Here is a 57,671-nt window from a genome sequence, read left to right as displayed (position 1 = left end):
TTAACCACAGCTTTAACTAATTGACCGGCGACGCCTTGGCCGCGTAGAGATGGATCAACAAAAGTGTGATCTAAAATGTAAATGGGTTTATCTGTTGCTGTTTGAAATGTCACTTCGGCAACCAGCTTTTGCTGATCATCTAATTTGAAAAATCTGCCAGGTTCATATTGGAATTCCATTTTTTTCATCCTTTCATCTCGTTGTTTTGATATAAAATCTCAATGCTTATATTCTACCGTAAAAATTAGTCAACGACCATTGATTGACTAAATAATTCCAACTAATTGATCGATTCAAAATTAACGTGATATGTCGTTACTAGCAAAATTAAGGACAGATTAAACTTTAATTGAATTTATGATAAATTCACTAAAAATGTCGTATTTAAACAGGGAAATAAGGTATGATTAATTGTAATAGAAAGAGAGGTTGGATAAAGCGTGTTAAGGGGTTTTGAAGTTGTTTCAAAGTATGCTGATCAGAAATTGAGTTTGCCACAAAGACAAACCAAAAATGCAGCAGGTTATGATTTTTTTGCGGCAGAGGATTTTGTTTTACCATCAATTTGGAAGTTACATTTCGTTAAGCTCTTTCGTAGGATTAACAACGATCATGAGTTAACGAATAAAGATTTCATAAAGGTAGAATCAACAATTCGGCCATTATTAGTCCCAACAGGAATTAAGGCTAAAATGGCTGATGATGAAGTTTTAATGTTGGTCAACCGTTCAAGTAATCCACTTAAACGATTCTTAGTATTACCTAATGGTGTTGGCGTGGTTGATGCGGATTATTATAACAATGAAGCCAATGAAGGTGAGATTTTCTTCCAATTGGTGAATCTAGGACCTAAAGACCTGCTCATAAAAAAAGGAGAGCGTATAGGTCAAGGTATCTTTATGAAATATTTGACTGCAGATAACGAAGTACCAGTAACTTCACAACGTGTTGGTGGTTTTGGTTCATCTGGTAAGTAAGGATCACACCTTTATAATCGATTTAGAGAAAGGAGATTTCTTTGGCTAAAGCAAAAACACAATACGTTTGTCAAAATTGTGGCTACACTTCACCAACTAACTTTGGTCGTTGCCCGAATTGCGGTGCTTGGAATCAAATGGTTGAAGAAGTGGTGGCACCAGTCAATACCAAGGCCACACCTAGTCGCCGTCAAGATGGCAACAGCCATGCGCCACAATTGTTAAATGAAGTGAACATGCAGCCAGAACCGCGTGTCAAAACCGATTTAGAAGAATTAAATCGCGTTTTAGGCGGTGGGATTGTTCCGGGATCATTGATTTTAATCGGTGGCGATCCGGGGATTGGTAAATCGACACTGTTATTACAGGTTTCGGGGCAGTTGCAAAAAACTGGCGAAAAAGTATTGTACATCTCTGGTGAAGAAAGCGCTTCGCAGATTAAATTGCGAGCATCGCGCCTAAATGTTAAAGGTGATAAACTATACTTATATCCAGAAACAAATATGGCAACTATTCGGGAAACAATTGCTGAACTTGATCCTAAGTACATTATCATTGATTCAGTTCAAACAATGAACGAACCAGAATTAAGCTCAGTTGTGGGTAGTGTTTCACAGATTCGTGAAATCACAGCCGAGTTAATGAAAATTGCCAAAAATGAACAACGAACAATTTTTGTAGTTGGACATGTGACTAAGGATGGCGCAATCGCTGGTCCTAAAGTTTTGGAACATATGGTGGATACTGTTTTATATTTCGAAGGCGATACACATCACAGTTACCGTATTTTACGTTCAGTTAAGAATCGCTTTGGTTCAACAAATGAAATTGGTATTTTTGAAATGCGCACCGATGGCTTACAAGAAGTGGCCAATCCTTCTGAGATTTTCTTAGAAGAACGATTAGCTGGTGCCACAGGTTCTGCAGTGGTGGTTTCTATGGAGGGGACTCGACCTATTTTAGTCGAAATTCAGGCATTATTAGCACCAAGTATGTTTGGTAATGCCAAGCGAACTTCTACGGGAATTGATCATAATAAAGTGGCTTTGATCATGGCAGTTTTGGAGAAGCGTGCTAATTTAATGCTACAAAACCAAGATGCTTATCTAAAGGCAACTGGTGGCGTTAAGTTAAACGAACCTGCCATTGATCTGGCAACAGCATTAGCCATTGCTTCTAGTTATAAGGATAAAGAAATTGCACCAGATGATTGTTTTATCGGTGAAATTGGTTTGACTGGCGAAATTCGTCGGGTTAATCGAATTGATCAACGCTTAAGCGAAGCAGCAAAGTTAGGTTTTAGACGTGCGTTTATCCCTAAAAACAATCTGTCCGGTGTCAAAATTCCTCAAGGTTTAACAGTAATTGGCTTAACAACTATTGGAGAAGCGATTCAAAAAGTTTTTAAAGGTGCCAAAAAGCTTAGTTAAAGCTGCTGACAGTTATTAAACTAAGAAACACTTGAATTTGAAGGGAGGTGAAATTAATGAAGAGAAAATTAAGTAGAAAATCGATTGGGCGCATTATTTTCGTGATTACCGGGTTAGCTATTGGGTACTCAGTGTTACCGACACTCTGGTTTATCTTACGGCTTGCTAATGTGACTTGGTTGAATTTTCCCGTAACTAATGCTTTACTGGGGGCGCTTATTTTTTACCTGCTATCATTCGTTTTTCTTGACCCCATTTTGAGTGTGTTACGCAAAGCTGAAAAGACGTTATTGAATATTAGTCCCACTAAGCTCTTGTTTGGTTCATTGTTTCTACTTGTTGGCTTAATTTTAGCTAATGTGATTGCGATTCCACTTTACCGAATTAATGTTTTTGTCATTAGTACCATTTTGCCAGTTGTTTTAATGATTGTGTTAGGTTATCTTGGTTTTAGAATTGGGATTACCCAAACAGATGATTGGCGGAAGTTATTTAAAACACGACGCAGTAATGATGTTGAGAATTTAATTTATGATCGGAAACCAGATGATAACTTTCATAAATATAAAATTTTAGATACTAGTGTCATTATTGATGGCCGAATTCATGACATTGTTAAAACTGGCTTTATTGAAGGCGTCTTGCTGGTACCAGTTTTTGTTGTTCATGAATTGCAATTGATTTCTGATTCGTCTGATAGTCTGAAACGGGCTCGTGGTCGCCGTGGGTTAGACATTCTAAACGACATGAAAAGCGATCCGGAGATCAAAATTGAAAACTATGATGGTGATTTTGACGATTTAACAGAAGTTGATAGTAAGTTATTGAAGTTAGCCAAAATTATTGATGGTATTGTGGTAACTAACGATTTTAACTTAAGCAAAGTTTCAGAATTCCAAAATGTGCCGGTTTTAAATATTAATCAGTTAGCTAATACGTTAAAACCAGCTGTATTACCTGGTGAAACAATGGATGTGACCGTTGTGAAGTCTGGTACCGAACGTCAGCAAGGGGTGGCTTATCTGGAAGATGGCACGATGGTTGTTGTTGAAGATGGCCAGTACTATCTTAATAAACGACTGACTGTTGTTATTACTAGTGCTTTACAAACGGCGGCTGGTCGGATGATTTTTGCTCGACCACAACATGCACAAAAGGGCATTACTAATGAAGATAAAGTCAAAAAAGAAGAGAGTAAATCACAAAAATAAGCCGATCTTAATTGAATAATTGGTTTTATGTTGTGTTTACTTGTTTTATGATGACAAAATCGGTAAACTTAAACTTGATATTTTTTATTGATAAAGGGAGTTTTTTCGATCATGGCAAATGAAGAGATTCGGGTTCGTTATGCACCAAGTCCAACAGGACATCTGCATATTGGCAATGCACGAACAGCATTGTTCAATTATTTATTCGCACGTCATATGAAAGGCAAGTTCATTATCCGAATTGAGGATACTGATACGAAGCGGAATATGGAAGGCGGCGAGCAGAGTCAGTTGGAGAACTTAGACTGGCTCGGCATGGATTGGGATGAAGGCCCAGATGTTGGCGGCGATTATGGTCCTTATCGTCAATCTGAACGCATGTCTATTTATCTACCGTTGATTCAACAATTAGTTGATCGCGGCTTGGCTTATGAATCTTACAAGACAGAAGAGGAATTGGAAGCAGAACGTGAAAAACAACGTGCTAACAGTGAAATGCCTCATTATGTATACGAATATGCTGGTTTAACTGAAGAAGAAAAGCAGGCTAAAATTGCTGAAGCTAAAGCTAAAGGTTTGCAACCAGTTATTCGTTTTCATGTGCCAGAAAACCACACTTATAAGTTTGATGATTTAGTTAAGGGACCAATTAGCTTTGATTCAGAAAGTGTCGGGGGCGACTTTGTCATTCAAAAACGTGATGGTATGCCAACTTACAACTTCGCCGTTGTGGTTGACGATCATATGATGAAGATCAGTCATGTTTTACGTGGTGATGATCATATTGCCAACACGCCTAAACAATTGATGATTTATGAAGCTTTTGGTTGGACACCACCAACATTTGGTCACATGACCTTAATTATCAATACTGAAACAGGTAAGAAGTTAAGTAAACGTGATGAGAGCGTCTTACAATTCATCGAACAATATCGGGAATTAGGTTATTTACCAGATGCAATGTTTAACTTTATTGCGTTGTTAGGTTGGTCACCAGTTGGCACTAACGAAATCTTTACTCGTAAAGAATTAATCAAAGCGTTCGATCCTAAACGTTTGAGTAAATCACCTGCTTCATTTGACGGTAAGAAGTTGGAATGGGTTAATAACCAATACGTCAAGAAGACGGATAGCAGTGTGATTGCTGATTTGAGTTTGTATGAATTAATTAAGGCTGGTCGTATTCCTGCAGATCCAACACCTAATGAGATTGAATGGGCTCGTCAGTTAGTAGCACTATACAAAGATCAAATGAGTTATGCTGCTCAAATCGTTGAACTATCTGATATTTTCTTCAATCAGCCAGAACAACTTGAGGAAGCAGCGATGCAAGAATTAGCAGATGATGATGCTTTGGCGGTTTTAAATACATTCCGCGCAGGCATTAGCAATATCTCTCAATTTACAGCTGTTCAAATCATGAAAGTTGTTCAAGAGGTTCGTCAAGAAACTGGCGTTAAAGGTCGCAAGCTTTATATGCCAATTCGAATTGCAACAACGCGCTCAATGCACGGTCCACAATTAGGTGAATCTGTTGAATTATTAGGCCGCGAAAAAGCCTTGCATCATATTGATGAAACATTAGCACAAATGAAAGCTTAATCTATGTTACAATAGCTCAAGAATAGCGTTTAGCTAGTTCTTGAGCTTTTTGTTATCATGTGCTAGCGGACGAATATTAATTTGTGTTGTTTAGCTTTATTAAGATGACATTATAAATATAGGAGGGGTCCTAGTTGTTACAAGTCTACAACACCATGACGCGACAAATGGAGCCGTTTAAAACAATTGAGCCAGATGTGGTTAAAATGTACGTCTGTGGTCCGACTGTTTATAATTATATTCATATTGGTAATGCGCGTAGTGCCGTTGCCTTTGATACCATCAGAAGATATTTAGAATTTTGCGGTTATCGAGTTGATTACATTTCTAATTTTACTGATATTGGTGATAAATTAACCCGGACTTCTGCCAGTGAAAATATTAGTGTTGCTGCTGTCGCTGCTAAATATATTGCTTACTTTGATGAGGATACGGCGGCCTTAAATATTAAACCGGCGACTTTCCATCCTCGCGCAACAGATAATATTCCTGATATTATTAGCTTTATTGAGGACTTAATCGCTAAGGGTTATGCCTATGAATCAGAAGGCGATGTTTATTTCCGTGCGCGTCGTTTTAAAGATTATGGCGAATTATCACATCAATCTTTAGATCGTTTAGAAGTTGGTGCTAGTGAACGAACTGCTGATGAAGAGACTGCACGCAAAGAAGATCCCATTGATTTTGCACTTTGGAAGGGTCAAAAAGCCGACGAAGTTGCCTGGGATTCGCCATGGGGTGCTGGATCGCCGGGTTGGCATATTGAATGTTCAGTCATGTCCGGTAAATATTTAGGTGAAACGATTGATATTCACGGTGGTGGTGAAGATTTAGCGTTTCCACATCATGAAAATGAAATTGCACAAAGCGAAGCTCATACAGGTAAAAAATTCGTCAATTATTGGTTGCATAATGGTTTTGTCACGATTGGTAATGACGACGAGAAAATGAGTAAGTCATTGGGTAATTTTATTACCGCTCACGAGGCATTACAGAAGTTTGATCATCAAGCCTTACGCTTCTTTATGTCAGCAACACATTATCGCCGACCAATTCGTTACACCGAAGCAGCTATTGAAGAAGCACAAAATGAAGTGCAACGTTTCAAAATTGCGCGTGCCAATTTATTGTACCGTCGTAAAGATAGTCAGGCTGGTTCTGATGCTAAGATAACAGCATTGGTGGCTGATTATCGGAAGAAGTTTATCACAGCAATGGATGACGATTTCAACGTGCAAAATGGCTTAGCCGTTGTTCATGAATTTGTTGGTGAGATGAATCAATATGCTGTTGCAGAAGCAGTTCATTTAGATAGTTTGATTGACTTAGTTCAGCAATTAGAAGCATTTTTATTAATTTTTGGTGTAGATTTAACCGTTACTGAAAGTCTGGATAGTGATGTGGCTGATTTAATCGTGCAACGCGATGCCGCACGAGCTAACAAGGATTATGCAACGAGTGATGCTATTCGCGATGAGTTAGCCCAACGTGGCGTTGTTTTAGAAGATACACCACAAGGAACGAGGTGGCGTTTAAAATGAGTTCATTGGCTGATCAACTAAACGGGATTGCCCTTGCTTATTTAGGCGATGGTGTTTATGAAGTTTTTGTTCGCGAGCATTTATTAGCCAAGGGCGTTACGCGTCCTAATCAATTGCAGAAACAAGCTGTGGCATTTGTCTCCGCAAAATCTCAAGCAAAGCTCATTCAAAAGTTGCAAGACGAAGAACGTTTAACTGAACGTGAATTGCTTTTTTATCATCGTGGTCGAAACGCTAAGAGTTACACCAAAGCTAAGCATACTGATGTTATCACTTATCGCATGTCAACTGGTTTTGAAGCCGTTTTTGGTTCACTTAAGTTAGATGGACAAGAGCAGCGAATTAGCGAATTGGCGCAATGGTGTATCGCAGAAATTGAAAAGGAGCACACAGATGGCATTTCATAAAAAGTTTACTGATAATAATCGTGACCGCCAAAATAAACGATCTAACAATCGTAAAAAATCTGACGGTTATGATAAAAAAAGTGCGCGACCTCATAAGCAAGACTTTCATAATAAAGACTCTGAAAACACAGTGGAAAATGATGGCGAATTTGTTTACGGTAAGCATGCGGCACTTGAGTTTATTGCCGGTGGGGATGTTAAAACCGTTAATAAAATTTTCCTACAAAATGGATTACGTGGTGATCTAGCTAATACTGTGCAAAAATTTGCGCGAGATCATCATTTAGTTTTGCAAGAAGTACCTAAGGCTAAACTTGATGACTTAACTGATGAAGCCAATCATCAAGGCGTTCTACTAACGCTTTCGCCTTATCAATATGTTGAAGTTGCAGATATTTTAGCCAAAGCCAAAGCAGCCGATGAAGATCCATTATTACTAATTTTAGATAATTTAAATGATCCCCACAATTTGGGTTCTATATTAAGAACAGCCGATGCTGTTGGAGTTCATGGTGTTATCATTCCTAAACGGCGAGCTGTTGGTGTAACTGGGGTTGTTGCTAAGACTGCTGCTGGTGCGTTGGAACATGTTGATGTTGCACGTGTGACTAATTTGGCTGATACGATTGATCAACTTAAAGAAGCCGGGGTTTGGGTTTTTGGAACCGCCATGTCCGGTGAAGACTATCGTGGTTGGAATAGTACGGGCCCTCTTGCTTTAGTTATTGGTAATGAGGGTAAAGGTATTTCGACTTTAGTAGCTAAAAAAGTTGACGGGATGGTAACAATTCCAATGATTGGTCATGTACAAAGCTTAAACGCTAGTGTAGCAACGTCAATTTTGCTTTATCACATTTTTGATCAACGTCATCCTCGTGCTACAAAGGTGGATGCTGAATAAAATCTGTATATAATAATAAAAATTTCTCGCAGAATAAACACCAGTTCTCTTTAGAAAAAATCAGTTCTCGCTTATACTGAAAGTGTCAAAAATCGCCCATAGAGGAGGAGCATCCTTTATGGGAATTAATAAAACTGAATTAACTTGGGTTCGCGCAGTTCAAGACACTGGCAGTTCTGATGCATTGGAACAATTGGTTGCCAAATATCAACCAATGATTCAGGCGACCATCAATCGTTTTTATTTGAGGATGTTTGATCAAGATGATTGGCAACAAGAAGCGCGAATTGTTTGTTATGAGACTTGTCTTCTCTATGAAACACAGCGTAATTGTCAATTTGGTGCTTTTTATAAATTAAGATTTGATCATCATGTGCGTAATCTGGTACGTCATGAGCTAGCAATTAAACGCCAAAGTAATCGCCAAAACATTTCATTAGAAGAAATGATGATTACCGAAACGTTTCCTAACGGCTTTGCGCCTGCTCAACGTGAAACGCATGCCTTACCGGAATTTGATTTACCGGATTATTTAGCGTTACTTTCAAACTTTGAATTTGAAAGCTTTCAGGTTGTGCTTAATTTACGTAGTGAACAAGATGTTTGTCACGAATATAACTGTGATCAAATTCAAATTAAACGAGCCATTGCACGTTGCCATAAGAAGTTACGTTTATATTTAGCTGTGGGATAGTGTTGATCATAGCTTAACAAGCCTAAAACCGTTGTTACGAATTATGTAATAACGGTTTTTAATAATTTGTCTTTTGACATTAAAAAAGCTTGCAAGATATTAATTCATTCGTTATACTAATAAACGGTGTAAACACCAAATTCACACATTTTGTGATTATTATGCTGTTGCCAATCGTTGGTTGCGTAGTAATGCGAGCAAAATGGCGGAATAAAAACTAGGAGGTTTTATCATGGCAGTTTTATCAATGAAGCAATTGCTTGAAGCCGGCGTTCATTTTGGCCACCAAACTCGTCGTTGGAATCCAAAAATGAAGCCATATATCTTTACGGAACGTAATGGTATCTACATTATCGATTTACAAAAGACCGTTAAAATGGTTGACGATGCTTATAACTACGTCAAAGCCGTTTCTGAAGATGGTGGTGTCTTCTTGTTTGTTGGTACTAAGAAACAAGCACAAGATGCGATCGAAGAAGAAGCAACACGTGCAGGTCAATACTATGTTAACCATCGTTGGTTAGGTGGTACTTTGACTAACTGGAATACAATCCAAAGCCGTATCAAACGTCTTAAAGACATCAAGAAGATGTCAGAAGATGGTACATTTGATGTACTCCCTAAGAAAGAAGTTTCTTTACTTGTTAAGGAACAAGAAAAGCTTGAGAAATTCTTAGGCGGTATCAAAGATATGCCACGTATCCCTGATGTTATGTTCATCGTTGACCCTCGTAAAGAACGTATTGCTGTTAAGGAAGCTCAAAAACTTAACATTCCAATCGTTGCTATGGTTGATACAAATACTGACCCAGACGATATCGATGTTATCATCCCTTCAAACGACGATGCTATTCGTGCCGTACGTTTGATCACTTCTAAGATGGCTGACGCTATCATCGAAGGTCGTCAAGGTGAAGATGATGTTGCTGTTGAAGAACAACAACCAGCTACTGAAAATGGCGACGAATCAATCGAAGAAATCGCTGAAAAAGTTGAACAATCATCAGCAGACGCTGAATAATTAATCAATGACAATCAAAGAGTTTGTCGCAAAACTTGGTTTTGTCACAAACTCTTTCTTTATATATAATTATAGCTAATAGACCTTGTTTGATTATCAGATTGATTTGATCTGTTTAATTAAACAAACAACAATTAGGAGGTTTTACCAATGGCAAAAATTACTGCAGCTCAAGTTAAAGAGTTACGTGAAAAAACTAGTGTCGGTATGATGGACGCTAAAAAAGCCTTAGTCGCTGCTGATGGCGATATGGAAAAAGCAATCGATGTATTACGCGAAAAAGGTGTAGCTAAAGCTGCTAAGAAGAGCGACCGTGTCGCTGCTGAAGGTTTAGCACAAATCGCAATTAACGGTAATACTGCTGCTGTTGTTGAAGTTAACTCAGAAACAGACTTCGTTTCATCAAACGATAAGTTCCAAGATTTAGTTAGCGTTATTGCTAAAGCAATCGTTGACAACAAACCTGCTGATGTTGATGCAGCCTTGGCTTTATCAGTTGATGGCGAAACATTACAAGAGAAGATTACAGCTTTAACTGCCGTTATCGGTGAAAAGTTGACTTTACGTCGTTTTCAATTGATTGAAAAGACTGACGATCAAGTCTTTGGTTCATACTTGCATAATGGTGGCGCTATCGCTGCTGTTGTTTTACTTGATGGTACTGATGAAGCAGCTGCTCGCGACGTTGCAATGCACGTTGCTGCAATTAATCCTAAGTACGTATCTCGTAATGATGTTCCTAAGTCAGTACTTGATCACGAAACAGAAGTTTTAACTGAAGAAACTAAGAACGAAGGCAAGCCTGAAAACATTATTCCTAAGATCGTTGAAGGCCGTTTGAACAAGTTCTTATCTGAAATCAGCTTGGCTGATCAAGAATTCGTTAAGGATCCGGATCAAACTGTTGCTCAATTTGTTGAAAGCAAAGGCGGCAAATTAGTTGATTTTGCTCGTTTCGAAGTCGGCGAAGGTATCGAAAAACAAGAAGATAACTTTGTTGAAGAAGTTATGAGTCAAATTAAGGACTAATCAACTTAATTAAAAGGGTCATTTTTGGCCCTTTTTTTGTGCCCTGAAATCGTTAAATGATTGATTTCGCAAGAAAAATACGTTAATTTTGACCAAAATACGTTGGTGAAAATCAAACATATGGTAGAATGATACTTAGCAAACAACGGAGGAACGATTATGACAAACGTAAAATATCATCGAGTAGTACTTAAATTAAGTGGTGAGGCTTTAGCAGGTGAAACTGGTTTTGGTATTCATCCACCAGTAATTAAAGAAATTGCAGCACAAATTAAGCAAGTTCATGATTTAGGTGTACAAATTGGTGTTGTTGTCGGTGGCGGCAATATCTGGCGTGGTGAAACAGGCGCTGAATTAGGGATGGATCGTGCACAAGCTGATTCAATGGGAATGTTAGCAACCATTATGAATGGCTTGGCTTTGCAAGATGGCTTGGAACATTTAGGTGTTGAAGTACGTGTTCAAACATCAATTGATATGCGCCAAGTTGCTGAACCATACATTCGTCGTCGCGCTATTCACCATATGGAAAAAGGCCGCGTCGTTATTTTTGCTGGTGGTACTGGTAATCCATACTTCTCAACAGATTCAGCTGCTGCTTTACGTGCTGCTGAAATTGATGCTGATGTTATTTTAATGGCTAAGAATAACGTTGATGGTGTCTATAATGCTGATCCTAATAAGGATCCTAATGCTAAGAAGTTTGATGAATTAACACAATTAGACATCTTAAACAAGGGCTTAAAAGTAATGGATTCAACTGCAAGCAGTCTTTCAATGGATAATGATATTCCGTTTGTTGTTTTCAATATGGCCGAGAATGGTAACATTAAGCGCGTCGTTGAAGGCGAAAAAATTGGTACAACCATCAGTGGAGGTAAAGAATAATGGCAACTAACGAAATTATTGCTAAAGCACAAGAAAACATGGTTAAGTCACAAGAAGTTTTAAAACGTGATTTAGCTGATATTCGTGCTGGCCGAGCTAATGCTAGTTTACTCAATCGGATTATGGTTGATTATTATGGTGCACCAACACCGTTGACCCAAATGGCAGCAGTAAGTGTGCCTGAACCACGGGTACTTTTAATTAAGCCTTATGATAAGACATCACTTAATGATATCGAGCACGCTATTTTAGCTTCTGATTTAGGCTTGAATCCTGCTAACGACGGTGAAGTTGTGCGCTTGGTGATTCCACAATTAACAGGTGAACGTCGTCAGGAATTAGCTAAAGAAGTTGGCAAAGATGCTGAAGGTGCTAAGATTGCGATTCGTAATGTTCGCCGTGATGCCTTAGATGCAATCCGTAAACAACAAAAAAATGCTGATATCTCTGAAGATGAAATGCATGACTTAGAAAGTCAATTGCAAAAGGTAACAGACCAAGCCATTAAAGAAGTCGATGCAATTGCTAAGAATAAGGAAGCAGAAATTACTGAAGGGTAGATGGCGTTGATTTGACAGAAGCAGAACGTAAAATTCCGCAGCATGTTGCGATTATCATGGATGGTAATGGCCGTTGGGCTAAAGCGCACCATCGTCCCCGAGCATTTGGTCATAAGGCAGGCATGAATAATGTCAAAACAATTACAAAAGTAGCAAGCAAACTAGGGGTCAAGGTTTTGACCCTTTATGCTTTTTCAACTGAAAATTGGCGTCGGCCAACAGATGAAGTGAACTACTTAATGCAATTGCCGATTGATTTCTTTAATACTTTCATTCCCGAATTAATGGCACAAAATGTCAAAGTTAATGTGATGGGCTTTTTAGATCAACTTCCTGAAAAGACCTTGGCTGTTACGAAAAAGGCAATGGCAGAAACCGCCAATAATACAGGTATGATTCTTAATTTTGCCTTGAATTATGGTTCTCGTGCAGAAATCACGGCTACCGTGCAAAATATTGCGACTGATGTGGCTGCCGGGAAACTAGCAACGAATCAAATTACAGATGACCTTATTTCTGCTCGCTTAATGACCGCGTCATTAGGTGAATTTGCTGATCCGGATTTATTAATTCGAACAAGTGGAGAATTGCGCCTTTCGAACTTCTTGTTATGGCAACTTGCTTATAGTGAGTTCTTTTTTACAGATATTCACTGGCCAGACTTTTCTGAAAAGCAATTTGATCAAGCAATTGATTCATATAACCACCGAGATCGTCGTTTTGGTGGTTTAAAATAATAGTTAGGAAGCTGAGGATTAATTTATGAGACAACGTGTTATTACGGCTGTTGTCGCCTTACTGATTTTTATTCCCATTATTTTACTTGGTGGTATTTGGATCGATATTGCGGCAATTGCCCTTGCTTTAGTAGGGCTTTCAGAAATGTTTATCATGCGCAAACGGATTATTGTTTCGCCTGATTTCTTTATTTCTTGTTTAGGTATTACAGCGTTAGTTTTACCAGATGGTTTTTTTAAGAATTTGCCTTCATATCTAACGCGCTTTGATATTTTTGCGATTACCGTCGCCTTGTTATTACTGGTTACGGTAACTTCTAAAAACAAAACCAATATTGATGATATCGGCATCAATACCTTGGCTATGGTTTATATTGGTAATGGTTTCCATTCTTTGATTGCTGTTCGTGGTACTCAAGATGGTTTAGCTTTACTAGGTTACATCTTGGTTGTAATTTGGGCAACGGATATTGGTGCTTATCAATTTGGTCGTTCTTTTGGTAAACATAAGTTATGGCCAGTAATTAGCCCTAACAAGACCTGGGAAGGTAGTATTGGTGGCACTTTAAGTGCGTTAGTTTGTGCTGCTATTTATTTACATTTCTTCCCAGTTGGTTATGCTCATTTTACTTACATGATTTTAATTACTTTGGTCTTTTCAATTAGTGGCCAACTTGGTGATTTGGTAGAATCAGCTTACAAACGTTATTATGGTGTTAAAGATTCTGGCAAGATCTTGCCAGGCCATGGTGGCATTTTAGATCGTTTCGACAGTCTATTATTTGTTCTACCAATGTTGCATTGGTTCGGTTTACTATAATTAAGGAGAAACCATTTGAAAGCAGTTATTTCTTTTCTAATTATTTTCAGCATCTTAGTTGTGATCCATGAATATGGTCATTTTATTATGGCGCGTAAGTCAGGGATTCTTGTTCGTGAGTTTGCCATTGGTTTTGGGCCTAAGATGGTCAGCTGGCGGCGTAATCATACAACGTTTACCATTCGGTGGTTGCCCATCGGTGGTTATGTTCGCATGGCCGGTGCAGGTGATGATGATTCCACAATTGAGCCAGGTACAATGGGAACGCTACAGGTTAACGATGCCGGTGTTGTAACCAGAATAGATATTAGCGAGCATAATACAAACTTATCGGGTATCCCGATTCAGATTGCCAAAGCTGATCTGATTGATAATTTAACAATTAGTGGTAATGAAAATGCTGATCCTGATCAAGCCCGCACGTTTAAGGTTGATCACGATGCACTGATTATTGAAACAGATGGCACTGAAGTTCAAATTGCGCCACGTGATGTTCAATTTCAATCAGTTTCAGTTGTTAAACGAATTTTGACTAACTTTGCCGGACCATTTAATAATTTCTTGTTGGCTATTGTTGGTTTTATGATTGTGGCTTTTTTACAAGGTGGGGTTTTATCAACTCACAATGTCATTGGCACTGTTCAGCCTAATTCAGTTGCAGCACAAGCTGGTCTTAAAACAAATGATCAAATTACACAAGTTGAACATCAAAAGACGGATAACTGGACAGAATTAGTAACCGCGTTACAATCAAGATATGGTCAAAAAACAACCTTAGCTGTTAAACGTGGTGATAAAAACCTAACCGTTGAATTAACACCGAAGACTGTTAAAGCTGATGGCAAAAAATATGGTCAAATTGGGATTACTAATCAACTCGATCGTAGCTTATTAGGTAAAATTAAATATGGTTTTACAACAACTTGGTCAACTGGTCAACAGATCTTAAAAGTGTTAGGATCATTTTTCACTGGTGGTTTTAGTTTAAATAAACTATCTGGTCCAGTAGGAATTTACACGAGTACCTCACAAGTCGTTAATGCTGGCTTTACCAATATTGTTTGGTTCTTAGCTATGCTGTCAGTTAACTTGGGTCTGGTTAACTTAGTGCCAATTCCTGGACTTGATGGTGGGAAAATTTTGTTGAACTTAATTGAATTAATTCGCCGCAAACCAATCCCTGCTGAAAAAGAGGGAATGATTACTTTGATTGGCGCTGGATTTTTACTTTTGCTATTTATCGCGGTGACTTGGAACGATATCGCTCGTTACTTTTTTAAGTAAGTTCACTTTTGGAGGAGTTAGTTAAATGAAACAATCACGTATGTTTATTCCGACATTAAAGGAAACACCCGCTGATGCAGAAGCTCGCAGTCACCAATTAATGTTGCGCGCGGGTTATATTCGTCAAACGTCAGCAGGTATTTATTCATACTTGCCATTAGCAGTACGCGTTTTACAAAAAATTGAAACAATTATTCGTCAAGAAATGGATCAAATTGGTGCAGTTGAAGTGTCACTACCTGAAGTGATTCCAGCAGATTTATGGCACGAAACAGGTCGTTATTTAACCTATGGCGATAACCTGTTCAAGTTAAAAGATCGTCACGATCGTGATTTTGTCTTAGGACCAACACATGAAGAAACGGTTACTGACTTAGTCCGCCATGAATTGAATTCTTATAAGAAATTACCGGTTACGCTTTATCAAATTAAGACGAAGTTTCGTGATGAAGATCGTCCTCGTTACGGTTTATTACGTGGTCGTGAGTTTTTAATGAAGGATGGCTATTCTTTCTCAGCTGATGAAGCTCAATTAGATGATATCTTCCATGATATGGAAACAGCTTATCGTAATATTTTTGACGCGTTAAACCTTGATTACCGGACAATTGTTGGTGATGCCGGCGCAATGGGTGGTAATGACTCTCGTGAATTCTCTGCCGTTGCTGAAATTGGTGAAGATACAATTGCTTACACAGATAGCAATGATTATGCAGCTAATTTGGAAATGGCCAGAAATATTGATCATTATATTCCAATTCAAGAAGATATGGCTGAATTAAAGAAAATTGCCACACCAAGTGTTGGTTCAATTGATTCAGTGACAGACTTCTTAAAAGTAGAGCCACAGAAATTAATTAAGAGTGTCTTGTTCATGGCTGATGAACAACCTGTTCTTGTTTTAATTCGTGGTGATTATGAAATTAATGAAGTTAAGTTGACGAACTTCTTACATGCTGACTTCTTGGAATTGGCTAGTGATGAACAAGTTAAAGCATTGTTCAATGCACCTGTTGGTTCGATTGGTCCTGTCGGTGCCCCAGCAGATTTACGCATTGTAGCTGACGAAACAGTTAAAAAGATTATCAACGGTGTTACTGGCGCTAATGAAGAAGAATATCATTTCCTTAATGTTAACTTTGATCGTGATTTCAACGTTGCTGAGGAAGATATTACTGACTTGCGCACAGTTCGTGAAGGTGATATTGCACCAGACGGTAAGAGCAAATTGAAGTTTACTCGTGGCATTGAAATTGCCCACATCTTTAAGTTAGGAACTCGCTATACTAAGGTTATGGGGGCTAACTTCTTAGACAATAATGGTCGTGAGCAACCATTAATCATGGGTTGCTACGGAATTGGTGTTTCACGCTTGCTGTCTGCAATTGTTGAACAACATTCTGACGATCATGGTATTATTTGGCCACGTTCAATTACACCATTTGATGTCCACATTGTGCCAATTAACCTTAAAAACGAAGATCAAGCACGAGTTACTGCAGAAGTTGAAGCGTTAATTGGTCAAACCGGCTTAACTTATTTAACCGATGATCGTAATGAACGCGCTGGTGTTAAATTTGCAGATTCAGATTTAATTGGCTTACCAGTTCGTGTTACAATTGGTAAGAAAGCAGCCGAAGATATTGTCGAAGTACAATTACGCGCAACTGGTGAAAAACTTGAGGTTAAGAAGGACGAATTAGTGAACGTTTTACCAATTTTACTTTCAAAGACAACCGATTAATTAAATTTTTTCGTTGATACTTTTCAACGAGTTATCAAATCCGAATGATTTTTTTGATCATTCGGATTTTAATATTTAATCAACATGATGAGTAATAGGGATTCAATTAAAGAGGGATTTTTTTGGCAGAAGAAAATTTATTAGAGAAGTTATTAGAACAAATTCAATGGCCAGAAAGCCAACAAGAATATTTCCAAGATGCTGAATTAACAGAATTAGTCGTTCATCAAGTCTCCCAAAGTTGGACTTTTAGAATTAAAATTGCAAAAATCTTGCCGTTTGCTGTCTTTAATCAGTTTTTACAGCAATTAACTCAGGCTTTTGCAGGGATTGCTAAGGTTAATCTGGATCTAACGACGATTAATCCTGAGTTTAACGCGATTGATTTACAAACTTATTGGCAGTTTGTTGTTCAAGACACGGGGATTAAATCACCAATGATTGCAGAAGTTTGTGCCAATCAAACGCCAGAATTAAAGGACAACTTAATCTTCTTAAGTGTTGATAATGAAATCGTTAAGAGCTTCATGGTTAAACAAGCAATTGGACCGATTGAAGAAGCTTATCAACGCGCTGGTTTTCCTAAGTTAAGTTTTCGGATTACAGTTGATGAATCTCAAGTGCAAGAGAAGATTAAAGACTTAAAAGCTCACCAAGCTCAACATGAACAGGAATTTGCCCAGCAAGCCGCTAAACAACAAGAGCAAAAGCAAAAAGCACAAGCAGCAAAAAGTGCTGAAGTGGTTTCGGATGGTCCCATTACTATTGGTGGTCAACTTAAGCCTAAGACTGATTTGATTACCTTAGATAAGATTGAACAAGAAGAACGTTCTGTTTATGTTCAGGGTTATGTTTTTGACACTGAAGTAAAGACGTTTAATTCTGGTCGTTCTTTGTTAACTTTGAAGATTACCGATTATACTTCTTCAATTATTGTGAAACGCTTCTCGCGCAAAAATGGTGAAGACACACCATTATTTGAACAATTCCACAAAGGAATGTGGGTCAGAGTTCAAGGTAGTGTTCAAAATGATACGTTCACTCATGAATTAACGTTAAACGCTAATGAAGTTGAAGAATTCAGTCATCCAGAACCACAAGATAATTACCAAGGTGAACAAAAGCGGGTCGAGTTACATCTACACACGAACATGAGCCAGATGGACGCGACTAATTCAATTGGTGATTTTGCTAAGCGCGCTAAAGCTTGGGGAATGACGGCATTAGCGTTGACAGACCACGTTGGTGCCCAATCTTTTCCCGATGCCAATGCTGCCAGCCAAAAATTTGGTATGAAATTGATTTATGGTGTAGAAGTTAATCTAGTCGATGATGGTAATCAAGTGGCGTACAACTTACGCGACGAGAACGCTGAAGACGCTGAATATGTTATTTTTGACGTGGAAACCACGGGATTGTCGGCCGTTTATGACACAATTATCGAGTTAGGTGCCGTTAAGATGAAAGACGGCCAAGTGATTGGTCGCTTTGACGAATTCATTAATCCTGGCCATCCATTATCAGCAACTACGATTAATTTAACCAATATTACAGATGAAATGGTTCAATCCGGCGGTTCAGAAACTGAAATTATTAATCAGTTCATGGATTTTGCAGGTAATGCTAATATTGTTGGTCATAACGTCACATTTGACATTGGCTTTTTAAATGCGGCCTTGGGTAGAATCGGTCATGCAGCTGTTCATACACCAGTGATTGATACTTTGGAAATGTCACGGCTGTTACATCCGGAAAACACTAACCATAAACTAGATACTTTAGCGAAACGTTACAATATTGTTTTGGAACACCATCATCGTGCCGACGCCGATGCTGAAGCAACGGGCTTGTTGTATTATGCATTGCTAAAGGAATTTAATGAACGCTTTGAAACTACCAATATTTCAGAATTAAATGATCGTGTCGGTGGCGGGAACGCTTATCGTTTATCACGACCGCATCACGCGATTTTATTGGCAGAAACTCAAGCAGGATTAAAAAACCTCTTTAAAATCATTTCTGGTTCAATGGTTAATTACTTTTATCGGTTTGCTCGGGTGCCACGTTCGCTTTTGAATCAATATCGCGAAGGTATTTTAGTTGGTTCAGCTTGCTCGTCGGGTGAAGTTTTTACAGCAATGATGCAAAAGGGTTATGAAGAGGCACGACAAAAAGCGCAATATTACGATTATCTAGAAGTCATGCCTAAAGCAATCTATCAACCATTAATTCAACGTGAGCTGATTAACGATGATCGTGCTTTAGAAGATATTATTGAAAATATCGTGAAGTTAGGTGAGGATCTGCATAAACCGGTTGTGGCCACAGGGGATGTGCATTATCTAGATCCTCATGATGCCATTTACCGTGAAATTTTAATTCGTGCAGATAAGGGTAATCCGTTAAATCGGCAAATTTTACCTGATGCTCATTTTCGTTCTACTGGTGAGATGTTAGAAGATTTCGCCTTTTTGGGTGAAGACAAAGCCCGTGAAATTGTGATTACCAATACGAATAAAATTGCTGATCTGATTGATGATGGTATTACGCCAGTTAAGGACAAGCTCTATACGCCTAAGATGCCAGGTGCTGAAGAAGAAATTCGTTCGCTGGCCATGAACAAGGCTTACGAGCTTTATGGTAATCCGTTACCCAAAATCGTTGATGAACGCTTGCAAAAAGAATTAAAGTCAGTTATTGGTAATGGCTTCTCGGTAATTTATTTAATTGCGCAAAAATTAGTATTTAAGAGTAATAAAGACGGTTACTTAGTTGGTTCTCGTGGTTCCGTTGGTTCAAGTTTAGTTGCGACAATGACAGGTATCACTGAAGTTAATCCGTTACCGCCACATTATCGTTGTCCAGAATGTCAATACAGCGAATTTTATACTAAAGGCGAATATGGTTCTGGTTTTGATTTGCCGGACAAGAATTGCCCTAATTGTGGTGCTACTTTAGTTAAAGATGGCCATGATATTCCTTTCGAAACTTTCTTAGGGTTTAAAGGCGACAAGGTTCCCGATATCGATTTAAACTTCTCTGGGGATTATCAACCTATTGCCCATAACTACACCAAAGTCTTGTTCGGGGAACAATATGTTTTTCGGGCCGGGACAATTGGCACGGTTGCCGATCGAACCGCATATGGTTATGTAATGCATTATGAAGAGGTTAATAATCAGCAATTGCGGGGGGCAGAGGTTGATCGCTTGGCAGCTGGTGCTACTGGGGTTAAACGAACAACTGGTCAACATCCGGCTGGTATTATCGTTGTACCTAACTATATGGATATTTATGATTTTACGCCCATTCAATATCCAGCTGATAAAACCGATGCAGCATGGAAGACAACACACTTTGATTTCCATTCCATTCACGATAATATTTTAAAAATTGATATTCTGGGCCATGATGATCCCACGATGATCCGGATGTTGCAAGATTTATCTGGAATTGATCCAGTAACCATTCCCACTGATGATCCTGGCGTGATGGCCTTGTTCTCAGGAACAGATTCTTTAGGTGTAACACCTGAGCAGATTCATTCTAAGACTGGGACGTTAGGCGTACCGGAATTCGGGACAGCTTTTGTACGAGGAATGCTTGAAGAGACCCATCCTTCAACCTTTTCTGAATTGTTACAGATTTCTGGTTTATCCCATGGTACCGATGTTTGGTTAGGCAATGCCGAAGAATTAATTAATCAAGGTGTCGTTACCTTGAAAGATGTTATTGGTTGTCGTGATAATATCATGATGGATTTAATTCATTGGGGTGTTGATTCACAGTTAAGTTTCCAAATTATGGAAAGTGTCCGTAAAGGGAAAGGTATTCGCGATGAATGGCAGGAAGTCTTACGCAACAACGAGCACGTACCTGACTGGTATATTGATTCTTGCTTAAAGATTAAATATATGTTCCCGAAGGCTCATGCGACTGCCTATATCTTAATGGCCTTGCGTATTGCTTACTTCAAAGTTTATTTCCCAATTGTTTATTACACCGCTTATTTCAGTGTTCGCGCAGATGACTTTGACTTAGTTGCCATGTCACATGGTAAAGAAGCGGTCAAAGCGCGGATGAAAGCTTTAACCGAGGAAATTAATGAAAAAGGTAAGGGCCGTGCAGTTAAACAAGCCAATTTATTAACGGTGATGGAATTAGCCAACGAGTGTTTAGAGCGAGGAATTGAAATTAAGATGGTTGATATTGAAAAATCTGATTCCGATAATTTCCAGATCTTAGATGATCATACTATTCTAGCGCCATTCAATGCTATTCCAGGTCTAGGTGCTAACGTTGCCAAACAAATTGTCGCTGCTCGTGCTGAACGACCATTCTTATCTAAAGAAGATTTAGCAACTCGCGGGAAAGTTTCAAAAACCATTATTGATTACATGACCACTAATGGCGTCTTAGATGATTTGCCGGATGAAAATCAATTATCACTCTTTTAATTGACAGCATTGAGTCCAAATGGGACTTAACTTGGCAAAAATCAGTAAAGATGCTATAATGACAATAAGAATTGGTTCGAGTGAGCAGAAATGCTCACTCTTTTTATTGGCCGATTTACTGAAAGGAGGTTTGGTTTTGAGTTCAGTCATTGAAACCGTTCGAGATCTGGTTATGCCGATTCTCAATACTAACCATTTTCAACTAGTCGATTTAGAATATGTTAAAGAAGGACAAAGTTGGTTCCTCCGTGTTTATATTGATAAACCCGGTGGTATTAACATTGAAGAATGTGCATTAGTCAGTGATTTGTTAGGTGAACAGTTGGATCAAGCTGATCCTGACCCGATTCCACAAGCTTACGTGTTGGAAGTTTCCTCGCCAGGTGCAGAGCGGCCCTTAAAAAATGAAGCGGATTATCAAGCTGCAATGGATCAATACATTCACGTTTCACTTTATGCGGCAATTGCTAAGAAGAAATTCTACGAAGGTTTTTTACGTCAACTTTCTGCTGAAGAATTAACCTTAGATTATAAAGACAAAGGTCGCCCAAAACAAATTACAATTCCACGCAAGAATATTGCCAAAGCGCGATTAGCGATTGAATTTTAGGATTGAGAAGGGAACACATCATGAATGAGGAAATGTTAGGTGCGCTCGATGCACTGGAAAAGGAAAAAGGCATCAAAAAAGAAGTTGTGGTCGATGCCATTCAGGCAGCGTTAGTTTCTGCTTATAAGCGTAATTATAATCAGGCTCAAAACGTTGAAGTTGAATTCGATCAGAAATCTGGCAACATTCATGTTTATGCCATTAAGAAAGTCGTCGAAGACGTGGTCGATTCACGCTTAGAGGTTAGCTTAAAAGAAGCCTTAGTGAAAAACCGGGCCTATGAAGTTGGCGATGATTTTAAAGTTGAAGTCACACCAAGTAACTTTGGTCGTATTTCTGCACAAACAGCTAAACAAGTGATTATGCAACGTTTACGCGAAGCAGAACGTTCACAAGTTTATAATGAATACACTCAATATGAACACGAGATCATCCAAGGTACGGTCTTACGTCGTGACAACAAATATATCTATGTTGATTTAGGTGATATTGAAGCTGTTATGAGTCGTCAAGATCAAATTCCTGATGAAGATTATCAAACTCATGATCGTATTAAAGTTTTTGTTAGCAAAGTTGAAAACACGACTAAAGGACCTCAAGTTTTTGTTTCACGGACTAATCCAGAATTAGTGAAACGATTATTTGAACAAGAAATCCCTGAAGTCTACGATGGCACAGTTGAGATTGTCTCAATTGCTCGTGAAGCAGGCGATCGTTCTAAGGTAGCTGTTCGTTCAACCAACCCTAACGTCGATCCTGTTGGTACCTGTGTTGGTCCTAAGGGTCAACGTGTTCAAGCGATTGTTAATGAATTAAACGGCGAAAATATGGATATTGTTAAATGGGAAGAAGATCCAGCGGATTATATTGCCAATGCATTAAATCCAGCCCAAGTAATTGCCGTTCAATTCGATGAAGAACAGCGCGAATGCATGGTCATTGTTCCTGATTACCAATTATCATTAGCTATTGGTAAACGTGGTCAAAACGCGCGCTTAGCTGCTAAGTTAACAGGCTTTAAGATTGATATTAAGCCTGAATCAGAAGTTGAGTTCGTTGATGACGATGATAATGATGTTGAAGTAACTGAAGAAAATGTTGCTTCAGTTGAAGATACTTCAGCAACAACAGATCCTGAAGAATAAAATTCACAGGTGATGAGAAGATGAAAAAAAGAAAAGTTCCTATGCGACGAGATGTTTTGACAGGCGAAATGCTGCCCAAAAAATCTTTAGTTCGCATTGTTCGTGATCAAACCGGTGCTATTAGTATTGATCCTTCCGGTAAGAAGTCAGGTCGCGGTGCGTATGTTTCTCTTGATCCAGAAGCTGTCAAAACAGCAAAGGATCAAAAAACAATTGATCGTGCTTTTGATCAAACCGTTGCACCTGAATTTTATGATGAATTGTTTGCTTATGTTGATCACCAAAAAGCTCGTCAAGAATTATTTGGTTCTCAACAATGACCATTCAGCCAGCTCAAGAAAAGAAAATTCTGGGATTATTAGGACTAGCTCAACGTGCACGTCAGTTAACGACTGGTGAAGAATTAGTCGTAGCTGGTTTAAGTAAGAAGCAAATCACGTTAGTTTTTTTAGCTAGTGATACCGGTGTTAATACCCAAAAGAAAATTAAAGATAAAGCAAATTTTAATCATATTCCCGTGGTTGAAATTTTCACGACCCAACAATTAACTCAAGCAATTGGACAACCGCGTAAAGTCATTGGTGTCAATGATCCAGGTTTTGCCAAAGGTATGGTGAGTTTAATGAGATAAATAATTAAGGAGTGTGAAATATGGGGAAAAAGCGAGTATACGAATTAGCCAAAGAACTGAACATTCCTAGCAAAGACGTACTTAGTAAAGCAAAGGAAGCTGGCTATGATATTAAGAATCATATGTCAACTTTAGATGATACACAGGTGGCTCATTTAAAGAGTCAATTAAAGAGTACAGGTGCTAAGCCGGCGGCGGCAACACAAGCAACTGCTAAGCCTGCAACTAAACCTGCTGCTAAGTCGACAGCTAGCTCAAAAGAAGTTAAGACTGCTAAACCAGTTGAACATAGTGTTCAGTCTGCTAAATCGTCACAGTCAAATCATGCGACGCCCAAGTCAGCCGCACAAGCTGATGCCAACCATAAATCCCAGCAAGGCGGCAAAACTAAGATTAAAATCACGTCGATTCGCCGACCAGCAAATACGCAAACAAGCAGTTCACGGCCAAGCCACAATAACCAAGGCCAACAACGTGAACAACACGCTGGTCAAAATGCTAATCAACATCGTGCAAATGATCGTCGCAATAATAACAACAGCCAAAACCAACGTAACAACAATCAACAACGAAACAACCAACCAGCCCGTGGTCAAAACAATAACCAACGCAATAACCACACACAATCACGGCCAGCGGCAGCATCACGTCCGGTAAATGCTGGTTTAAGACATTTACAACAATACAAAGAACAAGCTGCTCAAACGCAAGCTGATATTAAACAACAACGTGAAAACGAACGTAAACGTCGTAATGAGAAACGTCGCCAAGAGCAAAAAGCTGCTGCAACAAAGAAACCAGCAACTAATGCTAATACAGCAGCTAAACCTGCTGCTAAGCCAACGCGTCCTGCGACAAGTCAACCTGTAGCACCAATTCCAACGCCACAAGCAACGGATTCACGGAAGACTAATAATCGTTCTAACAATAATAATCCACGTCGTGGTCGTTCCGCAGGTCCATCACAAACACCATTCAATCCTAATAACCGTAAGAAGAACAAGCGTAAGCAACGCGCACAACAACGTCATCAGGTTAAAAAGGAAATGCCACAACGTAAGGATCGACCATTACCAGAAACATTGGTTTATTCTGAAGGCATGAATGCGCAAGACTTGGGTAAATTATTACACCGCGAACCAGCTGAAATCGTTAAGAAGTTGTTCATGCTTGGTGTTATGGTTAACCAAAACCAATCATTAGATAAAGACACCATTGAATTAATTGCAACTGATTACGGTATTAATTCTGAACAGAAGATCGAAGAAGATATTTCTGATATCGATACTATTTTCAATGAAGAAGTTGAAAATACAGATCATTTGGAAAGTCGCCCACCAGTTGTCACAATCATGGGTCACGTTGACCATGGTAAGACAACCTTACTTGATCGTTTACGTCATACTCATGTTACACAAGGTGAAGCTGGCGGTATTACTCAGCATATTGGTGCTTATCAAGTTAAGCTCAATGGCCGGGTCATTACCTTCTTAGATACACCAGGACATGCTGCTTTTACTAATATGCGTGCTCGTGGTGCTGATGTGACAGATATCATCGTCTTAGTTGTTGCAGCTGACGATGGTGTGATGCCACAGACAATCGAAGCTATTAACCACGCTAAGGCAGCCCATGCCCCAATTATTGTGGCAGTTAACAAGATTGATAAGCCAGGTGCTAACCCTAACCATGTTATGGAACAATTAACTGAATATGAGTTAATTCCTGAATCATGGGGTGGCGATACTATTTTTGTTGAAATTTCAGCTAAAATGGGAACTAACATCGATGAATTATTGGAAATGATCTTACTTGAAGCTGATGTGCTTGAATTAAAGGCTAACCCTGATCAAAAAGGTGTTGGTACGGTTATTGAAGCACGTTTGGATAAAGGTAAGGGTCCAGTGGCATCATTATTAGTACAACAAGGTACTTTACATGTTGGTGATCCAATCGTTGTTGGTAATACCTTTGGCCGTGTCCGGGTTATGACCAATGATCGTGGTCGTCGTGTTAAAGAGGCCTTTCCATCTGAACCAGTTGAAATTACTGGTTTGAATGATGTTCCTGATGCAGCTGATCACTTTGCTACTTTTGATGATGAAAAGACAGCACGCGCTGCCGGTGAAGAACGTGCTAAACGGGCTCAACTTGCAGAACGCAATAAGTCTAATCGTGTGACTTTAGATAACCTCTTTGAAACAATGAAGCAAGGCGAACTTAAAGAAGTCGATGTTATTATCAAGGCTGATGTTCAGGGTTCTGCTGAAGCATTAGCTGGTAGTATGCAGAAGATTGATGTTGAAGGTGTTCGTGTTAATATTATTCACTCTGCAGTTGGTGCAATCAACGAAAGTGATGTGACATTAGCATCTGCAAGTAATGCCATCATCATTGGTTTTAACGTACGTCCAACACCACAAGCTAAGGCACAAGCTGAAAGTGAAGATGTTGATATTCGTCTACACAATGTCATTTATCGTGCAATTGAAGAAATTGAATCAGCAATGAAAGGTATGTTGGAACCAACATATCAAGAAAAAGTTACGGGTGATTTAGTTGTTCGTGAACTTTATAAAGTTTCTAAATTAGGAACAATTGCTGGTTGTATGGTCAATAGTGGCTTTATCCAACGCGATTCAGGTGTTCGTTTAATTCGTGATGGTATTGTCATTTATGAAGGCAAACTTTCTTCCTTGAAACGATTCAAAGACGACGTTAAAGAAGTTCGCCAAGGCTTTGAATGTGGTTTAATGATTGAAAACTTCAACGACATTAAGGTTGACGATGAAATCGAAGCCTTTGTTATGGAAGAAGTTCCTGTTAAATAGTTGGAGGTGTTGAAATGAAACATCGTGTTGGTCGAGTTGAACAAGAAGTTCAACGTGAAGTTAATGACATCTTATTAAAAAGAGTGCGTGATCCTCGTGTTGAGGGGGTTACCATTACCGGTGTCGATTTAACTGGCGATTTACAACAAGCTACGATTTATTACAGCATTTTATCTAACAAGGCTAGTGATGTAAAAAAAGCACAAGCTGGCCTAGATAAAGCTAGCGGCCTTATACGTCGTGAACTTGCTGCTCGAATTAAGATTTATAAGATTCCTGAATTGGAATTTGTTCAAGATGAATCCGTTCGTTACGGCGAACGCATTGATGAATTGATTCGTCAAATGAACGCTAAAGATTAAAATAAAAAGCTGCTGACAATTGTCGCAGCTTTTTTTATGCTTGTAAATGATTCATGAGCAAACCTGATTAAGACAAAGGGACAACTTATGATATACTGATTAGGATTGAATTGGAGGATTATTAATGAACGGTGTCATTCCCTTATTTAAACCTAAAGGCGTTACCAGTGCAGGCTGTGTCTATCAATTACGCAAAATTTTACACGAACGACGAATTGGTCATACTGGTACGTTAGATCCTGATGTCGATGGTGTTTTGCCAATTTGTGTTGGTCAAGCGACTAAGCTTGTTGACCGCATTCAGGCTAGTGGCAAGATTTATCAAGGCGAAATTACCTTAGGGTTTGCAACAACAACGGAAGATTTGTCAGGTGAAGAAATTCAGCGGGTTGCCTTAAGCCAAGCGCCAACAGCACAGGTCATTGATGACTGCCTGGCCCAATTTGTTGGTGAAGTGACGCAGATTCCGCCGATGTTTTCTGCAGTTAAAGTCAATGGTAAGCGACTTTATGAATACGCCCGCGCTGGCGAAACGGTTGAACGTCCAAGCCGAAAAATTCAGGTTGATTACTTTAAACGGACTTCTGATCTTCATTACCATGAAGATAGTAAGACGGCAACTTTTACCTTTGAAGTTGGTTGTTCCAAGGGGACTTACGTGAGGACATTAGCAACAGATGTTGGTAAAAAATTGGCGATTCCAGCAGTTATGTCAGATCTGCGTCGGCTTAAAAGTGGCGGTATTAGACTTGACCAGACAGTTACTCTAGAAGAAGTAGCGACAGCGGTTGAACAAAATCAGCTTAACCAAGTTTTACAACCAATCGAAACGGTTCTGGCACCCTTGCCTAATATTGAGTTAACCTCACAACAGTGGCAAAAAGTCCAAAATGGTGGGGCTATTACCACTGATTTAACTGCGCCCGAGATTACCTTAACTTATCAAGATCATATTAAGGCAATTTATCGTTATCAAAAAAGTACTTTAGGTAATTATGTACCGGAAACAATGTTACTGGCTAACGAATAGTTAGATCATTAAATGATGAGATGTTTGAAAGAAGGATTTATTTTTGGAAGTTATCTCACTAAATTATCCCTTAGATTTGAAAAAGATTAATATTCAACCTAAAGTGCTGGCCTTAGGATTTTTTGATGGGGTTCACCTAGGTCATCAAGCGGTTATTAAGCAAGCTGTTGCCATTGGTCAGAAGCGTAATTTGCCGGTTGCAGTGATGACGTTTGATAAGTATCCGGGGATTGTTTTTCGCCAGATTAAAGATGATCAGTTTGACTATTTAACGACATTGTCCCGCAAGGAAACACTGTTGCGCCAGTTAAACGTAGATATCATGTATGTCGTTAACTTCACGTCAACAGTTGGCCATTTAGCACCACAAGAATTTGTCGATGAGTATCTTGTTGATTTAGGCGCTAAGGTAGTGGTGGCTGGGTTTGATTATACCTATGGACCTAAAGAGACGGCCAATATGTCAACTTTACCAAGTTATGCACGACAACGGTTTGATATCATCACTATTCCAGAACAGCAGAAATATACCGAAAAAATATCTTCCAGTGCGATTCGCCAAGTCCTTGCTCAAGGTGATGTTGACCGCGCGAATGATCTATTAGGTTATATTTATCAAACTGAGGGGATGGTGGTCCACGGTGAAGCGCGTGGGCGCACATTGGGTTACCCAACAGCTAATATTAAGACGACTGACGGTGAACGTTTACCAGCAATTGGTATTTATGCAACTGAAATTTGGATTCAAGGCCGTTGGTATCCATCTATGACCTCAGTTGGGCGCAACGTTACCTTTGGTGATCATCGTCCTGTGACAGTTGAAGTTAATATTTTTGATTTCCATCAGGATATTTATGGTGAAAATATCAAGTTACGCTGGAATCATTGGCTTCGCGGTGAAGTTAAGTTCACTAGTGCTGAGGCGTTGGTTGAGCAATTAGCTAAGGATCAGCAAAATAGTTTAGCTTACTTCAATGAACACTAAGGGATTGTCTGTTAGGATCGATTTTTATTTAATCAAATAAAAATCAATTTTTTAATGACAGAATTAGCTGATTGAGCAGCAGTGTACAGATAATCTTGTTCAATGTTATGATATGAAGTTGAAGTTAGTCGTTATTATTTCTCACGTTAAAAGAGCATTCCGTTAAGGGAAGAACTGGAGTTAACATGCAAGCTGTTCAAAAAAATATTGGTGCCATCTATATTCACATTCCGTTTTGTGAACATATTTGTTACTACTGTAATTTCAATAAAGTTTTTATTCAAGGGCAACCAGTCGATGATTATTTGACGGCTTTATTAAAAGAAATGAAGTTGGCCTTACAACAATATCCTCAAACTAAAATTAAAACCATTTACATTGGTGGTGGCACCCCAACAGCGCTCTCTGCAGCTCAACTTGATTATTTATTAAGTGGCTTGCAAGAATTAGTGCCAGTTGACCAAGTCGAAGAATTTACAGTGGAGGCCAACCCCAACGATTTATTAAAGAGTGACAAATTACAAGTTTTAAAAGCGCATTTCGTTAACCGCTTGAGTATTGGCGTTCAGTCGTTTAATGATGACGTGCTAAAAAAAATTGGTCGAACTCATTCGGGAGTTGAAGCTGTTAAAGCAGTTGAAAATGCGCAACATGCCGGCTTTAATAATATCTCAATCGATTTAATTTATCGGCTTCCTGGTCAAGATTTAGTTGATTTTGGTCACAGTCTAAAACAAGCTTTGGCCTTAGAAATCCCTCATTATGCGACTTATTCTTTAATTTTGGAACAAAAGACGGTCTTTTATAATTTAATGCGGCGCGGTAAACTAAAATTACCATCTCAGGATATGGAAGCAGATATGTATCAGTTAGCTATGGATGAATTTGCTAAGCATGGTATTGAACAATATGAGATTAGTAACTTTGCCAAACCGGGTTTTCAATCACAACATAATCTAACTTATTGGCATAATGAAAATTATTTTGGTTTCGGTGCTGGGGCTTCAGGTTATCTTGGTAATCAACGTTATCAAAATTTTGGTCCAATCAAACAATATCTAGCACCATTAAGTCAGCAACAACTGCCAATTCTTGCTTCAGAAAACATTACACGTCAGCAACAAATTGAAGAACAATTATTTTTAGGGTTACGATTAAACGCGGGTGTTTCTAAAGAAGCGTTCTTAAAGCGTTTTGGCGTTGACTTACTAACAGTTTATCCAGAAGTGATTCCTAAATTACTTCAGCAAAACTTGTTAGCGGAAAATATTGATGCTTATTACTTAACTGAACGTGGGCGCTTTGTTGGTAATGATGTTTTTGCAGAGTTTATGTTGGTCTAGAAGGTCAAGATAGGTGTATTTAAAAGCATGGGGTAATCTCATGCTTTTTTGTGTGGAAACGTCGCAGCAACTAGTACTGCTACTTTGCTGTTCTTTGTGCTCCTCACGCAAAAAGTCGTGCAGGGAACGTGGTGGATGTCGCTTAAAGCGTTCCACTAGCGTATTTTCTGGAGGGACGAAGAATAGCAATCAAATTATTCAAGACGCTATTATTTGACTACCTTGTTCTTGGGAATGAAGATACCCTAAGTCCGAGGTCTGAATTTGAGATTTTTAGCTAAAAAAGGTGGTGTTTCCTTGACTTTAACGTAAACCATTGTTATATTTTATAGTGTTGTTAGCACTCATAGGTATTAAGTGCTAAAAAAGAGGTGATGATCATGCCAACTAAACGTCAGGCACTGATTTTAGCAGAGATTGTCCGACTATATAACGAAACTGGACAGCCAGTTGGTTCAAAGACCTTAATGAATCAATTGCCAATGCGAATCAGTTCTGCGACAATTCGTAATGAAATGGCCGCATTGGAAGAAGCCGGGTTATTGATGAAGAATCATACCTCATCAGGCCGAGTTCCTTCAACGGCTGGTTATCGTTATTATTTGGATCACTTGTTACAACCAAGTACTGTCTCACCCCAAACATTTTCCACAATAGCTCAAGATTTTAATCACGAGTATCATGAAATCAATGATATTGTTAAACAGTCCGCTAATATTCTTTCTAATTTGACGAACTACACATCGATTTCTCTAGGTCCCGAATCGGCTGATGTGACGTTAACTGGTTTTCGCTTAATTCCGTTGGGTGATGATCAAGTCATTGCAATTTTAGCAACAAGTATGGGAACGGTTGAAAGCCGTGTCTATCATATTTCACAATCAGTTAGTTCAGAAGACTTAGAGCGAGCCGTGCGAATTATTAATGATCATCTTGTTGGGATGTCAATGATGAAAGTTAAACAGCAGCTTAAAAACGAGATTCCGCGTTTATTGACGCAATATTTACATTCGGCTGATGGTTTTGTTGATCTGTTCGGTGATGTTTTGCGTCACGCCGCTACAGAGCATTTCTACATTAGTGGTCGTTCCAATCTTTTAAACTTTGTTCAACCAGATGACTTAGATCGCTTAAAGTCAATCTACCAGTTGCTTGATAAGGATTCAGTTTTACCATCCTTGCTCGATTTAGATAGCGAAGATCAAGCCGAAACCGAATCAGATAGTCCATTAGGACCTATTTCTGTTAGATTGGGTGATGAATTTGATAATTCGTTATTTAGTGATTATGGTTTGATTACAGCTAAATATAATGTCGGTCAACATGGTAGTGGTGTTATCGCGATCTTGGGCCCAACTAGTATGCCGTATTCACAACTTATTGGCTTAATGCAGTTGTTTTCTGATGAGCTCGTTAAAAAGATGTTTGAGTATTACAATAAGTTTCATGATGATAGTTAATTAAAGGAGTGAGGAACAACTTGGCTAAAGATAACGAAAAAGACTTCCCATCTGAAAAAGATCCGAAGTTTGCTGAAAAAGAAGCACAAGTAAAAGCAACGACTAAAGCAGCCCAGCCTGAAACTGAATCAGCTAAAAAAATAGTTGATCAAGAAGAAAAGGCTGATCTGGATGAGTTATTAGCAGATGATCCAGAAGCACAAATTGCTGCTTTACAAAAACAAGTTGCTGAATTACAACAAAAAAATAGTGAACTTGATGATAAGTTTTTACGTTCGCAAGCAGAAATTCAAAACATGCACACGCGTCATCAAAGAGAACGTGAGAATTTACAAAAGTACTCAGCTCAAAAATTAGCGACTGCCATTCTACCAGTTGTTGACAATCTAGAGCGTGCTTTAGCTGTTGATGCTGATACAGAACAAGCCCAACAGATTCATAAAGGTGTTGAGATGGTATTGGAACACTTTAAGACAGCTTTAACTGATAATGGTATCAAGCCATTAGGTAAAGTTGGCGAAGTGTTTGATCCTAACCAACATCAGGCTGTTCAAACCAGTTCAGCTGATAATGAGCATCCTGCTGATACGATCTCACAAGTTTTACAAAGAGGCTATCAATTAAAGGATCGTGTCATTAGACCAGCAATGGTTGTTGTAGCAAAATAATTGATTAATAAAAGAGGTAAAAAATATGTCTAAAGTTATCGGTATTGACTTAGGTACAACAAACTCTGCCGTTGCAGTACTTGAAGGCGGCAAACCAAAAATTATTGAAAATCCTGAAGGTAATCGTACTACACCATCTGTTGTTGCTTTTAAAGATGGCGAAATCCAAGTAGGTGAAGTGGCTAAACGCCAAGCAATTACTAACCCTGATACTGTTTCATCAATCAAACGTCACATTGGCGAAGCTGGTTATACAGTACATGCAGGTGGTAAAGATTACACACCTCAAGAAATTTCAGCTATGATCTTACAATACATCAAGAAGTTCTCTGAAGATTATCTTGGTGAAACTGTTTCTGATGCTGTTATTACTGTTCCTGCTTACTTTAACGATGCACAACGTCAAGCAACTAAAGATGCTGGTAAGATTGCCGGTTTAAATGTTTCTCGGATCATCAACGAACCAACTGCTAGTGCTTTAGCTTATGGTTTGGACAAGAGCGATGCTGATGAAAAAGTCCTTGTTTATGACCTTGGTGGTGGTACATTTGATGTCTCGATCCTTGAATTAGGTGACGGTGTCTTCCAAGTCTTGTCAACAAATGGTGATACACGTTTAGGTGGCGATGACTTTGATAACAAGATTATCGATTGGTTAGTTGCTCAATTTAAAGATGCTAATGGCATTGATTTATCACAAGATAAGATGGCAATGCAACGTTTGAAAGATGCTGCTGAAAAGGCTAAGAAAGACTTGTCTGGTGTTTCTCAAACACAAATTAGCTTGCCATTTATCTCTGCAGGTGCTAATGGTCCTTTACATTTGGAAGAAACATTAACTCGTGCTAAATTTGACCAATTAACAGCTGACTTAGTTGAACGGACTAAAATTCCAGTTGACAATGCATTACGTGATGCTGGCTTAACTAACGGCGATATTGACAAAGTTATCTTAAACGGTGGTTCAACTCGTATTCCTGCCGTTCAAGAAGCTGTTAAGAATTGGACTGGCAAAGACCCAGACCACTCAATTAACCCTGACGAAGCCGTTGCTATTGGTGCTGCTATCCAAGGTGGTGTTATTACTGGTGACGTTAAAGACGTTGTTTTACTTGACGTTACACCATTATCATTAGGTATTGAAACAATGGGTGGTGTCTTCACTAAGTTAATCGATCGTAACACAACGATTCCAACTAGCAAGTCACAAGTGTTCTCAACTGCTGCTGACAACCAACCAGCCGTTGATATCCATGTCTTACAAGGTGAACGGCCAATGGCTGCTGACGACAAGACGTTGGGTCGGTTCCAATTAACTGACATCCCAGCTGCTCCTCGTGGCGTACCACAAATCCAAGTTACATTTGATATTGATAAGAACGGTATCGTTAATGTTTCTGCCAAAGATTTAGGCACACAAAAGGAACAAAAGATTACCATCAAGAGTTCATCAGGTCTTTCTGACGATGAAATTCAACGGATGCAACAAGAAGCCGAAGAACATGCTGAAGAAGATAAGAAGCGTAAAGAAGAAGTTGATTTGAAGAACGATGTTGATCAATTACTCTTCCAAACTGACAAGACTTTAGGTGAACTTAAGGGCAAAGTTTCTGACGAAGAAATCAAGAAGGCTGAAGACGCTAAAGAAGCTTTGAAGAAGGCTCAAGAAGCTAACGATCTTGAAGATATGAAAGCTAAACGCGATGACTTGAATAAGATTGTTCAAGATTTAACCGTTAAACTTTATCAACAAGCACAACAAGCTCAAGGCGATGCAACTGGTGATGCACAACCAAATTCTGATAGTCAAGAAAATGGCAAGAATGATGACAACACCGTTGATGGTGACTTTGAAGATCTTGACAAAGACAACAAATAATAGCTAAATAAATTATCTTGTAATTAAAAATGGGGTTGGTGATAAGTAATTTTGTCCCAACCGCATTTTTATTTTGTTGAGTAATCAATTTTCTGGTCTTTCAACAATTTTGCAAATTTAGTAGTTTATGCTATCCTTTTCTCAGGACATTATTCATTTCGGCAATAGCCGACAAGGAGGAACAACATGGCAGATAGGGACTATTATGACGTTCTTGGTGTCGGCAAAGATGCATCTGAGGCTGATATTAAGAAAGCCTATCGTAAACTTTCCAAAAAATACCATCCCGATATTAATAAGGCACCAGATGCTGAAGCCAAGTTTAAAGAAGTCAACGAAGCATATGAAACACTTTCTGATTCACAGAAACGAGCTTCATATGATCAATTTGGTAAAGCTGGTATGGACGGTGCAGGTGGCAATCCATTTGGCGGTGGCTACTCACAAGGTGGCGATTATGGCGGCTTTGGTGACTTTGGTGATATCTTTAGTCAATTCTTTGGTGGTGGCTCACGTGCTGCTAATCCCAATGCGCCTCGTCAAGGTGAAGACCTGCAATATCGCATGGATTTGAAGTTTGAAGAAGCAATTTTTGGTAAAGAAACCAAAATCACTTATTCACGTAATGCAACTTGTCATACTTGTGATGGCTCAGGTGCTAAACCCGGCACTAGCCCAGTAACTTGTCCTAAGTGTCAGGGAACTGGCTTCGTTGAAGTTGAACAACAATCGCCACTTGGTCGCATTCGTTCACGTCAAGCTTGTGATCGTTGTGGTGGTAAGGGTAAGATTATTGAAAATCCTTGCGAAACTTGCCACGGTACTGGTAAAGAAAAACAATCTCACGAGATCAAAGTAACGGTTCCTGCTGGTGTTGAAGACGGGCAACAAATGCGTCTTGAAGGCCAAGGCGAGGCCGGTGAAAATGGTGGACCTTATGGCGATTTGTACATTGTTTTCCGCGTGAAGCCAAGTGATAAGTATCAACGAGACGGTACTGAAATTTATATCACGATTCCAATTACTTTCCCACAAGCAACTTTAGGTGATGAAATTAAAGTTGACACCGTTCACGGTCCAGTTAGTTTGAAGATTCCTGCCGGAACGCAATCAGGAACTAAATTCCGTTTACGCGGCAAAGGGGCACCACATTTACGCAGTAAACAAATGGGTGATGAAACTGTAACAGTCAACGTTACAACACCAAAGCATTTAAATGATAAACAAAAAGAGGCATTAATGGAATTTGTCCGTGCTGGTGGCGACAAGATTGATCCTCAAAATAGTAATTTGTTTACCCGCTTAAAAGAAAAATTCAATAATTGAACTAAACGAAAGTAGTTTTGATTAAGGCAGTTCAGCTTTTGTCAGAGCTGCTTTTTTGATATACTAGTTATTGAGACTAAAAGGTTTGGTGTAAAGATGAATTTAGAAGAAATGAAAGCACGTCAAACACATATCCGCAATTTTTCAATTGTGGCCCATATTGATCACGGCAAATCGACAATTGCTGATCGCATTTTAGAGATGACAGATTCGGTTGCACAACGTGATATGCAAGCGCAGTTGTTAGATAATATGGATCTTGAACGTGAACGCGGGATTACAATCAAGTTAAATGCGGTCGAGTTACATTACAAGGCCAAGAATGGTGAAACTTATATTTTTCACTTGATTGATACGCCCGGACACGTCGATTTTTCATATGAGGTTTCTCGTTCTTTAGCTGCCTGTGAAGGAGCTATTTTAGTCGTTGACGCAGCCCAAGGTGTTGAGGCACAGACCTTAGCTAACGTTTATTTGGCGTTAGATAATGACCTCGAAATTTTACCGGTTATTAATAAGATTGATCTGCCTTCTGCCGATCCTGAGCGGGTTAAAGACGAAATCGAAGATATGATTGGAATTGATGCTCAAGATGCTGTTTTGACTAGCGCTAAAGTAGGTACAGGTATTCCTGAATTGTTAGAGCGGATTGTCAGTGACGTTCCTGCACCGGCCGGCGACTTAAATGCACCATTGAAAGCTTTAATCTTTGATTCTGTTTACGATAGTTATCGAGGCGTTGTCTTAAGTATTCGAGTTTTTGAAGGGGTTGTAAAGCCCGGCGATCATATCAAGATGATGCGTCATGATAGTGAATATGAAGTTACTGAAGTTGGGGTCATGTCACCAAAAGCTTTGCAACGCGACTATTTAATGGCTGGTGACGTGGGTTACTTAACTGCTTCAATCAAATCCGTTCAAGAAACAGATGTTGGTGATACCATCACTAGTGTGACTCATCCAACTGAGGAAGCTTTGCCTGGTTATCGTAAAATCACGCCAATGGTTTATTCCGGTATGTATCCAGTTGATAATGCCAAATATACGGACTTACGAGAAGCGTTAGAAAAGCTTCGACTTAATGATGCCGCTCTAGAATTTGAACCAGAAACCTCGCAAGCATTAGGTTTTGGGTTCCGCTGTGGGTTCTTAGGGCTATTGCATATGGACGTCATTCAAGAGCGCTTAGAACGGGAATTTGATCTTGATTTAATCATGACGGCACCGTCGGTTGATTATCATCTTGAATTAACTGATGGCACTGAAGAAACGATCGAAAACCCGGCGCAATTACCTGAAATGAGTTTGGTAAAAGAGATTCGCGAACCTTTTGTTAAAGCTGAGATTATGGTGCCCAATGATTATGTTGGCGCAGTAATGGAATTAGCGCAAAAGAAGCGGGGCGAATTCGTCACCATGGATTATTTGGACGAATATCGAGTTAATGTCATTTATCAACTACCACTTTCAGAAATTATTTATGATTTCTTTGATGATTTGAAATCTAGTACGCGCGGTTATGCCTCACTGGATTATGAAATCAGTGGTTATCGTCCAAGTGATTTAGTGAAGATGGATATTCTATTGAATGGTGAAGCCGTCGATGCTTTGAGTTTTATCGTTCACCGTGATTTTGCTGCTGAACGGGGCCGCTTGATTGTTTCTAAGCTAAAAGAAGTTATTCCCCGCCAACAATTCGAAGTGCCAATTCAAGCAGCAATTGGTAATAAGATTGTCGCTCGAGCAACCATTAAGGCTTATCGTAAGAACGTCCTTGCTAAGTGTTATGGCGGTGATATTACGCGTAAACGTAAATTACTTGAGAAACAAAAAGCTGGTAAGAAACGGATGAAGGCAATTGGTAACGTGGAAGTGCCACAAGAAGCCTTCATGACTGTCTTAAAAATTAATGATGATGATATTAAAGGTAAGTAATTTGTTTAATTTACACTAAAAAAGCTCCCGAGATTGAACATTAACCATTTTGTGATGGTTAGTGCTTAACTCGGGAGCTTTTTTAGTCACTAGGAATTAATTTAGCCATCAATGTGATAAAGTTCAGTGTCTAAATCATCTTCGGTAATAATATAAAAACCATTTTCAGCTGACCACTCGACATAAAATAATCCAGCTAAAGATGAATAACCTAGTTGCCGTAAATTTTGATACAGCCAATTTTCTGATAATTGATTAGAACTAAGAACTCGTTGTTGAATTTTCTCTTCATCGATTAACATTAAAGCCAATGCTTGATCATCGGCTGATTTCGTTAAAACACTAATCTGACCGGCTGTTTCTAAGACCGCTTGTTGAACATTCGCTACAGAGAAACATTGTTCTTGGCGCAGCATCGATCGCAACTGTTCCATCTCAATATGATTTTCTGTTAATGCTGTTTTGTTTAAAACACCATCTTTAATTAATACTGCTGGCTCACCTTTAAGTAAACGATTAAATTTACGATTCTTTTGGACTAATTGTTCAATGATATATATTAGCACCGCCCAGACGAATAAGGCGAAAATTATCTGGCCAAGATGGACTTTATCGTCATAAATTGATTCTTCTAAAATACCGCCGAGTACCAAGGTGTAAATTAAATCAAAGGGTGTAATTTCAGATAATGATTTCTTGCCTAACAGCCGAACGACGAGTAACAATGCGATTAAACCGATTATTAATTTTAGACCAATAAGTAATAACATAGGCACCATCCTTAATGATTAATTAAAAAATGTTACTTGGTGTAATCTTTGCGTTTTAAGTGTATCGTAGCTAGAACTGTCAAAACGATTGCTAAAGCCATGACAATCATGAAGCCAAGTGTTGATCCCTTTCCAGGCAAGCCACCAGTATTCATTCCCCAAATACCGGAAATAAGGGCAGGAATTGAAATAATCAACGCAGCTGAGTCAAGGTATTTCATTAAGTGATTTAGATTGTTATTCATCATGTCATTGAAAAGTCCACCAACCGTTTCTAAAAGATCGCGATAAATATTAATAAGTTCTTCGGCGTATTCTTGGCGTAGCCGAATGTTATAAAGAAGGCGATCGTCATCAAGTTCTTGAATAAAATCGGCGTCATCCCATAAATGACTAAGAATCTTCTTCTGTCCGCGTAAAGTATGATCTAAAAAAACGACATCGCGTTCAGTATCGGCTAAGCGATGCAATTCAGCAGTTTCAGTGGTTTTTCGCGCAGATTGATCTAGCTGATCGATTGTCTTTTTGATTGTCAATAGTTCTTTAATGTAGTGGGTATAGATCATCAGTACCATTAAGCCTAGCAATTTTGCCGTTGAGGTGACTTCAGTTGGATATTTCTCGACGAAGCGCTTAACGGCAATCGAATTGTCACCGATATAGGTGATAATTTGATGAGACGCAATGATAAAAATCAAAGGTTCTAAGCGCGCTTCAATTTTTACTTCAGTCTCAGCAGATAAATCTGTAATGGACAAAATCTTAAAGTCGCCCAATTTTGAGTTGGACATCTCTTCAAAACGAGCAATTTCTTCAGCTTCATCAGCACCTTTAAAAATATCTTGGGGCAATTGATATGTTTCAATCACTTGTTGCTGCTCAGACGCTGTCGCTTTAGATAAAACCAACCAGTTACCATGTTCTTGCGTCCCTTTTTTGATTCCACTTTTTTCATTAATTTCATAATAAGTGAGCAATTTTTTGAGCCTCTTTTCCTTGAAATTGATCATTTAATAAAAACGCTATTTTATAAATAATTATTGATTATACATATATTATAGTAAGCAGTTGCTAAACTTTAATCAATTAATATACACAGTGTGAGCAAAAAACTATTTTTGAGTAAGGCAATATTATAACATTAGTTTATAAAGGAGGGATGAGTGTGACGGAACCTAATTTAAAAGATCCACGCGATCTATATCACACTGACAAATTTGTCAAGCAAGATCAAGCAACACCGGCTTTACAAAGCAAAATGAAGCCGGAGCCTGATTGTGGTGAAACCAGTTATGTGGGCCACCAAAAACTAGAAAATCGCCGTGTTTTAATTACTGGCGGTGATTCTGGTATTGGTCGTGCAGCTGCCATTGCTTTTGCCAGGGAAGGCGCCGATGTGGCGTTTCAGTTTTATCCTGGCGAAGAAGCAGATGCGCATGAGGTTGAGCATTATATTAAAGATGCAGGCCGCAAAGCCGTCTTATTACCATTTGATTTACGCGATGAAGCAGCACCACAACAGCTTGTTGATCAAACTGTGGCTGCATTGGGTGGTTTAGACACGTTAGTTTTAAATGCAGCACAACAGATTTCGCAACCAACCATCACTAAACTTCCAATTCAACAGGTGAGAGATACTTTTACTGTCAATATTATTTCTCAGTTTGCGTTGGTTCAGGCGGCTTTACCGCATTTACCAGCTGGTAGTAGCATTGTAACGACTACTTCGGTCCAGGCGTTTAGTCCTAGTGCTCATTTATTGGATTACGCAGCAACTAAATCCGCAATTGCGAACTTCACCGTTGGTTTAGCCAAGGAACTCGCTGAAAAGGGAATTCGAGTTAACGGGGTAGCACCGGGTCCAATCTGGACGCCATTGCAATTAGATCAAGGCCAACCAAAAGACGCCTTGCCGGAATTTGGTCAAGATGCTTTGCTACAACGAGCAGGTCAACCAGCTGAACTAGCACCAGTTTATGTCTTCTTGGCTTCAAATGACGCCAGTTATGTTACTGCACAAATTTATGGTGTGACGGGTGGTCAAGCGATTAACTTGTAAATTAGTCTTTCCCTACTTATCACAAATTATTTTTGATAATTTTGGTTGATAGAGGTGAGTGTACTAAATAAGGAGGGAGTGCATGAATCGTTGGCTTAAAGCATTAGTGATTCTATTGAGTCTGTTATTGTTATCAGTTCTACTGACGATGATGATACTCTGTGCGCCTTATGTTGGTGATTATATTAGAATTCCCCGTTGGCAATTCATTATTGATCTTTTAACCAATGAATACTTTCAGCAGTATTTATTCTGGATAGCCAGTGGTTTTGCAATCTTATTAGTTCTCGGCATACTTGTGATTATCTTTTATCCACGTAGTCAGCAAAACTTTGAGCTTGAATCTGAAGGTGGACGTTTAACGCTGGATAAACGTGCCATTGAAGGTTTAGTTCGTTCTAAACTCTCAACTCGTGATTTTGTCGAGCGGCCACATGTGAATATTCGTGCCACGAAGAATAAGATTAACGTTAAAATAAAAGGCCAACTCAAGCGCACATCGTCATTGATTAATCAAACCGAAGTGTTAACGACAGAAATTCGTCAAGAATTACAACAATTACTAGGCCAAAGACAAGTTCACGTTGACGTTAATTATCAGAATTTACGTCAGGATAAACCATCAACTAATCGTTCACGAGTCGTATAGGAGGGCGTAAAATGAAGGCAATTTGGCAACAATTTATGCTCCCGATTATTGGTGGGGGCTTAGGCTTAATTTTAGCAATTTTATTTGTCACTATTGGTTTTTTCAAAACGTTATTATTAATAATTTTGACCGCACTTGGTATTGCTGTAGGCTTATACCTAAAACGAACGGGTCTATTAGACGATTTGATAGAGCGAAAAAATAATTAATTCACTAGGAGGCTGTTTAAATGACTAACCAACAAAATGATTCAACAATGAACAAAACAAAACAAGAAAATACTGAAAAATCAACGAATCAATCAGAAGCGAAGGTTAATGGCAATTTAACTTATGATGACAAAGTCGTTCAAAAAATTATTGGCACTGCCATTGAACAAATTGACGGTTTATTAGATGTCAACGGTGGTTTTTTCTCCAATATTGCTGATAAATTAATCAATACTGATAATGTGACCTCGGGAATCAATACTGAAGTTGGCGAAAAACAGGTAGCCGTTGATATGGACGTCGTTGTAGAATATGGCCGTGACATTCCTAAGATTGCTGAACGGGTTAAACAAGTCATTCATGATGAAGTTAAACACATGACGCACTTAGATGTTATTGAGGTTAATATTAATGTTGTCGATATTAAAACGGAAAAAGAATATGAAGAAGATTCAGAAACCGTTCAAGATAAAGTAACTAGTGCTGCTAAAACAACTGGTCAATTCGCATCGAAGCAAACAAATAAAGCTAAAAATGCGATCACTTCAGGTACGAATAAAGCACAAGATAAAATTGAAGATGCAAGAGAACCACGCGTTCAATAATAAAAGGAGGAATTCATTATGGGTTGGTTATGGGCATTAATTGTCGGCGCTATTATCGGTGCGATTGCTGGTGCAATTACTGGTCGAGGTAATAGCATGGGCTGGATTGCTAACATCATTGCTGGTATTGTTGGTTCAGCAATTGGTCAAGGATTATTAGGTACATGGGGGCCATCACTTGCAGGTATGGCTTTAATTCCATCAATTATCGGGGCTGTTATTTTAGTCATTATTGTGTCACTTATTTTTGGACGTCGTCAATCATAACACCGATTAAAAATCATAATAGCCAGTTTATTGTAAGACTCAATAAACTGGCTATTTTTGTGTGCTAGATGGTTAAGTGAATTGAAATATGCAATCAGCGGATTTTTTTATTTCATGGTATAATACATTTTTGGACTGGCAATTAATTAGTTGTTAGATCGTTTAACACTAATCAAAGACGTTGGAGGCGCCATTTTGAAAAACAAATTAAAAACAGTGTTCATCATATTATTGCTATTATTAGGTTTAGCGCTAGTTTTTAACCAACAAATTAAAGATGCGATTGTTAATTTCAATACGAATCGTAAACTTGCCCAGGTCGATCAAGATAAGATTAAACAAGCCAAACATATTAAGGCTAGCTATGATTTTAATGCTGTCAGCGACGTTGACGTCAAACAAGTTGCTGCTGCGGCAACAGATAATCAACAAGGTTATTTAGGCAAGATTGCCATTCCGGCTGTTCATATTAAATTACCAATTGCTAAAGGCGTTAGTAAAGTCGCTTTAGCAACTGGGGCCGGTACGATGAAACCTGACGAAAAAATGGGACAGGGTAACTACGCTTTAGCAGGTCATAATATGTTAAATCCGAATATTTTATTTTCAGCAGTTGCTGAAACAAAAGTTGGCCAAAAAATATATATTACCGATTTGAAAAAAGTTTATGTTTATCAAATTAATCATCGCGAAGTGATTACACCAACGACGGTGACCATCATCGATGATATTCCCGGTAAAAAAATGATTACCTTAATTACCTGTGCTGAATCGGGTACTAAGCGGTGGGCAGTTCAAGGTGATTTACTTAAGGTTGAAAAAGCCACTAAGCATAATTTAACGATTTTTTAATTCTAATTAGACAACTTTCATGATGAATTGGAGTTTTAGGTTTGCAAGAATATTGGCAAAAGCCACCAACAATTGATTCAAAATTAGTCACTAATTTAGCTGCACAACTAGGATTGCCAGAATCAGTTCTGGCTATTTTAGTTGGCCGTGGTTATGATACAGCAGATAAAATCACCGAATTTTTAGCAACAGATTTGGGTAATTTGACAACACCTGATCATTTTTATGACTTGGATAAAGCTGTTGCACGAATTGAAAGTGCGATTGAAAACGATGAGAAAATTACGGTCTACGGCGATTATGATGCCGATGGTGTAACCAGTACATCCATTATGGTTGAAGCGCTGGCAACCTTAGGCATAGAGGCGACTTATTATATTCCTAGTCGCTTTACTGATGGCTACGGGCCTAACATGGACCGCTATCACGAAATTGTTGCGGATGGTACGCAGCTGTTAATTACCGTTGACAATGGTATCTCTGGCGCGGCCGAGGTTGAATATGCTCAAAGTCAGGGGGTCGATGTCATTGTCACTGATCACCATGATTTACCTGCTGAATTACCCGCAGCATTTGCGGTAGTCCATCCGCGCCATCCACAATCAAATTGTCAGTTTAGCTATTTTTCTGGCGCTGGGGTAGCTTTTTATCTAGCCTGGGGATTATTAGGTGAGTTACCAGTTGAATTATTAGACCTAGTCGCAATTGGAACGGTGGCTGATGTGATGCCATTAGTAGCTGATAATCGTATTTTAGTAGCAAATGGTTTACGGCAAATGCAAGCTAGCGAACGTTTGGGCTTAGTAGCATTAGCCAAGCAAGCCAAGTTGGATTTAAATCATGTCACAGCTCACGATATTGGGTTCAAGTTAGCGCCACGCTTAAATTCGCTCGGTCGCGTTAATAGTGGTCGGCCAGCGGTTGAATTATTAACAACGTTTGATGATGAAACGGCAACAAAAATTGCCACTGATACTGAAAAGACCAATCAACAGCGACAACAATTGGTCCAAGAAGTCGTCGATAAAGTTGCGGCAGAATTAGCTACTGTGACTGCACCACCAGCATTAGTAGTCGCTGGTGAGAATTGGGCCGAGGGTGTTTTAGGGATTGTTGCCAGTCGCTTAGTTGATCAATATCATTGCCCAACAATTGTTCTGAGTATTAATCCGGCAACTCAGCAAGCCAAGGGTTCTGGACGTTCAATTGGCGAGTTTGATTTATTTGCAGCACTTGATGATTTTCGGGAGCAAATGATTAATTTTGGCGGCCATGCTGGTGCAATTGGCTTAACCGTGGCAACTGATAAAGTTGCTGAATTGCGCGACCATTTGATTGCTAAAGCAGCCCAACAACAAGAACAAATTCAAGCCACTGGTCAGCAACAGATTGATGCTGTTTTTACAGCACAAAATATTACCAAATTAACACCTGATTCTGTTCAAGCTGTTAGTGAGATTTTAGAGCCTTATGGTGAAAGCAATCCAGAACCGATTGTTGCTTTAAAAAATCTACAGTGGCAACAATGGCAAGCAATTGGACAGACGAAACAAACGCTCAAGGGAACTTTAAACAATACTATTAGCGGAATTGCCTTTCGCCAGGGTGAGTTAGCACAACAATTACAAGCCACTTCGCAAGTAACTGCTATTGGCCAGTTGGGCTTAAATCGCTGGCAGGGTAAAACAACTGTTCAATTACAAATTAAGGACTTCATCTTACCAACGGAAGCGCCACAAACTGATCAAGTACAATTAAGCCAGCCAGTTCCACAGTCTCAGTCAAAGCCAAGTGGCGCTTCACCGATCAGTACTGATGTTGAATTAATTGACTGGCGCCAGCAAAAATTAGATCGAACGATTTGGCAAACACCACGTCAATATGTCTGTTTTAATGAGAAATTAGCTCATCAGTTGCAGCAACGATTCACTAGTTCATCACGAATTACCACTTTAGACCAACTTGCAGCAGATCATCAGGAATTACTTTTCGTTGATTTACCAACAGATATTCGCTTATTCACTCGATATTTAAGTAGCACTAATGCCCAACGAATTTATTTAATGTTCTATACATCCCCAGCGATGAAAGAACGATTACAAATGCAAATTCCGCAACTAAGAAATTTACTTAAAGAAATATATCAACAGAAAACCGTTTTAGTGTCCGAATTAGCACAGTTTGCACAACATTGCGGGATTACAATGCAGCAGCTTCGTTTTGGATTAAGCGTGTTTTCTGAGTTAAACTTTGTTAAAATAAATAAGGAACAGATTACCGCCCAACCGCAAATGCCTAAACGGCAGCTCTCTGACTCACAGACCTTTATGCGACAACAATCGTTACAAAAGAGTTATCGTGAGTTAGCAGTTGGCGATTTGACGCAGATCAAAACGTTCCTTAAATCAAGTCAAAGCAGATAGGATGTAGATCATGGCAGATAAAGAGTTTGATTTTTCGAAATATGTGGCTTCAATTCCTGATTTTCCAGAACCGGGTGTTATTTTTCGGGATATTTCCCCACTAATGGCAGATGGTAAGGCATATTCAGAAGCCACTGATCGCATTACTAACTTTGCTAAAGCACGTGGGACTGAAATGATTTGTGGACCAGAAGCACGTGGTTTTATCGTTGGCTGTCCAGTTGCCAATCAATTAGGCGTTGGATTTGCTCCTGCACGTAAGAAGGGCAAGTTACCTCGCGAAACTGTTTCAGTTAAATTCCAGCTTGAATATGGTGAAGCAGAATTATTTATGCATAAAGATGCTGTTAAGCCAGGGCAAAAGGTTTTAATTGTTGATGACTTATTGGCAACTGGTGGTACGGTTGCAGCTACAATTGATCTAGTTGAACAACTTGGTGGGATTGTTGTCGGCGCAGCGTTCTTAATTGAATTAGAAGACTTACATGGTCGTGACAAGATGAAAGGTTACGATATCTTCTCATTATTGAAGTATTAATTAATCAAAAAGGTAGCCTTGAGAAAATCGAATTGAGATTTTCTCAAGGCTACTTTATTTTAGACTTACATGATTTTAAAATTCTTATCAGTATCATGATCAATACGGTAGGGATTTTGATAGTGATGCATGAAATGATGCTCGTCACTATCCGGCGAATGCTTTTGTTTTTGGCGACCACTAATAACATACCAGAGAATTAAAGGCTGGCAAATTAAAAGAATCAACGCAGCAATGATGACAAACATTGAAATTTCTTTGACTTCTTTGACTGTAAATCGGCGGGCTAATTTCTTTTCAAAATATTGTTCAACCATGGTTAGTTTGTTTTCGTCTTTTTCATGCCGGACTAAATGCCGTTGTTGAGTACTAAAGGCCACCACAGGTTCGCTGTGGCTAGCTAAATAAGCACCACCAGCAACTAAAACTAATAGTACCACAAAGATCGCATATAAATGATTTTTAATAAATAATTTCATAATCGACACCTAATTCATCAAATTATCTCTATTCTAATGCATATTGCATACGCTTACAAGCTAATCTAAAAATGATTGGAGTTGTGACTTTGAAAATTACGATTATTGGCTCGCCTGGTAGTGGTAAATCAACGTATAGTCGGGCAATTAGCCAAAGGTTAACTTATCCAATTTTTCATTTGGACTATTACTGGCATCAATCTGATTATAGTGAGGCGGCAAGGCTTCAATTAAATCGCCAGCAAAATAAATTCATGCAGGAACACGATCATTGTATTATTGACGGCAATTACAGTAGCACGATGCCTGATCGAATGAAACAGGCAGACTTGATTATTTGGTTGCAAGTTTCCAGAATGACGGCAATTAAACGTGTTATTCAGCGTTCGCTGAGGCAAAAATGGTGGCACCAGTCGCGGATTGATATGGCTGAAAACTTCAGTGAACATTTTGATCGAGAATATTGGCAATTTTTAAAATTTGTTTGGGACTATCCTAAACGTAATAACCAATTAATTAAGACAAACTATCAAAAATATGCTACCAACAAAACATTAGTCATTTTAAAAAATCAATCAGAAAAAGAACAATTCTTGCAGGATTTAATGAAGCTGGCACAATCATGATTATTTTTCGACACGATTGTGTAATCAATCTTTTTCTTTGACAAGACCATTTATTGCGCGTATAGTAAATACATTCGCTACCAAGACCGTTCGAGCTATTGAAACATGAACGGAGGTTTTATTATGAAATATCGTATTCAGTTAAATACGAACACACAAATTTTTACAGCTATTGATCCTGAATCAAAGAAGTCTGCTAAAGGCTTGACCATTCAAGAAGCTGTTAAAAAAGTCCAACTTTAACATTACCTATTAATTATTGGATTTCGACTAAGCCTGATATTTACAGCAGGCTTTTTTATTTGCTTTGAAATTTCGTGTGGCTGCTATTAGAAAATCAAACTTTTGCAATTCATTGTCGTTGTTGCTATGATATTTGTAGAAAGGGAGGTGATGTCTTTTGAATAGTTGCACAAATCTCAAGGCATCAGCTTCATGGTTGATTGCATAACAGTCAATGAGGCTGATTGCCAAGAATTAAGCCGCCTAAATTTTACTAGGCGGTTTTTTACATATTAAATTAATTGAATTAGGTGAAATCCGTGTCAAAAAAGAAAACTAGATTACAAAAAACGCTGGTCGAAAAAATTCTTGACCGCGCAAAAATTACTTATGAACAAAAAGAATTTAATTTAGATGATCCAGCGGCCGAACGTGACGATCAAGCCATTATCTATAAAACATTAGTGTTACACGGCGAAAAAACTGGGCCATTAGTAGGGGTGGTCCCATTAAACGAACATTTAGATGAGCGTAAACTTGCCGAAGCATCAGGAAATAAACGCGTTCGTATGATTCCGTTAAAAGAGTTGGCTGAAACATCAGGCTACGTTCATGGGGCTAACACACCAATTGGTATTTATGAACAAGACCATTTTCCAATTTATATTGACCAATCTGTTCAAAATTTGCCAGCAATGATGGTCTCGTCAGGCAAGCTGGGCCGTTCAGTTAAACTTGTACCACAAGATTTAATTGATTTTGTTGAAGGCACGGTTGTTGACTTGACTGTTAAATCAGAAGCACCATCATAGTTAGGAGGAAGAAAAATGTTTAAAGCTCCAGCTAATCGTTTTGCTAGTTTTGGTGTTGTTGCTGTATTGCCCGATGATTTAATCGATCAAATTTGGGTTATTATCGATCATAATTTACAAGGTGTTTTTCCATTAAACCAAAACTTGTTGACCTTTGAATTACGCGCTGACCAAAAAGATCATTTGCAATATGTTTATCGTAGTGAAGCAACACAAAATGTGATTGCTTTTGATACTGACTATGCTTATCAAGATAGTTTTCCTCAAACATTATTAGTTTATGATGATGGCCGTGCGCAAACAATCTTATTGCCACAAGAAGCCAATTAACTTTAAAAGAAAGTAGCCGTTTATGAATATTAAAAACATTGCCCATACTGTTGCGCACACCATTCAAATCTCACAGAAAGCCGGACAACAAACCGATTATATTTTTATTATTGATTTTAGTCACCAGCATAAGCCTGCAGATGGTTGCTTACTCGTCCATTATGATGCCGCTCAAAAAACGGCTAACATTAAAAGTTTCGACCAACAGTATAAAGATATTGACGATCCATTAAATCAACTAGAACACGCCTCATATTTAGAATGCGACGAAGATTTAGACCAACGCGATGAATTAGTGATAGCCATCCAAGCAGCGTTAACTGAAACATCGTCAAAAGCATAAAAATAGCCTTGTTATCTAACTGATAACAAGGCTATTTTAGTTGAAAATTAATTAATTTCACGCCAACGACTTGGTTTAGAAGGTAGAATCATTAAAATCAAGAACCAAATTGATTCAATAATTGGTCAGATAGGCAGAAAATCTACATTTGGTCATTAATATTAGTTATCAGCATTATTGAACTTACGACAATTAATTATATCACGCTGATAACTAGAGATTAGTTAAAGGCGCTTAACGACCAGAATTATTATTTAGGCGAATTAAAGATAGTATGTTATAATAAATGACGTTGAGACAGTTGCCGATCAGCAAAAGCTGATCACGTAACTATTAAGCCCACTCCGGATTGAGTGGGCTTATTTTTTGTTTTCAAATGTAAAAAATTCAAACATCTTCAGCAAAATAAAAAAGCCGATAAACGATTTTAAATCAACGTTTATCGACTGCTTTATTTTATCAGTATCATACTGAATGTTTTAATTAATAAGGAGAATGCTGAATTCGGTCTTACAAAAGACTTAAAACATGGTATGGCAAAGCAGGTTGTTGACTTTTCTCGTGATGAAACACAACAAATCGTTCATTTAGAGGTTATTGGACAATTTACAGTACAGGATCAAGAAGCTGATAGCGATAAGGTTAAAAGTTATATTGCTATGAATGGCAATGCTATGCTTTATCCTTATCTTAGAGCAATAATTTCTATCGTTACTTCTATAGATAGACCTGATACAACAATTTTGCCAACTTTAAATTTTAAGACAACGGTTGAAGAACTAACTTCTGAAAAGAATGAAGATTGTAAGTAAAAATTGTGGATAAGTCATAATGCGGTACCGAAGTGGTACAGGTAATCAGTATCGTTGATATGTTAGCAACTGCCACTATTTCTTACAAATAATAAGATAGCTAGTTGAATTAATTAAGCCCCACTCAATTAAGAGTGAGGTTTTTTATTTGTTTAAATAAGTCAACAAAATAACTCTATAAAGCGTTGACAAATACTCTGTATAGAGTTATTATAATAGATGTAGAAAGGAAGTGATAAAAGATTAAACCAAAACACAAAAAAGAGACCTTCACAAAGTCAGAGAAAGTCATGATAACATTAGGGGTTATTCAGACAATCGGAACTCTGCTAAGTCTCTTTAAAAAGTAACAAGGTAAGGGGGATAACCCCTTACTTCGTGTACTCAGATTATAATCTGAAAGGGGAACAAAATCAATGAATAATAATGAGAAACTTTCCAAAGGTACAAAAATTATAATCGGTCTTCAAATAGTTAATATAATTCTATTGTTAATATCTTTACTTAAATAGGTGATTAAATGATTAATTTAAATGATCCAAATATAATGAGTGCTAAAGATGCTGCTCAAATTTGGGGTAAAAACGATACGTATGTTAGAACATCATTGCGTCAGAATCCAGATAAGTGGCCGGATGGTTCATGGCGAAAATTCGGAAAGCAATTAGTTGTAACAACTGAAGGAATGAAAGCAGTAACTGGTGAGAAAGACCCCAGAAAAAAATAAACAGCCAAACCTAAATGGAAAGGCTGTTTTATTTTGTCCAAAATTTGACCAAAATGTTTTTGTTTTCTAGTGCTTTTTAGTATTAAAGGCAAAAAGATAACCTTGACAAATGTTGATTTATCAAGGTTTCTCTTTTTTCAAAATGTTTTTGATTTGATATTAAAAGGAGAGTACAGGAATTGAACCTGCGCGCCATTTTACTGGTTCGCCGGATTTCGAGTCCGGTGCATTACCACTCTGCCAACTCTCCATAACAGTAATCAGTATAACAAAAAACATTGAGATATTTCAATAGGATCTAATTATTTCAAAAGATAATTGGCAAACAAACCAGATCATTATTTACGATAATTTGAACAACGCAACAATAAAATAAAGATCAGCCGTTACTAACCTTACAATTTTGTTAGTCTTCGCTATGAAAATATAATAGTTATTAAATCACAAATATGAGATAATAAGTTTCTGATTAGTTTTGTTATTTAAGGGGGCATTTTTTATGTGCGGATTTGTTGGTGCAATTCATCAAGATGGTGGACGGGTGACGCTTGATGATATTAAAACCATGAATCAAATGATTGTTCATCGTGGTCCAGATGACGAGGGTTATTTTGAAGATGATAGTATCACTACTGGATTTAGACGTTTAAGTATTATTGACTTACAACATGGAAGTCAGCCGCTAGCATATGATCAGCAACGTTATTGGATCGTGTTCAACGGTGAAATTTATAACTATGTTGAATTACGAGAAGAATTATTAAAAGAAGGCTATCAATTTATAACGGATAGCGATACCGAAGTAATACTAGCAATGTACAAGAAATACGGTACTGAAACAGCTAAATATTTGCGCGGTATGTTTGCTTTCGTTATTTGGGATACGCAAACTAAAGAAGTTTATGGGGCAAGGGATCAGTTTGGCATTAAGCCATTACATTACGCACTTGCTAACGATAATATCTACTTTGCTTCTGAAAAGAAGTCATTGATTAAACTTTTAAATGATCGCCAGATTGACGAAGTTGCACTGCAAAATTATTTGACCTATCAATATGTTCCTGATCCTGAAACATTAACGCCCTCGATTAAAAAGATCCCGGCCGGTCACTATTTTGTTAAAAATCCTGGTGAAGCTTTAAAAATTGAAACATACTTTACACCAACTTTCACACCACAGACTGTTAAAGACGAAAATAAATTAGCCACTAAAATTGCAGAAACGCTTTATGATAGTGTCAAAAAACATATGCGGGCAGATGTGACAGTAGGTTCATTTTTATCAGGTGGTGTCGATTCATCGATAATTGTTGCGTTAGCCAAACAAATTAGCCCTAATATCAAGACTTTTTCAGTTGGTTTTGAACGTGAGGGTTATAGTGAGATAGATGTTGCAGAAGAAACGGCGCAAAGACTTGGCGTAGAGAATATTAGCCAAGTGATTACACCAGAAGCATTCATTAAGGAATTCCCTAATTTCGTTTATAGTATGGATGACCCACTAGCTGATCCAGCGGCTGTTCCACAATACTTCTTGGCAAAACTGGCGCGTCAGTATTGTAAAGTAGCCCTGACAGGTGAGGGTGCAGATGAATTATTTGGTGGCTATACGATTTATAATGAACCAAACTCGCTAACTTTATTTGAACACTTACCGCAGAGTCTGAATCATGTTTTAAATAAACTTGCGCAACAATTACCTGCAGGTGTTAAAGGACGTAGCTTTATTGAGCGGGGAACAACACCATTAGAACGCCGCTTTGTTGGTAATGCCAAAATTTTCCTCGAGCCAGAGAAAAAGCAATTGTTGCAGCATTATCAAGCTGGACATCCTTATACTAATGTGACGGCACCGTTTTATCACGCCAATCAAAACCTAGATCCGATCACACGCATGGAAGACATTGATATGCATACATGGTTGATTGGCGATTTATTATTGAATGCTGATCGAACAACGATGGCAGCAAGCTTAGAATTAAGAACACCATTTATTGATAAAGAAGTTTTTGCGTTAGCACGGACTATCCCTGCTAATCTCAAAATTGCCCATAACACCACGAAGTATATTTTGCGAAAGGCCGCAGAAAGCTTTACACCAGAGAATGTCCTGTATCGCCCGAAGTTAGGTTTCCCTGTGCCAATTCGTTTTTGGTTGAAAGATGAGTTAGCTGATTGGGCGCGAGATTTAATCGAGCAAGCGCCGGTGGATCAATACCTTAAAAAAGACTACGCACTAAAACTACTTGATGATCATCAAGTTGGTCGAATTGATAACTCACGTAAATTATGGACAATCTTAACATTTATCGTCTGGTATCAAATTTATATTAGTCAAGATTATCATTATTTCGTAGATCCAACGCCAATATCAGCATTAACTGATTCAGCTAAACTAGCATAGAATCAAACAATAACTCAATATTTTTAAAAAGCCTAAAGTAAACGTTCGTTTTACTTTAGGCTTTTTATTTGCCATTGATGATCTTTTCGTAAAGTATTAAAAATATTAATATTACAACCAAATTAAATCACAGTAATTACTTATCAAAATTATAAAATAATATTGATTATCATTCGCCTTTTGTTATACTCTTTGTAAAGGCATACATAAAGAAGGAAGAGAAGGTGGACGTAATGACAGCACAAGTCAAAAATTTTAATATTGGTAATTATTATATTCAATTCAATAATTTTTTAGAGAGGTTTTTGATCTTTGACAATGTTTTCCATGAATTCGTGGAAACAAGCGAGCGCATTGAAGCTGGCGATGGTCTCGTTGCTGAAAACCTGCCTGCTCTTAAACGCGATTGGTTAAGAAACTTTGGTGCCTTCAAGAACTTTATCGATCATGAAGTACCACAACTTGCTGATGAACAATATCAAGATTTTCAAAAGAAAATTAACGCAGCCTTAACTAAATACGGTGTTGCTCAATATTACTTGTTATCAGCAATTGATTCGGAGAATGATTGTATTAATCACACCCAGGCTCGCGTTGCTGAACAATACATTCTTAAATGCAAAAAAGAAATTAATCAGCATTTACAACATATTAGTACGGTTTCATTTGGCTAATTTTTTTCAAAATAATTAATAAAATCATATCAGCTTATGCTGTCTATGTTCGTGTACAAGCTAAATATTCTGTGTCATAATATAAAGTATGACGTGCAGAACTCTGACGCCAATAGAACAAGTTGTTCTGTTGGCTTTTTGAGTATCTGAGACATGAAGAATGGAGATAACTCTAATGGATATGATGACTTACTTTGATCAACAAATTGAAGCACTTGACTTTCCTGGTGATATTAATGTGAACTGGGATCAAGAGATTCGTTCTTTTGAATTAGAGATCACGATGACAGGTATTACAAATAAAATGGAAATCGAAGATCAAGAAGGCGACATCAAGGATGATGAAGTTAGTTATGATGATGCTATCTTAATTTATGACGAAACCAAAGTTAACGGTGCCGACTACGCAGAAAACTATGTTGCTACTATTCCTTTTAATGGCCGTCAAGGTTTATCTAAGAGTGTAGCCGATGGTTTGTTCACTTACCTTAAAGACTGGTTGGCAGATGGTATGAGTGATTTTATGGACTTTTTAGACCCAGAAATGACGGTTGATACTTTTATTTTGGAATGGCAACAAGATATCTTCGAACAAGCAGTCCAAGATGCTGGTGATGCTGGTGTTACTGGCTATCTTAGCTACCCTAAATATTAATACGAACGGGAATTGAATCATGAACTGGTTAGAAATTAAAATTATTGCACCAGCTGAACAATTAGAGATTGTTGCTAATCTCTTTGAAGAACTAAATGCTGGTGGCGTACAAATCAGCGACAACACAACACTAGATGCAGACTTAGCTGCCAATCAAGTTGGCGTTAGTGCTTATTTGACGACAGATGTTGATCAAGCACGGTTTATTGAACAGCTCAAGAAGCGCATTACGCAATTGCAACATGATGGCTGGTTGACAACAGATTTAGCTATTTTAACGAATAAAATAGCTGAGAGTGATTTTACAACCAGTTGGCAGGATTATTATGAACCTGTTCGTGTCACGCGTTATCTGACTATTGTGCCCCAATGGCAAGACTATCAACCGCAATCACCGTTAGAACAGATTATTCGCTTAAATCCCGGTAAATCATTTGGTACTGGTATGCATCCTACAACCCGACTGGCTTTATCTTGTTTAGAATTAACCTTACAAGGTGGCGAAACTGTTTTTGATGTTGGTACAGGATCAGCAGTCTTAAGTATTATGGCAGCAAAATTAGGTGCAAAAAAAGTAATTGCCACTGAATTTGATCCTGTAGCGATCCCATTTGCTCAAGAAAATATTGAGTTAAATGATTTAGCTACACGAATTGAATTGATACAAGGTAGTTTACTTGAACCGGTCACATCACAAGCTGATTTAATCGTTGCTAATATGTTGCCTGAAACGTTATTACCTTTAATACCACAGTTGTCTGCTCATTTACAACATGAGGGCACTGTGATTTTAACGGGAATTATTGATAGTCAATTGGCTAAGGTCAAAGCAGCCATTAGTGAGCATCATTTCACGGTTGATTTTCAAATGAGCATGGCTGATTGGTACTGTTTAAGAATTAAGCGATCAGAATGATAGAGTAGGTGAATGAATGCAACTGTTTTTCATTGATGAACAGATTAATCCTGATGAAGTAGTCACATTAGCAGCTAGTGACTTTAAACATGCCGTCCAAGTTTTGCGGATGAAGGTTGATACTAAGATTCAAATAGCTGATGGGACGGCAACAGCTTATCCAGCTAAAATTATTAATATTGAACCTGTTACCTCAACCATTGAAGCTGTAATCACTGGTGACCCCTTAGCTGATACTGAGCTACCTTTGGCAGCAGAAATTATTTGTGGGCTGCCTAAACGAGAAAAAGCCGACTGGATTGTTCAAAAGGCGACGGAATTAGGTGTAACGCGGATTATTTTCTTTGCAGCTGATCGCTCGATTATGCAATGGCGCGCTAATCAAGTGGATAAGAAGCTAACAAGGTTACAACAAATCGCCCATGATGCAGCGGCCCAATCACACCGCCGTCGCGTCCCAGAAGTGGATTATTGGCCAAAATTAAAGGCAGCTTTACCAACCACTGGTCTTAATTTAGTTGCTTATGAAGAAGTAGTTAAAGAACATGAAGACTTTGGTTTGGTTAAAGCCTTCAAGCAATTACAAACTAATCCAGAAACAGTTCGAATGATTTTTGGCCCAGAGGGTGGATTAACTGTAAGTGAAGTTGCGCAACTTCAAGAGGTTGGGGTGCAGCCGGTTGGATTAGGACCGCGTATTTTAAGAACTGAGACAGCGCCACTTTATTTCTTAAGCAGTCTTAGCTATACAATGGAGTTATTGAAATAAAAAGAAATAATTGAAATGGATGAGTGGATGAAATTGACGAAAAAGTTTTTCTCTAAACCGGTATTATTAACGATTCTGATGGTTTTAGTGGCATCTTTTGGCTTGCCGCTACTTTCTAATTTCATTGGTATTAGCAAAGTACATCGCATTATCTATTTATTCCTATTAGTTAATTCACTGCTTAGCATTTCAATTAGTTGGTTAGTTCGGCGCTTTAATCTGAATATTTTGTGGCTTTTTTTCTTTCCAATCGTGTTTGCTATTAGTATTTGGTGGCGTTTTGCTAAGTACAACTATTGGTTGGCTGGTATTTATTTAATCTTAAGCTTAATTGTTTACTTATTAGTACCTGCTACTAAACCAATTCAAGAAGATTAGCGTAAAGACACAAGACTTGAATCCGAACGGGCGGATCGCTAAACTGATGATTAAGTAGCCTTGCCTTAAATTACGCGTTATTTTTACTAGGAGTGTTGAACATGTCCCAACAAAAAGAACTATCTCAATCAGATGTACTGGCGCTATGTCAGCAATATATGAATAAGGATCATTTGGCATTCGTCCAAAAAGCATATGATTTTGCGGCCTATGTTCATCATGATCAAAAGCGACAATCTGGCGAACCTTATATTGTTCATCCAGTTCAAGTTGCTGGTATTTTGGCTGGATTAAAAATGGATCCCGAGACAGTTGCGTCGGGTTATTTACATGATGTCGTTGAAGACACCAACATTACTCTAGGCGATGTGCAGGAGCTTTTTGGACACGATGTGGCGGTTATTGTTGATGGTGTGACTAAACTTGGCAAAATTAAGTATAAATCTCATCAGGAACAGCTAGCTGAAAATCATCGCAAAATGTTATTAGCAATGGCTAAAGATCTGCGCGTAATTATGGTTAAATTAGCCGACCGTTTGCATAACATGCGGACTTTACAACATTTGCGTCCGGATAAACAACGGCGGATTGCTGATGAGACATTAGAGATCTATGCGCCACTAGCCGATCGCTTGGGTATTAGTCGGATCAAGTGGGAATTAGAAGATATTTCACTGCATTACCTTAATCCACAACAATATTACCGGATTGTTCACTTAATGAATTCGAAACGTGGTGAACGCGAAGGGTACATTGCTGAAGCTATTAGCGAAATCAAGACCGCAATTGCGGATTTAAATGTTCATTACGAAATTTATGGTCGGCCTAAGCATATTTATTCGATTTATAAAAAAATGCGTGATCAACATAAGCAATTCAGTGAACTTTATGATCTTTTAGCAATTCGGGTTGTCGTGGATTCCATTAAAGACTGCTATGCGGTTCTTGGTGCTATTCATACGAAGTGGAAACCATTACCAGGCCGTTTCAAAGATTATATTGCCATGCCTAAGGCAAATGGTTATCAATCTTTGCATACAACTGTTATTGGTCCCAAGGGTAAACCACTAGAAGTTCAGATTCGGACTGAAGAAATGCACGAAGTAGCCGAATATGGTGTGGCCGCACATTGGGCTTATAAAGAAGGCATTAAAGAACAAGTTAAGCTAGATCACTCGGATCAGAAACTGGATATTTTCCGGGAGATCTTGGAAATCCAAGACGAATCAACCGATGCTAAAGAATTCATGGATAGTGTTAAGGGCGATATCTTTAGTGATCGCGTTTATGCTTTTACGCCTAAGGGCGATGTCTACGAATTACCAAAGGGATCCGTACCGATTGACTTTGCTTATTTAGTGCATACTGAAGTTGGTAATCATACCACTGGCGCTAAAGTTAATGGCAAAATTGTGCCTTTGACTTATCAACTGAAAAATGGTGATATTGTTGAAATGTTAACTTCAACATCGGCTTCACCAAGTAAAGATTGGGCCAGTATCGCTTTTACTAGTCGTGCGCGCAATAAAGTTCGCCGCTACTTTAAGCAAAAAGAAAAGACCGTTAATATTGATCTTGGTCGCACAGCTTTAGAGAAACAATTGCAAGATCTTGGGTACAGTCCCAAGGAATTTATGGATAAGG

At 38.4% G+C, this 57,671-nt stretch carries 56 protein-coding genes and 1 tRNA gene (2 of these 57 running past the window's edge); 52 read left to right on the top strand and 5 right to left on the bottom strand.

Annotated features, from left to right (window positions below):
• Window positions 1–188: the 5' portion of a GNAT family N-acetyltransferase gene (locus tag FC84_RS03525; protein ID WP_083479515.1), read on the bottom strand. 121 nt of this gene lie to the left of the window's left edge; only the first 188 of its 309 coding nucleotides appear in the window; it begins with the start codon at window positions 186–188; its stop codon lies beyond the left edge, outside the window.
• 252 nt (window positions 189–440) lie between these two features.
• Here FC84_RS03525 and FC84_RS03520 point away from each other — a divergent pair, with 252 nt between their 5' ends.
• From FC84_RS03520 to lepA, 31 genes are all read left to right on the top strand, one after another.
• The gene (locus tag FC84_RS03520; RefSeq protein WP_057755575.1) at window positions 441–977 is read left to right on the top strand and encodes a dCTP deaminase/dUTPase family protein; all 537 of its coding nucleotides are present in this window, start codon (window positions 441–443) and stop codon (window positions 975–977) included.
• A 41-nt stretch (window positions 978–1,018) separates the two neighbouring features.
• Entirely contained in the window at window positions 1,019–2,407 is a 1,389-nt protein-coding gene (gene radA / locus FC84_RS03515) for a DNA repair protein RadA (protein ID WP_057755565.1), read from the top strand.
• A 56-nt stretch (window positions 2,408–2,463) separates the two neighbouring features.
• Window positions 2,464–3,618: a PIN/TRAM domain-containing protein gene (locus tag FC84_RS03510; RefSeq protein WP_057755563.1), complete on the top strand. Its 1,155-nt coding sequence runs from the start codon at window positions 2,464–2,466 to the stop codon at window positions 3,616–3,618.
• 111 nt (window positions 3,619–3,729) lie between these two features.
• Window positions 3,730–5,220, top strand: a complete 1,491-nt coding sequence (gltX, locus tag FC84_RS03505; RefSeq protein ID WP_057755561.1) for a glutamate--tRNA ligase — start codon at window positions 3,730–3,732, stop codon at window positions 5,218–5,220.
• 134 nt (window positions 5,221–5,354) lie between these two features.
• Window positions 5,355–6,761 carry a cysteine--tRNA ligase gene (gene cysS / locus FC84_RS03500; RefSeq protein WP_057755559.1) on the top strand — a complete coding sequence of 469 codons (1,407 nt, stop codon included), beginning with the start codon at window positions 5,355–5,357 and terminating at the stop codon, window positions 6,759–6,761.
• Complete coding sequence (locus FC84_RS03495) at window positions 6,758–7,168, top strand: Mini-ribonuclease 3 (RefSeq protein ID WP_057755557.1); 411 nt, start codon at window positions 6,758–6,760, stop codon at window positions 7,166–7,168. The genes cysS and FC84_RS03495 overlap by 4 nt, the downstream gene beginning before the upstream one ends.
• Entirely contained in the window at window positions 7,155–8,069 is a 915-nt protein-coding gene (rlmB, locus tag FC84_RS03490; RefSeq protein ID WP_057755554.1) for a 23S rRNA (guanosine(2251)-2'-O)-methyltransferase RlmB, read from the top strand. The genes FC84_RS03495 and rlmB overlap by 14 nt, the downstream gene beginning before the upstream one ends.
• A gap of 118 nt (window positions 8,070–8,187) precedes the next feature.
• Window positions 8,188–8,763: a sigma-70 RNA polymerase sigma factor region 4 domain-containing protein gene (locus tag FC84_RS03485; RefSeq protein WP_057755541.1), complete on the top strand. Its 576-nt coding sequence runs from the start codon at window positions 8,188–8,190 to the stop codon at window positions 8,761–8,763.
• A gap of 232 nt (window positions 8,764–8,995) precedes the next feature.
• Window positions 8,996–9,784, top strand: coding sequence for a 30S ribosomal protein S2 (rpsB, locus tag FC84_RS03480; protein WP_057755531.1), 789 nt, complete (start codon window positions 8,996–8,998; stop codon window positions 9,782–9,784).
• A gap of 150 nt (window positions 9,785–9,934) precedes the next feature.
• Window positions 9,935–10,813, top strand: a complete 879-nt coding sequence (gene tsf / locus FC84_RS03475; RefSeq protein ID WP_057755528.1) for a translation elongation factor Ts — start codon at window positions 9,935–9,937, stop codon at window positions 10,811–10,813.
• A gap of 159 nt (window positions 10,814–10,972) precedes the next feature.
• The gene (gene pyrH, locus FC84_RS03470) at window positions 10,973–11,701 is read left to right on the top strand and encodes a UMP kinase (protein WP_057755525.1); all 729 of its coding nucleotides are present in this window, start codon (window positions 10,973–10,975) and stop codon (window positions 11,699–11,701) included.
• Entirely contained in the window at window positions 11,701–12,261 is a 561-nt protein-coding gene (gene frr / locus FC84_RS03465; protein WP_057755523.1) for a ribosome recycling factor, read from the top strand. The genes pyrH and frr overlap by 1 nt, the downstream gene beginning before the upstream one ends.
• Window positions 12,262–12,317: 56 nt before the next feature.
• On the top strand, window positions 12,318–12,998 hold the full coding sequence (locus FC84_RS03460) for an isoprenyl transferase (RefSeq protein WP_083479532.1): 681 nt from the start codon (window positions 12,318–12,320) through the stop codon (window positions 12,996–12,998).
• 25 nt (window positions 12,999–13,023) lie between these two features.
• A complete protein-coding gene (locus tag FC84_RS03455; RefSeq protein ID WP_057755517.1) occupies window positions 13,024–13,818 on the top strand; it encodes a phosphatidate cytidylyltransferase in 795 nt (264 codons plus the stop codon).
• A 15-nt stretch (window positions 13,819–13,833) separates the two neighbouring features.
• Window positions 13,834–15,102 carry an RIP metalloprotease RseP gene (rseP, locus tag FC84_RS03450; protein WP_057755514.1) on the top strand — a complete coding sequence of 423 codons (1,269 nt, stop codon included), beginning with the start codon at window positions 13,834–13,836 and terminating at the stop codon, window positions 15,100–15,102.
• Between the two features lie 25 nt (window positions 15,103–15,127).
• A complete protein-coding gene (locus FC84_RS03445; protein WP_057755511.1) occupies window positions 15,128–16,846 on the top strand; it encodes a proline--tRNA ligase in 1,719 nt (572 codons plus the stop codon).
• Window positions 16,847–16,962: 116 nt separating this feature from the next.
• The gene (locus FC84_RS03440; protein ID WP_057755509.1) at window positions 16,963–21,303 is read left to right on the top strand and encodes a PolC-type DNA polymerase III; all 4,341 of its coding nucleotides are present in this window, start codon (window positions 16,963–16,965) and stop codon (window positions 21,301–21,303) included.
• Window positions 21,304–21,439: 136 nt separating this feature from the next.
• A complete protein-coding gene (rimP, locus tag FC84_RS03435) occupies window positions 21,440–21,913 on the top strand; it encodes a ribosome maturation factor RimP (protein ID WP_057755491.1) in 474 nt (157 codons plus the stop codon).
• A 20-nt stretch (window positions 21,914–21,933) separates the two neighbouring features.
• Entirely contained in the window at window positions 21,934–23,058 is a 1,125-nt protein-coding gene (nusA, locus tag FC84_RS03430) for a transcription termination factor NusA (RefSeq protein ID WP_057755487.1), read from the top strand.
• A gap of 20 nt (window positions 23,059–23,078) precedes the next feature.
• A complete protein-coding gene (rnpM, locus tag FC84_RS03425) occupies window positions 23,079–23,378 on the top strand; it encodes an RNase P modulator RnpM (RefSeq protein ID WP_057755483.1) in 300 nt (99 codons plus the stop codon).
• Window positions 23,375–23,689 carry a YlxQ-related RNA-binding protein gene (locus tag FC84_RS03420; RefSeq protein ID WP_057755480.1) on the top strand — a complete coding sequence of 105 codons (315 nt, stop codon included), beginning with the start codon at window positions 23,375–23,377 and terminating at the stop codon, window positions 23,687–23,689. Before rnpM ends, FC84_RS03420 begins: the two co-directional genes overlap by 4 nt.
• 20 nt (window positions 23,690–23,709) lie before the next feature.
• The gene (gene infB / locus FC84_RS03415) at window positions 23,710–26,520 is read left to right on the top strand and encodes a translation initiation factor IF-2 (RefSeq protein ID WP_057755475.1); all 2,811 of its coding nucleotides are present in this window, start codon (window positions 23,710–23,712) and stop codon (window positions 26,518–26,520) included.
• 14 nt (window positions 26,521–26,534) lie between these two features.
• Window positions 26,535–26,882: a 30S ribosome-binding factor RbfA gene (gene rbfA, locus FC84_RS03410; protein ID WP_057755472.1), complete on the top strand. Its 348-nt coding sequence runs from the start codon at window positions 26,535–26,537 to the stop codon at window positions 26,880–26,882.
• Between the two features lie 124 nt (window positions 26,883–27,006).
• Window positions 27,007–27,912 carry a tRNA pseudouridine(55) synthase TruB gene (gene truB, locus FC84_RS03405; protein WP_057755469.1) on the top strand — a complete coding sequence of 302 codons (906 nt, stop codon included), beginning with the start codon at window positions 27,007–27,009 and terminating at the stop codon, window positions 27,910–27,912.
• 43 nt (window positions 27,913–27,955) lie between these two features.
• On the top strand, window positions 27,956–28,897 hold the full coding sequence (gene ribF, locus FC84_RS03400) for a riboflavin biosynthesis protein RibF (RefSeq protein ID WP_057755468.1): 942 nt from the start codon (window positions 27,956–27,958) through the stop codon (window positions 28,895–28,897).
• 206 nt (window positions 28,898–29,103) lie between these two features.
• The gene (gene hemW, locus FC84_RS03395) at window positions 29,104–30,240 is read left to right on the top strand and encodes a radical SAM family heme chaperone HemW (protein WP_151425888.1); all 1,137 of its coding nucleotides are present in this window, start codon (window positions 29,104–29,106) and stop codon (window positions 30,238–30,240) included.
• Window positions 30,241–30,620: 380 nt separating this feature from the next.
• Window positions 30,621–31,700: a heat-inducible transcriptional repressor HrcA gene (gene hrcA, locus FC84_RS03390; RefSeq protein ID WP_057755461.1), complete on the top strand. Its 1,080-nt coding sequence runs from the start codon at window positions 30,621–30,623 to the stop codon at window positions 31,698–31,700.
• Between the two features lie 20 nt (window positions 31,701–31,720).
• On the top strand, window positions 31,721–32,368 hold the full coding sequence (gene grpE / locus FC84_RS03385; protein ID WP_057755458.1) for a nucleotide exchange factor GrpE: 648 nt from the start codon (window positions 31,721–31,723) through the stop codon (window positions 32,366–32,368).
• A 25-nt stretch (window positions 32,369–32,393) separates the two neighbouring features.
• A complete protein-coding gene (dnaK, locus tag FC84_RS03380; protein ID WP_057755456.1) occupies window positions 32,394–34,247 on the top strand; it encodes a molecular chaperone DnaK in 1,854 nt (617 codons plus the stop codon).
• A gap of 186 nt (window positions 34,248–34,433) precedes the next feature.
• A complete protein-coding gene (gene dnaJ, locus FC84_RS03375; protein ID WP_057755453.1) occupies window positions 34,434–35,573 on the top strand; it encodes a molecular chaperone DnaJ in 1,140 nt (379 codons plus the stop codon).
• Between the two features lie 96 nt (window positions 35,574–35,669).
• The gene (lepA, locus tag FC84_RS03370; RefSeq protein ID WP_057755448.1) at window positions 35,670–37,508 is read left to right on the top strand and encodes a translation elongation factor 4; all 1,839 of its coding nucleotides are present in this window, start codon (window positions 35,670–35,672) and stop codon (window positions 37,506–37,508) included.
• Between the two features lie 101 nt (window positions 37,509–37,609).
• Here the strand turns inward: lepA and FC84_RS03365 are convergent, their stop codons facing one another.
• Both FC84_RS03365 and FC84_RS03360 read right to left on the bottom strand, forming a co-directional pair.
• Window positions 37,610–38,278, bottom strand: a complete 669-nt coding sequence (locus FC84_RS03365; protein WP_057755445.1) for a DUF421 domain-containing protein — start codon at window positions 38,276–38,278, stop codon at window positions 37,610–37,612.
• A 32-nt stretch (window positions 38,279–38,310) separates the two neighbouring features.
• The gene (locus tag FC84_RS03360; protein WP_057755442.1) at window positions 38,311–39,255 is read right to left on the bottom strand and encodes a magnesium transporter CorA family protein; all 945 of its coding nucleotides are present in this window, start codon (window positions 39,253–39,255) and stop codon (window positions 38,311–38,313) included.
• A gap of 188 nt (window positions 39,256–39,443) precedes the next feature.
• Between FC84_RS03360 and FC84_RS03355 the strand changes: the two genes are divergently transcribed.
• The 8 genes from FC84_RS03355 (at window position 39,444) to FC84_RS03320 (ending at window position 45,880) form a co-directional block, all read left to right on the top strand.
• Entirely contained in the window at window positions 39,444–40,337 is an 894-nt protein-coding gene (locus FC84_RS03355) for an SDR family oxidoreductase (RefSeq protein WP_057755440.1), read from the top strand.
• 82 nt (window positions 40,338–40,419) lie between these two features.
• A complete protein-coding gene (amaP, locus tag FC84_RS03350; protein WP_057755437.1) occupies window positions 40,420–40,986 on the top strand; it encodes an alkaline shock response membrane anchor protein AmaP in 567 nt (188 codons plus the stop codon).
• Window positions 40,987–40,997: 11 nt separating this feature from the next.
• Window positions 40,998–41,195: a DUF2273 domain-containing protein gene (locus FC84_RS03345; RefSeq protein ID WP_057755435.1), complete on the top strand. Its 198-nt coding sequence runs from the start codon at window positions 40,998–41,000 to the stop codon at window positions 41,193–41,195.
• Window positions 41,196–41,242: 47 nt separating this feature from the next.
• Window positions 41,243–41,800, top strand: coding sequence for an Asp23/Gls24 family envelope stress response protein (locus tag FC84_RS03340; protein WP_192496388.1), 558 nt, complete (start codon window positions 41,243–41,245; stop codon window positions 41,798–41,800).
• Between the two features lie 18 nt (window positions 41,801–41,818).
• Window positions 41,819–42,067 (top strand): GlsB/YeaQ/YmgE family stress response membrane protein, encoded by a 249-nt coding sequence (locus FC84_RS03335; protein WP_057755429.1) that lies wholly within the window; start codon window positions 41,819–41,821, stop codon window positions 42,065–42,067.
• 195 nt (window positions 42,068–42,262) lie between these two features.
• The gene (locus FC84_RS03330; protein ID WP_057755426.1) at window positions 42,263–42,919 is read left to right on the top strand and encodes a class A sortase; all 657 of its coding nucleotides are present in this window, start codon (window positions 42,263–42,265) and stop codon (window positions 42,917–42,919) included.
• A gap of 41 nt (window positions 42,920–42,960) precedes the next feature.
• Complete coding sequence (recJ, locus tag FC84_RS03325; protein ID WP_057755424.1) at window positions 42,961–45,342, top strand: single-stranded-DNA-specific exonuclease RecJ; 2,382 nt, start codon at window positions 42,961–42,963, stop codon at window positions 45,340–45,342.
• A 10-nt stretch (window positions 45,343–45,352) separates the two neighbouring features.
• Window positions 45,353–45,880, top strand: a complete 528-nt coding sequence (locus FC84_RS03320) for an adenine phosphoribosyltransferase (protein WP_057755421.1) — start codon at window positions 45,353–45,355, stop codon at window positions 45,878–45,880.
• Between the two features lie 65 nt (window positions 45,881–45,945).
• Here the strand turns inward: FC84_RS03320 and FC84_RS03315 are convergent, their stop codons facing one another.
• The gene (locus FC84_RS03315; RefSeq protein WP_057755418.1) at window positions 45,946–46,359 is read right to left on the bottom strand and encodes a hypothetical protein; all 414 of its coding nucleotides are present in this window, start codon (window positions 46,357–46,359) and stop codon (window positions 45,946–45,948) included.
• Window positions 46,360–46,448: 89 nt separating this feature from the next.
• On the opposite strand from FC84_RS03315, the gene FC84_RS03310 reads away from it, so the two are divergent.
• The 6 genes from FC84_RS03310 to FC84_RS03280 all read left to right on the top strand — a co-directional run bounded on the left by FC84_RS03310 (window position 46,449) and on the right by FC84_RS03280 (window position 50,231).
• Entirely contained in the window at window positions 46,449–46,985 is a 537-nt protein-coding gene (locus tag FC84_RS03310; RefSeq protein WP_057755407.1) for an AAA family ATPase, read from the top strand.
• A 533-nt stretch (window positions 46,986–47,518) separates the two neighbouring features.
• Window positions 47,519–48,019: an aminoacyl-tRNA deacylase gene (locus FC84_RS03300; RefSeq protein ID WP_404804411.1), complete on the top strand. Its 501-nt coding sequence runs from the start codon at window positions 47,519–47,521 to the stop codon at window positions 48,017–48,019.
• Window positions 48,020–48,034: 15 nt separating this feature from the next.
• On the top strand, window positions 48,035–48,349 hold the full coding sequence (locus FC84_RS03295) for a DUF960 domain-containing protein (RefSeq protein ID WP_057755356.1): 315 nt from the start codon (window positions 48,035–48,037) through the stop codon (window positions 48,347–48,349).
• A gap of 22 nt (window positions 48,350–48,371) precedes the next feature.
• Complete coding sequence (locus FC84_RS03290; protein ID WP_057755354.1) at window positions 48,372–48,692, top strand: hypothetical protein; 321 nt, start codon at window positions 48,372–48,374, stop codon at window positions 48,690–48,692.
• A 533-nt stretch (window positions 48,693–49,225) separates the two neighbouring features.
• The gene (locus FC84_RS03285; RefSeq protein WP_057755353.1) at window positions 49,226–49,504 is read left to right on the top strand and encodes a protein-export chaperone SecB; all 279 of its coding nucleotides are present in this window, start codon (window positions 49,226–49,228) and stop codon (window positions 49,502–49,504) included.
• A gap of 520 nt (window positions 49,505–50,024) precedes the next feature.
• Complete coding sequence (locus FC84_RS03280; RefSeq protein WP_057755351.1) at window positions 50,025–50,231, top strand: helix-turn-helix domain-containing protein; 207 nt, start codon at window positions 50,025–50,027, stop codon at window positions 50,229–50,231.
• 164 nt (window positions 50,232–50,395) lie between these two features.
• On the opposite strand, the gene FC84_RS03275 is transcribed toward FC84_RS03280, so the two are convergent.
• A tRNA-Ser gene (locus FC84_RS03275) sits at window positions 50,396–50,481 on the bottom strand.
• Window positions 50,482–50,730: 249 nt separating this feature from the next.
• Here FC84_RS03275 and asnB point away from each other — a divergent pair.
• The 7 genes from asnB to FC84_RS03240 form a co-directional block, all read left to right on the top strand.
• On the top strand, window positions 50,731–52,635 hold the full coding sequence (gene asnB / locus FC84_RS03270; RefSeq protein ID WP_057755346.1) for an asparagine synthase (glutamine-hydrolyzing): 1,905 nt from the start codon (window positions 50,731–50,733) through the stop codon (window positions 52,633–52,635).
• A 233-nt stretch (window positions 52,636–52,868) separates the two neighbouring features.
• Complete coding sequence (locus FC84_RS03265; RefSeq protein ID WP_057755344.1) at window positions 52,869–53,309, top strand: hypothetical protein; 441 nt, start codon at window positions 52,869–52,871, stop codon at window positions 53,307–53,309.
• 175 nt (window positions 53,310–53,484) lie between these two features.
• Window positions 53,485–53,964, top strand: coding sequence for a DUF3013 family protein (locus FC84_RS03260; protein ID WP_057755341.1), 480 nt, complete (start codon window positions 53,485–53,487; stop codon window positions 53,962–53,964).
• Window positions 53,965–53,983: 19 nt separating this feature from the next.
• Entirely contained in the window at window positions 53,984–54,880 is an 897-nt protein-coding gene (gene prmA, locus FC84_RS03255; RefSeq protein ID WP_057755336.1) for a 50S ribosomal protein L11 methyltransferase, read from the top strand.
• A gap of 16 nt (window positions 54,881–54,896) precedes the next feature.
• Complete coding sequence (locus tag FC84_RS03250) at window positions 54,897–55,649, top strand: RsmE family RNA methyltransferase (protein ID WP_057755327.1); 753 nt, start codon at window positions 54,897–54,899, stop codon at window positions 55,647–55,649.
• A 33-nt stretch (window positions 55,650–55,682) separates the two neighbouring features.
• Complete coding sequence (locus tag FC84_RS03245; protein WP_151425845.1) at window positions 55,683–56,027, top strand: hypothetical protein; 345 nt, start codon at window positions 55,683–55,685, stop codon at window positions 56,025–56,027.
• A 101-nt stretch (window positions 56,028–56,128) separates the two neighbouring features.
• Window positions 56,129–57,671: the 5' portion of a RelA/SpoT family protein gene (locus FC84_RS03240; RefSeq protein WP_057755322.1), read on the top strand. Its footprint extends 683 nt past the window's final position; 1,543 of the gene's 2,226 nt are visible here — the first part of the coding sequence; its start codon is at window positions 56,129–56,131; the stop codon falls past the right edge of the window.

It is taken from the genome of Lapidilactobacillus dextrinicus DSM 20335 (assembly GCF_001436095.1).
GTDB classification, from domain to species: Bacteria; Bacillota; Bacilli; order Lactobacillales; family Lactobacillaceae; genus Lapidilactobacillus; species Lapidilactobacillus dextrinicus.
This window is presented reverse-complemented; position numbering and strand designations above follow the sequence as displayed.

Coding starts and splice junctions, on each gene's coding strand:
- FC84_RS03510 (WP_057755563.1), top strand. CDS start 2,464: ATGAAGAGAAAATTAAGTAGAAAATCGATTGGGCGCATTATTTTCGTG.
- gltX (WP_057755561.1), top strand. CDS start 3,730: ATGGCAAATGAAGAGATTCGGGTTCGTTATGCACCAAGTCCAACAGGA.
- FC84_RS03495 (WP_057755557.1), top strand. CDS start 6,758: ATGAGTTCATTGGCTGATCAACTAAACGGGATTGCCCTTGCTTATTTA.
- rlmB (WP_057755554.1), top strand. CDS start 7,155: ATGGCATTTCATAAAAAGTTTACTGATAATAATCGTGACCGCCAAAAT.
- FC84_RS03485 (WP_057755541.1), top strand. CDS start 8,188: ATGGGAATTAATAAAACTGAATTAACTTGGGTTCGCGCAGTTCAAGAC.
- rpsB (WP_057755531.1), top strand. CDS start 8,996: ATGGCAGTTTTATCAATGAAGCAATTGCTTGAAGCCGGCGTTCATTTT.
- tsf (WP_057755528.1), top strand. CDS start 9,935: ATGGCAAAAATTACTGCAGCTCAAGTTAAAGAGTTACGTGAAAAAACT.
- pyrH (WP_057755525.1), top strand. CDS start 10,973: ATGACAAACGTAAAATATCATCGAGTAGTACTTAAATTAAGTGGTGAG.
- frr (WP_057755523.1), top strand. CDS start 11,701: ATGGCAACTAACGAAATTATTGCTAAAGCACAAGAAAACATGGTTAAG.
- FC84_RS03460 (WP_083479532.1), top strand. CDS start 12,318: ATGGATGGTAATGGCCGTTGGGCTAAAGCGCACCATCGTCCCCGAGCA.
- FC84_RS03455 (WP_057755517.1), top strand. CDS start 13,024: ATGAGACAACGTGTTATTACGGCTGTTGTCGCCTTACTGATTTTTATT.
- FC84_RS03445 (WP_057755511.1), top strand. CDS start 15,128: ATGAAACAATCACGTATGTTTATTCCGACATTAAAGGAAACACCCGCT.
- nusA (WP_057755487.1), top strand. CDS start 21,934: ATGAATGAGGAAATGTTAGGTGCGCTCGATGCACTGGAAAAGGAAAAA.
- rnpM (WP_057755483.1), top strand. CDS start 23,079: ATGAAAAAAAGAAAAGTTCCTATGCGACGAGATGTTTTGACAGGCGAA.
- FC84_RS03420 (WP_057755480.1), top strand. CDS start 23,375: ATGACCATTCAGCCAGCTCAAGAAAAGAAAATTCTGGGATTATTAGGA.
- infB (WP_057755475.1), top strand. CDS start 23,710: ATGGGGAAAAAGCGAGTATACGAATTAGCCAAAGAACTGAACATTCCT.
- rbfA (WP_057755472.1), top strand. CDS start 26,535: ATGAAACATCGTGTTGGTCGAGTTGAACAAGAAGTTCAACGTGAAGTT.
- truB (WP_057755469.1), top strand. CDS start 27,007: ATGAACGGTGTCATTCCCTTATTTAAACCTAAAGGCGTTACCAGTGCA.
- hrcA (WP_057755461.1), top strand. CDS start 30,621: ATGCCAACTAAACGTCAGGCACTGATTTTAGCAGAGATTGTCCGACTA.
- dnaK (WP_057755456.1), top strand. CDS start 32,394: ATGTCTAAAGTTATCGGTATTGACTTAGGTACAACAAACTCTGCCGTT.
- dnaJ (WP_057755453.1), top strand. CDS start 34,434: ATGGCAGATAGGGACTATTATGACGTTCTTGGTGTCGGCAAAGATGCA.
- lepA (WP_057755448.1), top strand. CDS start 35,670: ATGAATTTAGAAGAAATGAAAGCACGTCAAACACATATCCGCAATTTT.
- FC84_RS03365 (WP_057755445.1), bottom strand. CDS start 38,278: ATGTTATTACTTATTGGTCTAAAATTAATAATCGGTTTAATCGCATTG.
- amaP (WP_057755437.1), top strand. CDS start 40,420: ATGAATCGTTGGCTTAAAGCATTAGTGATTCTATTGAGTCTGTTATTG.
- FC84_RS03345 (WP_057755435.1), top strand. CDS start 40,998: ATGAAGGCAATTTGGCAACAATTTATGCTCCCGATTATTGGTGGGGGC.
- FC84_RS03340 (WP_192496388.1), top strand. CDS start 41,243: ATGAACAAAACAAAACAAGAAAATACTGAAAAATCAACGAATCAATCA.
- FC84_RS03335 (WP_057755429.1), top strand. CDS start 41,819: ATGGGTTGGTTATGGGCATTAATTGTCGGCGCTATTATCGGTGCGATT.
- FC84_RS03320 (WP_057755421.1), top strand. CDS start 45,353: ATGGCAGATAAAGAGTTTGATTTTTCGAAATATGTGGCTTCAATTCCT.
- FC84_RS03315 (WP_057755418.1), bottom strand. CDS start 46,359: ATGAAATTATTTATTAAAAATCATTTATATGCGATCTTTGTGGTACTA.
- FC84_RS03295 (WP_057755356.1), top strand. CDS start 48,035: ATGTTTAAAGCTCCAGCTAATCGTTTTGCTAGTTTTGGTGTTGTTGCT.
- FC84_RS03290 (WP_057755354.1), top strand. CDS start 48,372: ATGAATATTAAAAACATTGCCCATACTGTTGCGCACACCATTCAAATC.
- FC84_RS03285 (WP_057755353.1), top strand. CDS start 49,226: ATGGCAAAGCAGGTTGTTGACTTTTCTCGTGATGAAACACAACAAATC.
- FC84_RS03280 (WP_057755351.1), top strand. CDS start 50,025: ATGATTAATTTAAATGATCCAAATATAATGAGTGCTAAAGATGCTGCT.
- asnB (WP_057755346.1), top strand. CDS start 50,731: ATGTGCGGATTTGTTGGTGCAATTCATCAAGATGGTGGACGGGTGACG.
- FC84_RS03265 (WP_057755344.1), top strand. CDS start 52,869: ATGACAGCACAAGTCAAAAATTTTAATATTGGTAATTATTATATTCAA.
- FC84_RS03260 (WP_057755341.1), top strand. CDS start 53,485: ATGGATATGATGACTTACTTTGATCAACAAATTGAAGCACTTGACTTT.
- prmA (WP_057755336.1), top strand. CDS start 53,984: ATGAACTGGTTAGAAATTAAAATTATTGCACCAGCTGAACAATTAGAG.
- FC84_RS03250 (WP_057755327.1), top strand. CDS start 54,897: ATGCAACTGTTTTTCATTGATGAACAGATTAATCCTGATGAAGTAGTC.